40 protein-coding genes, 1 tRNA gene and 1 pseudogene are annotated in these 41,827 nt (G+C 41.7%); 39 read left to right on the top strand and 3 right to left on the bottom strand.

The window, feature by feature from the left end; genetic code table 11:
- Positions 1-209: 209 nt before the first annotated feature.
- From O3602_RS09680 to O3602_RS09560, 25 genes and pseudogenes are all read left to right on the top strand, one after another.
- Entirely contained in the window at positions 210-1,091 is an 882-nt protein-coding gene (locus tag O3602_RS09680; RefSeq protein WP_371611602.1) for a class II fructose-bisphosphate aldolase, read from the top strand.
- An 83-nt stretch (positions 1,092-1,174) separates the two neighbouring features.
- A complete protein-coding gene (locus O3602_RS09675; RefSeq protein ID WP_371611601.1) occupies positions 1,175-2,113 on the top strand; it encodes an alpha/beta fold hydrolase in 939 nt (312 codons plus the stop codon).
- Positions 2,114-2,472: 359 nt separating this feature from the next.
- Complete coding sequence (locus O3602_RS09670; protein WP_371611600.1) at positions 2,473-3,465, top strand: ATP-binding cassette domain-containing protein; 993 nt, start codon at positions 2,473-2,475, stop codon at positions 3,463-3,465.
- Position 3,466: 1 nt separating this feature from the next.
- Complete coding sequence (locus tag O3602_RS09665) at positions 3,467-4,285, top strand: ABC transporter permease (protein ID WP_371611599.1); 819 nt, start codon at positions 3,467-3,469, stop codon at positions 4,283-4,285.
- 1 nt (position 4,286) lies between these two features.
- Positions 4,287-5,072: an ABC transporter permease gene (locus tag O3602_RS09660; protein WP_371611598.1), complete on the top strand. Its 786-nt coding sequence runs from the start codon at positions 4,287-4,289 to the stop codon at positions 5,070-5,072.
- Positions 5,073-5,110: 38 nt separating this feature from the next.
- Positions 5,111-5,559 (top strand): annotated as a pseudogene (locus tag O3602_RS09655) (GNAT family N-acetyltransferase).
- A gap of 46 nt (positions 5,560-5,605) precedes the next feature.
- Positions 5,606-5,678: transfer RNA gene (locus O3602_RS09650), tRNA-Thr, on the top strand.
- Positions 5,679-5,910: 232 nt separating this feature from the next.
- Positions 5,911-6,222 (top strand): hypothetical protein, encoded by a 312-nt coding sequence (locus tag O3602_RS09645; protein ID WP_371611603.1) that lies wholly within the window; start codon positions 5,911-5,913, stop codon positions 6,220-6,222.
- 300 nt (positions 6,223-6,522) lie between these two features.
- Positions 6,523-6,969, top strand: coding sequence for a LytTR family DNA-binding domain-containing protein (locus O3602_RS09640; RefSeq protein WP_003004160.1), 447 nt, complete (start codon positions 6,523-6,525; stop codon positions 6,967-6,969).
- 4 nt (positions 6,970-6,973) lie between these two features.
- The gene (locus O3602_RS09635) at positions 6,974-7,669 is read left to right on the top strand and encodes a hypothetical protein (RefSeq protein ID WP_371611597.1); all 696 of its coding nucleotides are present in this window, start codon (positions 6,974-6,976) and stop codon (positions 7,667-7,669) included.
- Positions 7,670-7,787: 118 nt separating this feature from the next.
- Entirely contained in the window at positions 7,788-7,976 is a 189-nt protein-coding gene (gene rpmB, locus O3602_RS09630) for a 50S ribosomal protein L28 (protein ID WP_001140948.1), read from the top strand.
- Between the two features lie 289 nt (positions 7,977-8,265).
- Positions 8,266-8,631 carry an Asp23/Gls24 family envelope stress response protein gene (locus O3602_RS09625; protein WP_003004393.1) on the top strand — a complete coding sequence of 122 codons (366 nt, stop codon included), beginning with the start codon at positions 8,266-8,268 and terminating at the stop codon, positions 8,629-8,631.
- Between the two features lie 2 nt (positions 8,632-8,633).
- Complete coding sequence (locus O3602_RS09620; RefSeq protein ID WP_049483528.1) at positions 8,634-10,298, top strand: DAK2 domain-containing protein; 1,665 nt, start codon at positions 8,634-8,636, stop codon at positions 10,296-10,298.
- 284 nt (positions 10,299-10,582) lie between these two features.
- The gene (locus O3602_RS09615) at positions 10,583-11,137 is read left to right on the top strand and encodes an SP0191 family lipoprotein (RefSeq protein ID WP_061604942.1); all 555 of its coding nucleotides are present in this window, start codon (positions 10,583-10,585) and stop codon (positions 11,135-11,137) included.
- 135 nt (positions 11,138-11,272) lie between these two features.
- Positions 11,273-11,464 (top strand): hypothetical protein, encoded by a 192-nt coding sequence (locus O3602_RS09610; protein ID WP_037607299.1) that lies wholly within the window; start codon positions 11,273-11,275, stop codon positions 11,462-11,464.
- A gap of 72 nt (positions 11,465-11,536) precedes the next feature.
- Entirely contained in the window at positions 11,537-12,454 is a 918-nt protein-coding gene (locus O3602_RS09605) for an ABC transporter ATP-binding protein (protein WP_371611596.1), read from the top strand.
- Positions 12,423-13,163 carry an ABC transporter permease gene (locus O3602_RS09600; protein WP_371611595.1) on the top strand — a complete coding sequence of 247 codons (741 nt, stop codon included), beginning with the start codon at positions 12,423-12,425 and terminating at the stop codon, positions 13,161-13,163. The genes O3602_RS09605 and O3602_RS09600 overlap by 32 nt, the downstream gene beginning before the upstream one ends.
- Positions 13,160-14,257: a sensor histidine kinase gene (locus O3602_RS09595; protein WP_371611594.1), complete on the top strand. Its 1,098-nt coding sequence runs from the start codon at positions 13,160-13,162 to the stop codon at positions 14,255-14,257. Before O3602_RS09600 ends, O3602_RS09595 begins: the two co-directional genes overlap by 4 nt.
- Before the next feature lies 1 nt (position 14,258).
- On the top strand, positions 14,259-14,858 hold the full coding sequence (locus O3602_RS09590; protein ID WP_371611593.1) for a response regulator: 600 nt from the start codon (positions 14,259-14,261) through the stop codon (positions 14,856-14,858).
- 187 nt (positions 14,859-15,045) lie between these two features.
- On the top strand, positions 15,046-16,746 hold the full coding sequence (locus tag O3602_RS09585) for an acetolactate synthase large subunit (protein WP_371611592.1): 1,701 nt from the start codon (positions 15,046-15,048) through the stop codon (positions 16,744-16,746).
- A complete protein-coding gene (gene ilvN / locus O3602_RS09580; protein ID WP_003010242.1) occupies positions 16,739-17,215 on the top strand; it encodes an acetolactate synthase small subunit in 477 nt (158 codons plus the stop codon). Before O3602_RS09585 ends, ilvN begins: the two co-directional genes overlap by 8 nt.
- 66 nt (positions 17,216-17,281) lie before the next feature.
- Positions 17,282-18,304 carry a ketol-acid reductoisomerase gene (ilvC, locus tag O3602_RS09575; RefSeq protein WP_371611591.1) on the top strand — a complete coding sequence of 341 codons (1,023 nt, stop codon included), beginning with the start codon at positions 17,282-17,284 and terminating at the stop codon, positions 18,302-18,304.
- Positions 18,305-18,380: 76 nt separating this feature from the next.
- Positions 18,381-19,631 carry a threonine ammonia-lyase IlvA gene (gene ilvA, locus O3602_RS09570; protein ID WP_003004336.1) on the top strand — a complete coding sequence of 417 codons (1,251 nt, stop codon included), beginning with the start codon at positions 18,381-18,383 and terminating at the stop codon, positions 19,629-19,631.
- A 110-nt stretch (positions 19,632-19,741) separates the two neighbouring features.
- Positions 19,742-20,635 carry an SPFH domain-containing protein gene (locus tag O3602_RS09565; RefSeq protein WP_371611590.1) on the top strand — a complete coding sequence of 298 codons (894 nt, stop codon included), beginning with the start codon at positions 19,742-19,744 and terminating at the stop codon, positions 20,633-20,635.
- Between the two features lie 108 nt (positions 20,636-20,743).
- Positions 20,744-20,959: a hypothetical protein gene (locus O3602_RS09560; RefSeq protein ID WP_003004771.1), complete on the top strand. Its 216-nt coding sequence runs from the start codon at positions 20,744-20,746 to the stop codon at positions 20,957-20,959.
- A 119-nt stretch (positions 20,960-21,078) separates the two neighbouring features.
- Here the strand turns inward: O3602_RS09560 and O3602_RS09555 are convergent, their stop codons facing one another.
- Together O3602_RS09555 and O3602_RS09550 are read right to left on the bottom strand one after the other, a co-directional pair.
- Positions 21,079-21,819 (bottom strand): amino acid ABC transporter ATP-binding protein, encoded by a 741-nt coding sequence (locus O3602_RS09555; protein ID WP_003010256.1) that lies wholly within the window; start codon positions 21,817-21,819, stop codon positions 21,079-21,081.
- Positions 21,819-23,381, bottom strand: a complete 1,563-nt coding sequence (locus tag O3602_RS09550) for an ABC transporter substrate-binding protein/permease (protein WP_371611589.1) — start codon at positions 23,379-23,381, stop codon at positions 21,819-21,821. The genes O3602_RS09555 and O3602_RS09550 overlap by 1 nt, the downstream gene beginning before the upstream one ends.
- A gap of 117 nt (positions 23,382-23,498) precedes the next feature.
- On the opposite strand from O3602_RS09550, the gene O3602_RS09545 reads away from it, so the two are divergent.
- The 9 genes from O3602_RS09545 to sufB all read left to right on the top strand — a co-directional run bounded on the left by O3602_RS09545 (position 23,499) and on the right by sufB (position 33,715).
- Positions 23,499-25,406, top strand: coding sequence for a DUF2207 domain-containing protein (locus O3602_RS09545; RefSeq protein ID WP_371611588.1), 1,908 nt, complete (start codon positions 23,499-23,501; stop codon positions 25,404-25,406).
- A 108-nt stretch (positions 25,407-25,514) separates the two neighbouring features.
- Positions 25,515-26,351 carry an undecaprenyl-diphosphate phosphatase gene (locus O3602_RS09540; RefSeq protein ID WP_003013906.1) on the top strand — a complete coding sequence of 279 codons (837 nt, stop codon included), beginning with the start codon at positions 25,515-25,517 and terminating at the stop codon, positions 26,349-26,351.
- 135 nt (positions 26,352-26,486) lie between these two features.
- Complete coding sequence (gene mecA / locus O3602_RS09535) at positions 26,487-27,224, top strand: adaptor protein MecA (RefSeq protein WP_003013950.1); 738 nt, start codon at positions 26,487-26,489, stop codon at positions 27,222-27,224.
- Positions 27,221-28,378, top strand: a complete 1,158-nt coding sequence (locus tag O3602_RS09530; protein ID WP_369088136.1) for a glycosyltransferase family 4 protein — start codon at positions 27,221-27,223, stop codon at positions 28,376-28,378. The genes mecA and O3602_RS09530 overlap by 4 nt, the downstream gene beginning before the upstream one ends.
- A gap of 135 nt (positions 28,379-28,513) precedes the next feature.
- The gene (gene sufC, locus O3602_RS09525) at positions 28,514-29,284 is read left to right on the top strand and encodes a Fe-S cluster assembly ATPase SufC (RefSeq protein ID WP_371611587.1); all 771 of its coding nucleotides are present in this window, start codon (positions 28,514-28,516) and stop codon (positions 29,282-29,284) included.
- A gap of 66 nt (positions 29,285-29,350) precedes the next feature.
- Positions 29,351-30,613, top strand: a complete 1,263-nt coding sequence (gene sufD, locus O3602_RS09520) for a Fe-S cluster assembly protein SufD (protein WP_371611586.1) — start codon at positions 29,351-29,353, stop codon at positions 30,611-30,613.
- A gap of 9 nt (positions 30,614-30,622) precedes the next feature.
- Positions 30,623-31,849, top strand: a complete 1,227-nt coding sequence (locus O3602_RS09515) for a cysteine desulfurase (RefSeq protein ID WP_371611585.1) — start codon at positions 30,623-30,625, stop codon at positions 31,847-31,849.
- The gene (gene sufU, locus O3602_RS09510) at positions 31,836-32,270 is read left to right on the top strand and encodes a Fe-S cluster assembly sulfur transfer protein SufU (protein ID WP_003010276.1); all 435 of its coding nucleotides are present in this window, start codon (positions 31,836-31,838) and stop codon (positions 32,268-32,270) included. The genes O3602_RS09515 and sufU overlap by 14 nt, the downstream gene beginning before the upstream one ends.
- A 32-nt stretch (positions 32,271-32,302) precedes the next feature.
- Positions 32,303-33,715, top strand: a complete 1,413-nt coding sequence (gene sufB, locus O3602_RS09505; RefSeq protein WP_003010279.1) for a Fe-S cluster assembly protein SufB — start codon at positions 32,303-32,305, stop codon at positions 33,713-33,715.
- 58 nt (positions 33,716-33,773) lie between these two features.
- On the opposite strand, the gene O3602_RS09500 is transcribed toward sufB, so the two are convergent.
- Positions 33,774-35,015, bottom strand: a complete 1,242-nt coding sequence (locus O3602_RS09500) for a serine hydrolase (RefSeq protein WP_371611584.1) — start codon at positions 35,013-35,015, stop codon at positions 33,774-33,776.
- 205 nt (positions 35,016-35,220) lie between these two features.
- Here O3602_RS09500 and O3602_RS09495 point away from each other — a divergent pair, with 205 nt between their 5' ends.
- The 5 genes from O3602_RS09495 (at position 35,221) to O3602_RS09475 (ending at position 41,721) form a co-directional block, all read left to right on the top strand.
- Positions 35,221-37,206, top strand: a complete 1,986-nt coding sequence (locus O3602_RS09495; RefSeq protein ID WP_003013873.1) for a peptide ABC transporter substrate-binding protein — start codon at positions 35,221-35,223, stop codon at positions 37,204-37,206.
- 73 nt (positions 37,207-37,279) lie between these two features.
- Positions 37,280-38,779 carry an ABC transporter permease gene (locus tag O3602_RS09490; protein WP_003013994.1) on the top strand — a complete coding sequence of 500 codons (1,500 nt, stop codon included), beginning with the start codon at positions 37,280-37,282 and terminating at the stop codon, positions 38,777-38,779.
- On the top strand, positions 38,779-39,705 hold the full coding sequence (gene oppC, locus O3602_RS09485) for an oligopeptide ABC transporter permease OppC (protein ID WP_003010290.1): 927 nt from the start codon (positions 38,779-38,781) through the stop codon (positions 39,703-39,705). Before O3602_RS09490 ends, oppC begins: the two co-directional genes overlap by 1 nt.
- Before the next feature lie 11 nt (positions 39,706-39,716).
- Positions 39,717-40,784, top strand: coding sequence for an ABC transporter ATP-binding protein (locus tag O3602_RS09480; protein WP_049485799.1), 1,068 nt, complete (start codon positions 39,717-39,719; stop codon positions 40,782-40,784).
- A gap of 10 nt (positions 40,785-40,794) precedes the next feature.
- A complete protein-coding gene (locus O3602_RS09475) occupies positions 40,795-41,721 on the top strand; it encodes an ATP-binding cassette domain-containing protein (protein ID WP_003013893.1) in 927 nt (308 codons plus the stop codon).
- The last annotated feature ends 106 nt before the right edge of the window (positions 41,722-41,827 follow it).

Genomic DNA, 41,827 nt, shown 5'->3' with positions numbered 1-41,827 from the left:
AAAAATAATTGAGAGGCTAGGACTTTTGTCCCAGCTTCTTTTACTTGTTTGCTAGGATGAGAGTCTTAGGAGATAGGAGATTCCGTCCTATTTATCGGAAGAAATCGCTTAAAGCTACAGGAAAAGCTAGCAATTTCATCTAAAAAGTGATAAAATAAACAATGTAAGTGGGATTAACCCCACAAAAATTTATAGGAGGCCTATAACAAATGGCAATCGTTTCAGCAGAAAAATTTGTCCAAGCAGCTCGTGACAATGGTTATGCAGTTGGTGGATTTAACACAAACAACCTTGAGTGGACTCAAGCTATCTTGCGTGCAGCAGAAGCTAAGAAAGCTCCAGTACTTATCCAAACTTCTATGGGTGCTGCTAAATACATGGGTGGTTACAAAGTATGTAAATCCCTTATTGAAAACCTTGTAGAATCAATGGATATTACTGTACCAGTTGCTATTCACCTTGACCATGGTCACTACGACGATGCTCTTGAATGTATCGAAGCTGGTTACACTTCAATCATGTTTGACGGTTCACACCTTCCAGTTGAAGAAAACCTTAAATTGGCGAAAGATGTCGTTGAAAAAGCTCATGCTAAAGGTATCTCAGTAGAAGCTGAAGTTGGTACTATCGGTGGTGAAGAAGACGGTATCATCGGTGACGGTGAATTGGCACCAATCGAAGACGCTAAAGCAATGGTTGCTACAGGAATCGACTTCTTGGCTGCAGGTATCGGTAACATCCACGGTCCTTACCCAGCAAACTGGAAAGGTCTTCACCTTGACCACTTGCAAAAATTGACTGAAGCTGTTCCAGGATTCCCAATCGTATTGCACGGTGGATCAGGTATCCCTGATGATCAAATCCAAGCAGCGATCAAACTTGGTGTTGCGAAAGTTAACGTGAACACTGAATGCCAAATCGCATTTGCAAATGCTACTCGTCAATTCGTACGTGAATATGATGCAAACGAAGCAGAATACGACAAGAAGAAACTCTTCGACCCACGTAAATTCTTGAAACCAGGTTTCGAAGCAATTACAGCAGCTGTTGAAGAACGTATCGACGTATTCGGTTCAGAAGGCAAAGCTTAATTAAAAACAGGAAAGCAAGGTCTCATGTGGATCTTGTTTTTTTGTATGGGAAGGTTGCTTCCGGGATTTAATTTTTGTACAATATGGCTATGAAAAAATTCAAACAGTGGAGCTGGATCGTTTTTGTTTTTCTTTTGCTCTTTTTAGGTGCTACATTTATCTTTCATCAATTCAGTTTGCGAAGAGAAAGTAAGCTACTCACTCCCATTGGTCAACAGGTCACGGTCAATGGACATCGAATGAACGTCTCTGTTAAAGGAGAAGGATCTGAAACGATAGTATTTCTTTCAGGTGCAGGTATTGCTTCACCTATATTAGACTTTAAGAATCTAACAGATTCCCTATCCAAAAAATACAAAGTAGTCGTCGTAGAGCGGGCTGGCTATGGTTTTAGTGAAGATAGTGATCAATCAAGAGATGTGATGACGGTTCTTTCTGAGACCCGTCAAGCTTTGTCTCAAGCCGAAGTTTCGGGGCCTTATGTGATTGTTTCTCATTCAATGGCTAGCCTTGAGAGCCTTGCTTGGCAAGAAAAATATCCTAATGAAGTGAAAGCCTTGGTTGGCCTGGATTGGGCATTACCAGCAAGTTATGAGGATTTAAAGGATAATCAGGCCTTGCTTACTGTGGCTTATTGGAGCAGTAAGATTGGCTTATTACGCTATTTCCCTGAGTCCTTTTATATAAAAAATCCAACTCTGACTGAAACTGAACGACAACAATATAAATTACTAGCATATAAGCAGTTGATGTCACAAGCCATGCTTCATGAATCCCGTTTGGCAAAGGAAAATGCCAAGAAAGTTCCATCTAGCATTAATCCGAAAATTCCAGCCTTACTCCTGGTTTCTAACGGTGAAGGCACGACCTTTAGCCAATCAGAGTGGCAACGTTATGCAGAGAGATTTGCAAGCGACCAGTCTAATGTTCAAGTCGACTATATGGATGCGCCTCACGACCTCTATCATTATCAAAGCGATGCTATTGTTTCTCGTATTAAAGAATTTTTAGAGAATAATTGAGGGCTTAAAAATCCATTGAGACTGATGATAATAATTAAATGCTGAAGGATTAACAGTAGAATCGTTAATTTTCTCGATTAAAAAAATTCTTTTTCTTAACAATAAGCCTGCCCCTAAGGGCAGGTTTTTTGGTGTCTAAAGGAAACTATTTAACAGGATTTTTGATTAAAAGTTTCATTTTAAGAGAGAAATCTCTAATTTCATAATCTATAAGCAAACGCTTGCATTCCTTTTTTTATTGGATTATAATAGGTTGGTATAAAGCCTTCTGTAATAATATTTAGAAAGTGTAGAAAGTAAGGATTTAGAATATTTGTAGTCAAAAATACAATGTTGCTTCTTACGATAGGGAGATAGATATGGCAATGATAGAAGTGCAACATCTTCGGAAAAATTTTGTGAAGACAGTTAAGGAGCCGGGGTTAAAGGGAGCCTTGCGCTCCTTTATTCATCCTGAAAAGCAGACCTTTGAAGCGGTCAGGGATTTAACTTTTGAAGTTCCAAAAGGGCAGATTTTAGGATTTATCGGGGCAAATGGTGCTGGGAAGTCAACCACCATCAAAATGCTGACAGGAATTTTGAAGCCCACATCTGGCTTTTGTCGGATTAACGGCAAGATTCCCCAGGATAATCGCCAAGATTATGTCAAGGATATTGGAGTCGTTTTCGGACAACGCACCCAGCTATGGTGGGATTTGGCTCTGCAAGAGACCTACACGGTTTTGAAAGAGATCTATGATGTACCGGACTCGCTTTTCCATAAGCGCATGGACTTTTTGAATGAAGTTTTGGATTTGAAGGAATTTATCAAGGATCCTGTGCGGACTCTTTCACTAGGTCAACGGATGCGGGCGGATATTGCGGCTTCCTTACTTCACAATCCCAAGGTTCTCTTTTTAGATGAGCCGACTATTGGTTTGGATGTGTCGGTCAAGGACAACATTCGTCGGGCCATTACTCAGATTAATCAGGAGGAAGAGACAACTATTCTCTTGACTACTCACGATTTGAGTGATATTGAGCAACTCTGTGATCGGATTTTTATGATTGATAAGGGGCAAGAGATTTTTGATGGAACGGTTAGCCAGCTCAAGGAGACCTTTGGAAAGATGAAGACTCTCTCTTTTGACCTGACGCCAGGTCAAAATCATCTAGTCTCTCATTATGAGGGCTTGCCTGATATGTCCATTGATAGACAAGGAAATACTCTCAATATTGAATTCGATAGTTCCCGCTACCAGTCGGCCGATATTATCAAGCAAACCTTATCTGATTTTGAAGTCCGTGATTTGAAGATGGTAGATACAGATATTGAAGATATTATCCGTCGCTTCTATCGAAAGGAGCTCTAAGATGGTCAAATTATGGAGACGTTATAAACCCTTTATCAATGCAGGGATTCAGGAGTTGATTTCCTATCGAGTCAACTTTATTCTCTATCGGATTGGTGATGTCATGGGGGCTTTTGTGGCCTTTTATCTCTGGAAGGCAGTCTTTGACTCCTCCCAGGAGCCTTTGATTCAGGGCTTCAGTATGGCAGATATCACTTTCTACATCATCATGAGTTTTGTGACCAATCTTTTGACCAGGTCTGATAGCTCCTTTATGATTGGAGATGAGGTTAAGGATGGCTCCATTATCATGCGTTTGCTGAGACCAGTGCATTTTGCGGCCTCTTACCTTTTCACCGAACTTGGCTCCAAGTGGTTGATTTTTATCTCTGTTGGACTGCCATTTTTAAGTGTCATTGTTTTGATGAAAATCTTATCTGGGCAAGGTATTGTAGAAGTGCTGGGATTAACTGTCCTTTACCTTTTTAGCTTAACCCTAGCCTATCTGATTAACTTTTTCTTTAATATCTGTTTTGGATTTTCAGCCTTTGTGTTTAAAAATCTATGGGGTTCCAATCTACTCAAGACTTCCATAGTGGCCTTTATGTCTGGAAGTTTAATTCCCTTGGCTTTCTTTCCGAAAATCGTTTCAGATATTCTCTCCTTATTGCCATTTTCATCCTTGATTTACACTCCGGTCATGATTATTGTTGGGAAATACGATGCCAGTCAGATTCTTCAAGCACTTTTGCTTCAGTTTTTCTGGCTTATAGTGATGGTGAGCTTGTCTCAGTTGATTTGGAAACGAGTCCAGTCATTTATCACCATTCAGGGAGGTTAGTATGAAAAAATATCAACGCATGCATCTGATTTTTATCAGACAATACATCAAGCAAATCATGGAATACAAGGTGGATTTTGTGGTAGGTGTGTTGGGAGTCTTTCTGACTCAAGGCCTAAACCTCTTGTTTCTCAATGTCATCTTTCAACACATCCCCTCGCTAGAAGGTTGGACATTTCAAGAGATTGCCTTTATCTATGGATTTTCCTTAATTCCAAAGGGATTAGATCATCTCTTTTTTGACAATCTCTGGGCTTTAGGTCAACGGCTAGTTCGAAAAGGGGAGTTTGACAAGTATCTGACTCGTCCTATCAATCCTCTCTTTCACATCCTCGTTGAGACCTTTCAGATTGATGCCTTGGGTGAACTTTTGGTCGGTGGCATCTTACTAACGACAACGGCGACTAGCATTGCTTGGACTCTTCCAAAATTCCTGATTTTTCTAGTTTGTATTCCTTTTGCGACCTTGATTTATACTTCCTTGAAAATTGCTACAGCCAGCATCGCTTTTTGGACCAAGCAGTCAGGTGCCATGATTTACATTTTCTATATGTTTAATGATTTTGCCAAGTATCCTATTTCTATTTACAATTCGCTCCTTCGTTGGTTAATTAGCTTTATTGTACCTTTTGCCTTTACGGCCTACTATCCTGCCAGCTATTTCTTGCAGGACAAGGATGGACTCTTTAATATTGGTGGTTTGATTCTGATTTCCCTTGTTTTCTTTGTTATTTCCCTCAAACTTTGGAACAGGGGATTGGATGCCTACGAAAGTGCTGGTTCGTAAGAGGTAAAGTAAGACTAAAATCAAGAAAGGAACTTATGATGTTTGTAATTAAAGAAGTCAAGGGTGAAGATCAAAAAATGGCAGTTGTCGCTGAGATTTTAAGGGATTTGCCAGAATGGTTTGGAATACCAGAAAGCACGCAAGCCTACATTGAAGGAGCTAAGGATTTACGAGTTTGGGCTGCTTATCAAGAAAGTGATGTAGTAGGGTTTATAAGTTTATCATATTCGAGTGAAGTGACTGTCTAGGCGTGAAAAAATCATTCCAAGGTCAAGGAATTGGAAGGGAATTAATTACGACTATAGAAAGAGAAGCAGTCAAACAAGTGGGCTACCTACAGGTCAAAACAGTCGCAGAAGGTTCAAATAAAGATTATGACCGAACAAATGTCTTTTATCGCAGTCTTGGTTTTAAAAAATTAGAGATTTTTCCGCAACTATGGGATCCACAGAATCCATGTCAGATTCTGATTAAAAAGATCAACTAAAAGTGCTTGACATCCGCTATCAGAGTGCTATACTAAGAAGGTAACCGCCGATTTAGCTCAGTTGGTAGAGCAACGCACTCGTAACGCGTAGGTCACAGGTTCGATCCCTGCAATCGGCATAGGAAGAGACTGCTACAGTCTTCGATGAACAATAAAAGAAACTGCTTTGAAGGAGCAAGACGACGAATGATGGTGATCACATATTCGTTCGGTCTCGCTCTTTTTTTTGACCGCATAGGCACCTTTTTTGACCACTTAGTCAAAAGTCCTTGTCGCCGTTGGGGCTCTCTGCTATCATAGAATCATCAAAGGAAGAAATACTTCCGAATATTGAAAATGAGGTATATGATGATGAAAAAACTACTCGGACTGGGATTTATTCTTGCTGCTTTTGCGGTTGTCACAATGGGAATGGTTGGTTTTCCAAAGCTCGATGTGAATATCTGGCCCCTATTCCCCGTTCTCTTATTTGCATTCTTTACACTTGAAAATCTCTTGAAAAAAGATTACAAGGCAAGTGTTATCTGCGCCTTGATCGCATTTATGATCGCAAATGCGATTTACGATGTCCTGCCGGTTTCAAATGGTCTGGTCATCACAGCAGGTGTGCTCGCTTGCGTAGGTCTTAGTTTTCTTTTACCGGATAAGGAAAGTAATAAATAAAGAAAGGAGGCTGGGATAAAAGTCCTAGCCTCTCAATTGTCTTTGGATTGTAGAGTAAGACGCAGTGGTTGAGTGGGCTCTACTACGCTGATTTCATCAGCTTTTACAGCCCTACTCAACTGTGCGGAGGTGGGACGACGGAATCGAATTCTAACGAATTACCGATTTCTGTCCCACTCTCTCTTTTACTTCTCAAAAATGACCTCTTGATGGGGAAAACGTGCCACTTACTGAAAAGCCCTTGTTTTGTTTTCAACAGCTGTTATAATGGTACTATCAAAACGTTGGGAAAGGAGTTTTATGAAAGTTAGAATCGAATTGGATCCATCTATGGACGAGCCTGAGATCTTGATTCGAGCTCCGCGCTTGACCCCGGAGTTGACCCAGCTGCAAGAGAGAATCCTCGAACAAAAGGTTGCTCCTTTGGCCTTTTACAAGGATCGAAGTGAGTATTTTCTGGATGTGGCATCGATCCTCTTTTTTGAGACGGACGGGGAGAAGATTTTTGGGCACACCAAGGACGAGGCCTATGAGGTTAAGCAGAAGCTCTATGAGTTGGAGGAGCTGCTTCCCATCGCCTTTTGTCGGATATCCAAATCCACCATTGTCAACGCAAAGCAGATCTATTCTCTAGAAAAGTCTTTTTCAGGAACCAGCACGGTCAATTTCTATCAGACCCATAAGCAGGTTCACGTATCCAGACGCTACTATCAACTCTTAAAAGAACGACTAAATGAAATGAGGTAATATCATGAGAAAAAAATTAATCGGAGTATTCTTAATCCTTTTAGCAGCCTTAATCCTTTTACAGGGCTATTTTGTAAAATGGGACATCAGTATCTGGACCTTGGCTTGGGTCACCTTGCTTGCCGTCCTGTCCCTCTCTAGTTTCTTAAAACGCCATTTTGGTTGGGGCTTCATCTATGGACTTTTAGCCCTCTTTTGTCTCAATGGGCAATACCATTTCCTTCCGGTGTCCAATTCAGTTGTTATCCTTTCCTCAATTCTCGCTGTGATTGGGCTCAACATTTTGTTTAAACCCTCTAAGAAAACAAAAGCCCGCCTAGCTTCCTATTCTGCTGGATCCATGAATAAGTCGGATGGCAATGACATCGATGTCACTTTTTCAACAGTGACAAAATATCTCAATGACCAACACTTTACCCGCGGAAGTGCAGATGTGAGTATGGGAGAAGCATCGGTTTATTTTGACAATTGCCGTATTGAAGGTCCTTCTGCTCAGTTTGTTGTCGATGTTTCCCTTGGGAGTCTGAGCCTCTATGTACCAAGCGATTGGCGCGTCCATGTAAATGTGGATAATTCTCTATCAGCGATCCAGCATCAGGAAAATCCAAGTACTCTGACAAGCAAGGATTTCTACATTACGGGCGATGTTTCCTTAGGAAATCTGGAAATTATCTATGTTGGAGCGAATTCGTTTTCTTAAGTCGGAAATGAAAAACTTTGGCCAAAAGCTTGCCAAGAGAGATTTTTTTTGGTAATATAGTACGGTATGTGGTGCTAGCACATCCGTTATATTAGATCTAATAGGAGGAAACACAGAAATGGCTAAAGTATGTTATTTCACAGGTCGTAAGACTGTATCAGGTAACAACCGTTCACACGCTATGAACCAAACAAAACGTGCCGTAAAACCAAACCTTCAAAAAGTAACTGTCCTTATCGATGGTAAACCTAAAAAAGTTTGGGCTTCAGCTCGTGCATTGAAATCTGGTAAAGTAGAACGCGTTTAATAAAGAAAGAAGGCTGGGCATAAAGTGTCCAGCCTTCGCTTTTTGATAGGAATAGTAGCATGACGCAGTGGTTGATTGGAACTACTCATGTTTGAAACATTCGTACTTCCTAATCAACTGTGCGGGGGTGGGAATACGGACTCTTTTGAACGAATCGGAGTCCTTTCCCACTCCCTTTTCTTTTTCTCTAGAGACAGCTGTCACAGCGGGAGAAGAATAATCCCTACCCTTTTACAGCTGATCTCTTTTATGGTAAAATAGAATATAAAATACTTTTGAGGTAGAAATTATGACAGTAAAAATCAATACAAAGGACGGTCAAATTGAATTGACTGATGAGGTTATCGCAACTGTTGTAGGCGGTGCCGCTACTGAGATCTTCGGTGTGGTTGGAATGGCCAGCAAAAATGCGATCAAAGATAATTTCCAAGCCCTCCTAGGGAAAGAAAACTTCTCTAAAGGTGTTGTTGTCAAAACAACGGAAGCAGGAACTATCGCAGTTGATGTTTACACTGTTTTGAGCTATGGAACAAAGATTAGCGAAGTCTCAAAAAATATTCAAGAACGTGTGAAATTTAGTTTGGAAAATCAACTTGGAATCACTACGGATACTGTGAATGTCTATATTCAAAATATCAAGATTGTGGGAGAATAATCGTGGCTAATATTACTACAAGTTTATTTCAAGAAATGGTTCAAGCGGGGGCTACGCGCTTAAATAAACAAGCGGAATATGTAAACTCTTTGAACGTCTTTCCTGTACCAGATGGAGATACAGGGACTAATATGGGAATGACCATCGAAAATGGGGCCAAAGAAGTATCTGACCGTTCTGCATCAACTGTTGGAGAAGCAGCAGGAATCTTTGCTAAAGGTCTCTTGATGGGTGCGCGTGGGAACTCAGGAGTTATCACTTCTCAATTGTTCCGCGGATTTTCTCAAAGTGTCAAAGACAAAGAAGAATTGGATGGAGCAGCGCTTGCAGCAGCCTTCCAATCTGGGGTAGAAGTTGCTTATAAAGCCGTTATGAAGCCAGTTGAAGGGACTATTTTGACGGTTTCTCGTGGAGCAGCCATTGGGGCTAAGAAAAAAGCAGAATCTACTAATGATGCAGTAGAAGTCATGCGTGCAGCTCTTGAAGGAGCTAAAACAGCTCTTGCGAAGACTCCAGATATGTTGCCAGTCTTGAAAGAAGTTGGCGTGGTAGACTCTGGTGGTCAAGGTTTGGTCTTCATCTATGAAGGATTCTTGTCAGCTTTGACAGGTGAATTCATCGCTTCTGAAGAGTTCCAAGCAACACCTGCAACCATGTCAGAAATGATTAATGCAGAACACCACAAGTCAGTCGCTGGCCATGTGGCTACTGAAGACATCAAGTTTGGTTACTGTACAGAAATCATGGTCGCTTTGAAACAAGGTCCAACCTATGTCAAAGACTTCGATTATGATGAATTCCGTAACTATTTGAACAACCTTGGGGATTCCCTATTGGTGGTGAATGACGATGAGATTGTCAAAGTTCACGTCCATACAGAAGATCCAGGTCTTGTCATGCAAGAAGGTCTTAAGTACGGAAGCTTGGTCAAGGTGAAAGTCGACAACATGCGTAACCAACACGAAGCGCAAGTTGAAAAAGAAGAACGTCAAGCCAAACCAGTTGAAGAAAAAGAATATGCCATCATCGCAGTAGTTGCTGGTGAGGGATTGGCTGATATCTTTAAAGCGCAAGGAGTTGATTACATCATCTCTGGTGGTCAAACCATGAACCCATCAACAGAAGACTTTGTCAAAGCGGTTGAAGAGTTGAATGCGCGCAACATCATTATCTTGCCAAACAACAAAAATATCTTGATGGCGGCTCAATCTGCAGCAGAAGTGATTGATCAACCTGCAGCAGTTGTTGAGACCAAGACTATCCCTCAAGGATTGACTAGTCTTCTTGCCTTTGATGAAAGCAAATCGATCGAAGAAAACTACGAACGCATGAGCGCTTCATTGGGTGATGTTGCGTCTGGTAGTGTGACAACAGCGGTTCGCGATACCACTATTGATGGGCTTGAAATCCATGAAAATGATAATCTTGGAATGGTCGATGGCAAAATCGTTGTTTCAAATCCAGATATGATGGAAACCTTGGAAGAAACATTCGCTCATATGTTGGATGAAGACAGTGAAATTGTGACCATCTATGTCGGTGAAGACGGCAGTGAGGAGTTGGCAAATGAATTGGCCCAAGCCCTTGCTGAAAAATACGAAGATGTAGAAGTAGAAATCCACCAAGGTGGCCAACCTGTCTACCCATACTTGTTTAGTGTAGAATAATTGAACAGAAGGTTCCTTTCGGAACCTTTTTTTGTATATAGAAAAACGAGGAGATTCCCTATGAAATCAGCGTGATTCAGAGGGATTGAGACTGAAGCGACCCCTACACGGAAGCTTTATTCGTGAGAAAAAGGGGTTTCTGCAAAAAGTCTCAAATTCATCAGTTTTTTATTCAAATTGAAGAGCTTGAAAAGAGGGGGAAATGGTTTGAGCAGTGGAGTTTTTAGACAAGAAAGACGCGATATGTTATACTGGTATCAGTATGTGAAAGGAGAGTTATAAAAATGAAGAAATTTTTTGTAACCCTTGGGCTAGCCATTTTGGTATTGACTGGTTGTTCGCAATCCCAAACAAAGAAAACTACAACCGCTAGCTCATCTAGCAGTTCCTCTGTTAAAAAAGAAGTAAAAAATGAAGAAAAAACCACAACCTTAGTAGGAGATATCAATGGAACAAAACACCGGGATATCATCAAGTCTAAGGGAGATAAGGTTGAAAACCTTCGCATCGAAGTGACGGCCAATCTGCCCCAACAACTTGGGACCATCGCAGCAGAGAAGTCACCTGAAGAGCTCACAGCAGCTATTCAAGCTTTGCTGGAGCAAAATGAAGACTACAAGAAGCTAAAAACCGTTCCCGGTTTTAGTTTGGAATACACAGTCACACCAGAAAAGAAATTGCTCTCAACCAGTGTGATTGACCTCAACCAAATTGACGCCAAGTCTCTTGAAGAAATTTCTTACTTCAAAGATGCTGGTCTCAATGATTTGAAAAACATGAAGGCGGATGCCTTGGTGAAGGCCTTGAAATTGCATGGCATGAAAGAAGAAGGCCAGTAAGAAGAATAGAAAAAGTCGAGTGGAGTCACTTGGCTTTTTTTAGTGACTTTTGTCATGTGAGCCAGTGACAAAATTATCTAGTGGCTGTTATTTTCTTTCGCTATAATATAGTCAGAAAGTAAGAGGTAAGGAAAAATGAAACAATGGTTCTATAAAGTGTTTACGTTAACAGTGGTGGGAATGGTCATCTATTTGATCTTTTCAAAGGATGATAGCCTCTATTACCATTTCCCTTGGGAATTATTTGCTGGGCTTGGTATCATGAGCTGGGCGGTTCAAGAAGGATTGAAAATGATCAAGTCTGTTAAAAAGGAAATGGAGCAATGAAACAAACGGGAGTGACCTTGGTTGTTTTTGTCATCATTCTGGCCGTTTAAGGCTGCTTGAAAGGAGAGTATCATGAGCGTCATTAGAGTAGAGAACTTGAAAAAAAGTATCAAAGGAAAAGTAATTTTAAAAGATCTTTCTTTTGTAGTTGAACAGGGGGATTGTCTGGCCTTGATCGGGCCAAACGGAGCTGGGAAAACAACCTTGATGAACTGTCTGCTGGGAGATATGAAGGCGACTTCTGGAACTATTGAAGTAGAGGGAAAAGCTCCTGGTCATCCTCAGTTAAAGGCTAGTGTCTCTTATCTCCCTCAAGAGAATGCCATCGTGCAAAAGCTAACCGTGCAGGAACTGATCAGTTTCTTTCGCTCCATTTATCCCAACCCTTTAACGGTCAATGACATCGATGATTTATTGCGTTTTACTCCAGAACAAAAGAAGCAATTAGCCAGTAAGCTGTCTGGTGGGCAAAAGCGTCTTTTATCCTTTGTGTTGACCTTGATTGGTCGTCCTAGCTTACTTTTCTTAGATGAGCCAACTGCGGGAATGGATACGTCCACTCGCCAACGCTTCTGGGAGATTGTTGGGCGTTTAAAGGAAGAAGATGTGACCATTGTCTATTCTTCCCATTACATCGAGGAAGTAGAGCACACGGCTGATCGAATTTTGGTCTTGCATCAGGGGCATTTGCTTCGGGATACGACGCCACTAGCTATGAGAAGCGAAGAGGTAGAAAAACATTTCACCTTGCCTTTGCGTTACCAAGTGCTAGTGGCAGAGATGGAAGGCGTTGGTGAAGTGGTCATTAAACCCGATGCTCTTCAGGTTGTGACACACGATGCCAATCGTTTGTGGAGTCGCTTGCAAGAAGAAGGATGTTCGATCCAAGAAATCGAAGTAACCAATCGAAGTTTATTGGATTCTATTTTTGAAAATACAAAGGAAGTAGGTAGAGAAGATGAAACGCATGAAAGCTCTCGGCGTGGTTGAGTGGCATTTGACCAGTCGCCAAGCCATTTATTACTTGTTATCAATTGGGATGCCTACGGCCTTTTATCTCTTCTTTTCAGGGATGTACCAGGATACACCAGGGGCCCCCGCTCACTTTATGAGGGATTATCTTCTCTCCATGACGGCTTTTTCCATGATGTCTACGGCTATCTTTTCTTTTCCAACGGTTCTTGAAACCGATCGCCTCAATAATTGGCAAAAAGTCTTGCGCCATACCCCCGTATCTATGGTAGAATATTATCTAATAAAGGTTGCGGGTCTCTTTGTAGACTTTCTCCTATCCATTGGGGTCGTCTTTACCGTGGGTCATGTGGTGCGGCATGTGAACATGTCTCTACAGGATTGGGTCTTAGCGGCCTTCCTTCTCATCCTAGGAAGTCTAGCTTTTGTAGCTATCGGTCTGGTCTTGACCTTGCTTCCTTCCAGTCAATTGATGTCGGTTGCGGGCAATCTCCTCTATATGGGACTGGCTGTCATGGGTGGCCTATGGATGCCCATTAGTGTCTTTCCAGAATGGATGCAAGCTATTGGCAAATGCCTGCCAACCTATCAATTGATGGAACTGATCAAGACCTTTTTAAATAAGGGGCAGGTCAATGGCTTTGCTAGTCTCTATTTAACCTTGTTTACCTTGGTCTTGTTTACCCTTGTCATCGTCTATCGTCGTCATTCTGAGGTTCGTTCATGATTGAAAAACTCAAGCGTATTCATTATATGTTTTACGCTAGCCTAGTCTTTATGGGATTCCCATTTATCTCTATTTTATTGGGTGAGGTTCCCTACTGGCACTTCTTTTTAGCCCTCTTGTTTATTGCTTCCTATCTAGGAATCTTGATTACTGAAAACAAAAAGCTGATCTGGATTTGTTGGCTGTACCTCCTAGCCTATGTAGCAGGAAATACTCTTTTTATTAATGCCAACTATTTTTGGTTTTATTTCTTCATCAGTAACCTGTTGGTCTATCACTTTGAGATTCGCAATTTTCGCTCTCCTTATCTTTGGACAGTATTTCTATCGCAATTCCTACTTTTTGGAGTTATCTTTTTCAAACAGAATGCGATGGAGTATGAATGGGTATTTTTAATCATCATTTTCTTCTTTACCCATGCCATGACTTACGGCATGGTTCGGATTCGGATGATGGAAGAGTTGAAAGCTGACCATGCCAAGCAAAATGCCCAGATCAATCTCTTGCTGGCAGAAAACGAGCGCCATCGGATTGGCCGTGATCTACATGACAGTCTGGGCCACACCTTTGCTATGCTCAGTGTCAAGGCAGACCTGGCTGATCAATTCTTAGCATTGGGTCAGGTTGAGAAGGCGCAGGAGCAGGTGCAAGAGATTCAAGCCATTAGTCAAGAGTCCATGCACCAAGTCAGAGAGATTGTGGAGAACTTGAAGCAGCGAACCCTGGTAAGAGAGCTGGAAACCGTCAAGCAAATGCTAGAAGTGGCGCAAGTCAAAGTGGAGATCCAAAACAATCTCGATACAGCTAGCATCTCGCCGGTCCTAGAGTCTGCTCTGGCCATGGTGTCTCTGGAACTAGCCACCAATATGATCAAACATGCCAAAGCGACGCAAGCCCTTCTCACTTATCGCTCCACCGAAACAGGGGTGGAAATGGTCGCAGAAGACAATGGTATCGGCTTTGATAAGGTCTCGGATAAGGACCTGCACTCGATCCGCGAACGGATTGCCTTGCTGGGAGGAGAGCTGGATATCAGTCATCAATACAAGCCGACCCGCATAGAAATACGGATCCCCTATCAAGAAAGGAAATAAGATGCGCTTATTAGTTGCAGAAGACCAAAGTATGTTGCGCGATGCCCTTTGCCAGCTCTTGCTTTTGCAAGAGGATGTAGAAGAAGTCTTGCAGGCTGGAGATGGGCAAGAAGCCATTCGCTTACTCGAAACCCATCCAGTTGATATTGCTATTTTAGATATTGAGATGCCTATCAAAACAGGACTAGAAGTGTTGGAATGGGCCAAAAGTCAACAACCCCAGCTCAAGGTTGTCATCGTTACCACCTTTAAACGACCGGGTTACTTTGAGCGGGCCCTCAAGGCTGGAGTCGATGCCTATGTCTTAAAAGAACGTCGCATTACAGATTTGATGGCAACACTTCATACGGTTTTGGCAGGGCAAAAAGAATATTCTCCTGAATTAATGGAGGGAATCCTAACCCATCCCAATCCTCTAAGCTCTCAGGAGCAAGCGGTCCTAAAAGAAGTTGCAAAGGGAGCTTCTAATCAAGAAATTGCTGATCGTTTATTCCTCTCAAACGGGACCATCCGCAATTATATGTCAGCCATTCTGACCAAGTTGGATGCGGAAAACCGGACCGAGGCGGCAAAGATCGCCCAAGAAAAGGGTTGGTTATAAGGAAGAAAAGTTTCTAGGATTTCCTAGAGACTTTTTTCTGATAGACGTAGCATTTTTAGAAAAACTCTCATTCTTCGGATTTGAATAGAAAATTCAGAAAATTTACTATTTTTCCTTGAAATATTTTCTAAAAATGGTATGATAGTAGCATGCTAATTTGATATACAAAGTACTGGAAAGGAGAGACATGGAGAAAATTACCTTAGAAACTGCGAAAACCGGTTCAGAGCTCGTTCTTGAAACCCTGCGTGATTTGGGCATTGACACGATTTTTGGTTATCCTGGTGGAGCGGTTTTGCCTTTATACGATGCCATCTATAGCTTTGAGGGTATCCAGCATATCTTGGGTCGTCATGAACAAGGATGCTTGCATGAGGCTGAAGGCTACGCCAAATCAACTGGAAAGCTGGGTGTCGCAGTCGTCACTAGTGGACCGGGGGCTACCAATGCCATTACAGGGATTGCAGACGCCATGAGCGATAGCGTTCCCTTACTAGTCTTCACTGGCCAAGTCAATCGTGCTGGGATCGGGAAAGACGCCTTCCAAGAAGCGGATATCGTGGGAATTACCATGCCCATCACCAAGTACAACTATCAAGTACGTGAGACGGCAGATATTCCGCGAATTATCACCGAAGCTGTCCATATTGCGACGACCGGCCGTCCTGGTCCGGTGGTAATTGACCTTCCAAAGGATGTGTCTGCTTTAGAGACAGATTTCATCTATGAACCAAGTGTGAAGCTTCCAAGCTACCAACCTACCATTGAACCCAATGAATTGCAGATCAAAAAGATTTTGAAGCAATTGAGTAAGGCTAAAAAACCAGTTCTTCTTGCTGGTGGTGGGGTAAGTTACGCTGGAGCGGCAAAAGAGTTGATTGCTCTAGCAGAGCGCTATCAGATTCCAGTAGTGACCAGTCTGTTAGGTCAAGGAACGATTGCAACCAGTCATCCTCTTTTCCTAGGGATGGGAGGAATGCACGGATCCTTCGCAGCTAATATTGCTATGACAGAGACAGATTTCATGATCAGTGTTGGTTGTCGATTTGATGACCGTTTAACAGGGAATCCAAAGACTTTCGCTAAAAATGCTAAGGTTGCCCATATCGATATTGATCCCGCAGAGATTGGGAAGATCATTGCCGTTGACATTCCTGTCGTTGGCGATGCAAAGAAGGCCTTACAGCAGTTGCTAGCAGAGCCGACGGTTCATAACAACACAGAAAAATGGATCGAAAAGGTGACCCAAGATAAGAACCGGGTTCGTTCATACGACAAGAAGGAACGGGTTGTGCAGCCACAAGCTGTGATTGAACGCATCGGAGAGTTGACCAAGGGGGACGCTATTGTCGTCACAGACGTTGGACAACACCAAATGTGGGCAGCTCAATACTATCCTTACCAAAATGAGCGACAATTGGTGACATCTGGTGGTCTAGGAACAATGGGATTCGGTGTTCCTGCAGCTATCGGAGCGAAAATTGCCAATCCAGATAAAGAAGTTGTTCTCTTTGTCGGAGATGGTGGTTTCCAAATGACCAACCAAGAATTGGCGATCTTAAATATTTATAAGGTTCCGATCAAGGTCGTTATGCTCAACAACCACTCGCTTGGGATGGTCCGCCAATGGCAAGAAGCCTTCTATGATGGTCGGACGTCAGAGTCAGTCTTTGATAGCCTTCCAGATTTCCAATTGATGGCGCAAGCTTACGGGATCAAGAATTATAAATTTGATAATCCTGAAACTCTTGAGAAGGATTTGGAAGTCATCACAGAAGATGCACCAATGTTCATCGAAGTAGACATTTCTCGGAAAGAGCATGTCTTACCGATGGTACCAGCTGGTAAGAGTAATCATGAGATGTTGGGGGTGAAGTTTAATGCGTAGAATGTTAACAGCCAAACTTCAAAACCGCTCAGGTGTTCTGAATCGCTTTACAGGAGTCTTGTCGAGACGTCAAGTCAATATCGAAAGTATCTCTGTTGGAGCAACAGAAAACCCTAATGTATCGCGGATTACCATTATCATTGATGTTGCTTCGCATGATGAAGTGGAGCAAATCATCAAACAGCTCAACCGCCAGGTGGATGTGATCCGTGTCCGGGATATCACGGATAAACCACACTTGGAGCGCGAAGTTATCTTGGTGAAAGTTTCTGCACCAGCTGAGAAGCGGGCAGAAATCTTGGCCATTATTCAACCTTTCCGTGCAACCGTGGTCGACGTAGCTCCAAGCTCGATTACTGTTCAAATGACGGGAAATGCAGAAAAGAGCGAAGCCCTCATTCGTGTCATTCGCCCTTATGGGATTAAAAACATTGCCCGCACCGGTGCAACCGGATTTACTCGAGATTAATTCTCGCCTTAACATTGTTAACCCCGCCTTAAAAAGGCAAATTAAAATAGAAAAGAGATTTTACTTATGGCAGTTCAGATGGAATACGAAAAAGATGTTAAAGTTGCAGCGTTAACTGGTAAAAAAATTGCTGTAATCGGTTATGGTTCTCAAGGACATGCACACGCACAAAATTTGCGTGACTCAGGTCATGATGTTATTATCGGTGTTCGCCCAGGGAAATCATTCGATAAAGCAAAAGAAGATGGCTTTGATACTTATACGGTGGCAGAAGCAACTAAATTGGCTGATGTCATCATGATTTTGGCACCAGATGAAATCCAACAAGAATTGTACGAAACAGAAATTGCGCCAAACTTGGAAGCTGGTAATGCGGTTGGTTTTGCGCATGGATTTAATATCCATTTCGAATTCATCAAGGTTCCAGCAGATGTCGATGTCTTTATGTGTGCTCCAAAAGGACCAGGTCACTTGGTACGTCGTACTTACACTGAAGGATTTGGTGTACCAGCACTTTACGCTGTCTATCAAGATGCTACTGGTAATGCGAAAGATATCGCTATGGGCTGGTGTAAAGGTGTTGGTGCAGCACGCGTTGGTCTTCTTGAAACAACTTACAAAGAAGAAACGGAAGAAGATTTGTTCGGAGAACAAGCTGTACTTTGTGGTGGTTTGACTGCCCTCATCGAGGCTGGTTTTGAAGTATTGACTGAAGCCGGTTATGCTCCAGAATTAGCATACTTTGAAGTTCTTCATGAAATGAAATTGATTGTGGACTTGATCTACGAAGGTGGCTTCAAGAAAATGCGTCAATCAATCTCTAACACTGCTGAATACGGTGACTATGTATCAGGCCCACGTGTAATCACTGAACAAGTGAAAGAAAATATGAAAGCTGTTCTTGCTGACATTCAAAATGGTAACTTCGCTAACGACTTTGTTAACGACTACAAAGCTGGACGTCCAAAATTAACTGCTTACCGCGAACAAGCTGCTAACCTTGAAATTGAAAAAGTTGGTGCTGAATTGCGTAAAGCAATGCCGTTCGTTGGTCAAAATGACGATGACGCCTTCAAAATCTACAACTAATTGTCTGTAGAAGACTAAGCAAGTTGGGACACCCTGGCTTGCTTTTTTCATCAAATCACAGCAACAGAGGTATGAAATGATAACAGCAAAAGATGTGGCTAAGGCCCATAAAATATTAAGTGGAGTCGTTGTCAATACGCCCCTTGAATACGACCACTATTTATCTGAAAAATATGGGGCAAAGATTTATTTGAAAAAAGAAAATGCCCAACGCGTTCGTTCTTTCAAGATTCGTGGCGCCTACTTTGCGATCTCTCAATTATCAAAAGAAGAGCGGGAACGTGGGGTAGTGTGTGCATCTGCGGGAAACCATGCGCAAGGGGTTGCTTACACATGTAATGAGATGAAAATTCCAGCGACTATTTTTATGCCCATTACGACACCGCAACAAAAGATTGGACAAGTCCGCTTCTTTGGTGGGGATTATGTAACAATCAAGTTGGTCGGAGATACTTTTGACGCTTCAGCGAAGGCAGCACAAGAATTTACACTTGCAGAAAAAAGGACCTTTATTGACCCATTTGATAATCCATTCGTACAGGCTGGTCAAGGGACGGTTGCCTACGAAATCCTTGAGGATGCTCGGAAAGAGTCGATTGCCTTTGATGCTGTCCTTGTTCCTGTCGGTGGAGGAGGCCTCATTTCAGGTGTTTCTGCCTACATCAAAGAAACGGATCCTCGGATTGAGGTCATTGGGGTAGAGGCCGAGGGAGCACGCTCCATGAAGGCGGCCTTTGAAGCAGGAGGCCCCGTCAAATTACCAGAAATTGATAAGTTTGCAGACGGAATTGCCGTACAAAAGGTGGGACAATTGACCTATGAAGTAACCCGCCAGCATGTGGAAACCCTGGTTGGGGTCGATGAAGGTTTGATTTCAGAGACTTTGATTGATCTTTATTCTAAGCAAGGGATCGTAGCCGAACCAGCGGGAGCTGCCAGTGTAGCATCCCTTGAAATCTTGCGCGAATACATCAAGGGTAAAACGATCTGTTGTATTATCTCAGGTGGGAATAATGACATCAACCGTATGCCTGAGATGGAAGAACGTGCCTTGATCTACGATGGAGTAAAACACTACTTTATCATCAATTTCCCACAACGTCCAGGTGCCCTTCGCGAATTTGTAAATGATATCTTAGGGCCAAATGATGATATCACGCGTTTTGAATACATTAAACGCGCCAGCAAGGGGACAGGTCCTGTCTTGATTGGGGTTACTTTGGCTAATAAACATGACTATGCAGGCTTGGTCAACCGTATTGAGCGTTTTGATCCGTCTTTCATTAATTTGAACGGAAATGAAACTCTCTATAATATGCTAGTCTGAATATCATACAGAAACAAACGACTATTTAAGCAATATATTTTGATGGAATATATTGCTTTTTTATGAAGACTTGTGATATGATATGCGTAAATTAAAAGGAGGAACTTTTTATGCCAGGATTTATTATCTTTGTTTTATTCTTGCTACTAGTTGCAGGAGTCATTGTGATCAGCTCACTATATGTGGTGAAACAACAATCCGTTGCCATCATCGAGCGTTTCGGACGTTATAAAAAAATTAGTGATAGTGGCATTCATATGCGAGCGCCTTTTGGCATCGATAAAATTGCCGCACGAGTTCAATTGCGCGTCTTGCAGAGTGAGATCGTGGTTGAAACAAAAACTCAGGATAACGTATTTGTCACCATGAATGTGGCGACGCAATACCGAGTGAACGAAAGCAACGTAAAGGATGCCTACTACAAACTCATGCGCCCAGAATCACAGATTAAATCATACATTGAAGATGCTCTTCGTTCTTCTGTGCCTAAGCTGACCTTGGATGAATTGTTTGAGAAAAAAGATGAAATCGCCCTTGAAGTTCAAAAACAAGTGGCAGAAGAAATGTCAACTTATGGATATATTATTGTTAAAACCTTGATCACCAAAGTTGAGCCAGATGCCGAAGTGAAACAATCCATGAATGAGATCAATGCAGCGCAAAGAAAACGCGTGGCAGCTCAGGAATTGGCAGAAGCAGACAAAATCAAGATCGTTACTGCTGCCGAAGCTGAGGCGGAAAAAGACCGTTTGCACGGGGTTGGTATTGCTGAGCAACGGAAGGCTATTGTCGATGGATTGGCAGACTCTATTAAAGAGTTAAAAGGTGCGAATGTAGACTTGACTGAAGAACAAATCATGTCTATTCTCTTAACCAACCAGTACTTAGATACCTTAAATAATTTTGCAGATAAAGAAGGAAATAATACGATTTTCCTACCAGCAAACCCAGATGGCGTCGAAAACATTCGTACACAAATATTATCAGCCTTGAAAGCAAAGTAAACTTTTTTTCATTTTTTAAAAAAGGTTCGTATTTTCAGCGATTTTAGTTGACAAAATGTGCAAAAAAATTTATATTAGTATTGGAAATAATAATATAGGAGAAAGATCATGGCTAAATCGAACTTTGAAAAAGTAGAATCAGTTGTTGGATGGGTGCGTGATAAGAAAATTACAGGTTATCGTATCAGCAAAGAAACAAACGCCCGTGAAATGTCTATCATTGCCTTGGCTCAAGGACGTGCAAAAGTGAAGAACATCTCGTTTGAAACTGCACTTGGATTGATTGATTTTTATGACAAAAATCATCAAAAATTCGAAGATTAATTTGTTATTCCAATTGAAAACCAGAGAGTGTGCTCTCTGGTTTTTTTCTATGCACAAAAGAAGAGGATGCACAAAAAAACAGCTTGCTTCCATACTGGTAAGCAAACTGTTTCAAGAGATTAATGCAAGAAGCGTTGAAGGAATTCCTTGGTCCGTTCTTCTTTGGGATTGCTAAAGATTTCTTTTGGATCTCCTTGCTCAGCGATGACACCCTTGTCCATGAAGATGACCCGGCTAGAGACATCGCGGGCAAATTCCATTTCGTGGGTTACGACAATCATGGTGAGTCCTTCTTTTGCAAGGTCCTGCATGATTTTCAAGACTTCCCCAACCATTTCTGGGTCTAGGGCAGAAGTCGGTTCATCGAAGAGAATGGCATCAGGATCCATAGAGAGGGCGCGTGCGATAGCGACCCGTTGCTTTTGACCACCTGAAAGTTGTTTCGGACGGGCAGCCCAATATTGAGATCCCATACCGACTTTTTCAAGGTTTTCTTTGGCAACTTTCTCTGCAGTTTCACGATCGCGCTTGAGGACGGTCGTTTGTGCAACGATGGTATTTTCCAAGACATTTAAATTTTCAAAGAGATTAAAGCTTTGGAAAACCATTCCCAATTTCTCGCGGTAGTGGGTAAGATCATACTCAGGATCAAGAACATTTTGTCCGCGATAGAGAATCTCTCCAGCTGTAGGAGTCTCTAGAAGATTGATGGAGCGAAGGAAGGTTGATTTTCCGCTACCAGAGCTCCCGATGATGGAGATCACCTCTCCTTTTTCAACCGTAAGGGAAATATCTTTCAAAACCTCATTTTGACCATAAGATTTTTTTAAATGTTGGATTTCAAGAATTTTTTCTGCCATTATTTCACCTCCTTGACTTGCATTTGATTTGCACCTGTAGTGTAAGTATCAGAATCTAAGCGACGTTCGATATAGCGAAGAATTCGTGTGATGGTAAAGGTGAGAACGAAGTAAATCACAGCGATGATCGTAAAGGTTGGGAAGTATTGGTAGTTTTGAGTTGCGACCGTATTTCCTGTAAAGTACAGTTCAACTACAGAGATAACATTCAAAACAGATGTATCCTTGATGTTAATAACAAATTCATTCCCTGTTGCTGGCAAGATATTGCGAACAACCTGTGGAAGGACGACCTTGCGCATGGTTTGTCCATGGGTCATTCCTAGAGCAGTCGCTGCTTCAAACTGACCTGGATCCACTGCTAAGATCCCACCACGAACAATCTCACTCATATAAGCTCCGGTATTGATTGATACGATAAAGATGGCGGCCCAGGTACGATCCAAGGAAATGTTGAAGGCTTGGGCGGAACCGTAGAAAATGACCATGGATTGAACGATCATCGGAGTTCCACGGAAGATTTCAATGTAGACATTGAGGAACCAACCAAAGGCAGTTTGGCATCCAGCAAGGAATTTATTTTTAGCCTTCGGAGCTGTCCGGAAGACACCGATTAACAAACCGATAATCAACCCAGCGATAGTTCCAGTCATAGAGATTAAGAGGGTCATTCCAGTTCCCCGTAAGAACTGTGGGCCATTATCCTTTAAAATCTTCATCATTTGGCTAAAGAATGTCTGCTTATCATCACTAGCATCACTGGAAGCTGGTTGCTTCTTAATCATATCATCCATGAGTTTGACTTGGTCTTCAGACGAAATCTTAGCTAGTGCGGCATTGACCTGGTCAATTCTAGTGTCACCCTTCTTCATCCCGATAGCGATAGTCGCATCTTCTTCCCCAACTTCAAATCCTTTTTTGAATTGAATCATCTTAAATTTAGAATTAGCGGACTCGGCGGTTAGGGCTTCGGGACGTTCAGAAACATAGGCATCAATAACACCCGATTCTAAAGCTTGACGCATCTGGGCAAAATCACCCATTGCAGTTTCTTGTTTCGCACCCTTGAGTTGGGAAATGAGAGAATAGAGGTAGACCCCTTGTTGAGAGGTGACCTTTGCATCCTTAAAGTCATCTAGACTAGTGGCGTTTGCATAGTTTCCATCTTTACGAACGAGCATGACCGGTTCACTGGTATAGTAGCTCTTGGAGAAGGCGACCTCTTTTTTACGTTCAGCGGTTGGACTCATCCCAGCGATAATCATATCGATTTTACCAGAAGTGAGGGCTGGAATTAAACCGTTCCAAGATGTTTTTACGATCAGAGGTTTTTTACCTAACTCCTCAGCAACTTTTTTGGCGATTTGCACATCGTAACCATTGGCATATTGGTTGGTGCCATCAATCTTTACGGCTCCATTTGAATCATCTTCTTGAGTCCAGTTGAAAGGAGCATACGCAGCCTCCATTCCAATTCGTAAATAGTCATCTGCATGAGCAATCTGTGTGATGCCTAGGCAAATGAAAAGCCCTGTTAAGAGCGCGAATAATGTTTTTTTCATTTTTTCTCCTCTTCCTTATTTTAACTCTTCCTATTGTACAGTAAAATGGGTTGCATTTCAAACATGGTCCTCTTTTTATTTAAAAAATGCTATAATAATACAAAGGAGCGTGATCAAATGAAAAAGTATTTGTATGTTTTTTTCACCTTTCTGGCCTGCCTTTTTGTCAGTCAGAATGTCCATGCATCTAGTCCATCTTATGATGTACTTTACTATGGTGGAACCTTGACCTTGGACACCTGGGATGATGCCACCTATGAGGAGGAGTTGGTCTATTACTTCAAAGATTCTTATAGAGGGCAGTATGTTAGCCTAGGAACTGCGGGGAACATGCCACAGGGCTTTGCAATTGAGATACCGCCAAAGGTTGAGGTGGAAGGTCGTGATCTTCAAAGAGAACCCGAGATTACGAATCTAGGTGATGGCTACCGAGTGAAAATTTATAACAGTGGTGTGGCGACAGATACAGTCAAAATTAAAGTCACATGGAAATTAAAAAATCTTCTTTATTCACACAAGGATATCTTGCAGTTGAACTGGAAACCAATTACGGATGGCGATCAGAAGGTGGACGAAGTTCAATTTCGTGTCATTCCTAAGTTTGCACCAGCCAATGCCCGGTCGGAACTGTATATCCATACAGCCTTTATGGGACCGGATGTGACTGTAAAGAAAGAAGATGGAATCTATTCTGCCACTTTCTATAACTTAGGCAAAGGAAAGGCTGTGGAGTTGTATGGTTACTGGTTGAAGTCAGACCTAACTACCTTGTATGATTCTGGTCGAAATACAGGATTGACCAAATTGGATGAATTTCACAAGAACCAAGCTAAAATTGAACAGGAAAAATACTGGACACGCATGTTTTGGAACTGGATCTTGCCAGCCTTAATTATTGCACTCTGGCTTCTTTCTCTCGTGGGTCGCAATCGGTTCAAAAAAATGATTTGGCCTGGTGTGACCTATCCGACCGATACTCGTCTTTATGAAATTCCACAGGACATTGCACCCCTGATTATGAGTTCGGTTGTTTATTCAGCTGAATTAGACGAGGCTTCCCCAACCAATAAAGAGAAGGCGACTCCGCCGGTATTTACATTTGAAAAAATGCTTCAAGCTACTTTGCTGGATCTGATGGATCGTGGAGTGATTGTTTACGAGCAACAAGGAAATGAAGTAATTTTGACCAGGAAGTCTCATGGACATGTGGATGATTTTGAACGCTCCTTTATGAATATGGCTTTTGGGGATCAAGTTTCCTGTCCTGTTAACCGTCTCTTTGAGAATTATGAATTCAGTGATGATCTATACAAACATGCCAAAAAAGCAGATCAAGATGCGATTCGTTCACTAGGAAGTAAGGCTCAGGCTCGTTTCGATACGGCTGTGAACCAAGTGGCCCGAGATGTTCATCGCAAGGTGGAAGATCTCCATTTGCCAAGCTACTATCGCCCTTTAGAAGCAAAAGAAGAAGCGCAAGCTAGACGAAGTCTCTTCTTTGGTTGGGCTGCTTGGTTTATCGCCCTTGGAGCAGAAATCTTTGCCATCTTTGGGATGGGTTGGTTCTCTGTTCCTTGTTTGATAGGGATCCTCATACTTTGGTTTATGCCAGTGCGCTTCAATGGTGTCTTTAAAGCCTGCCTACGAGATGGTGTTGTCAATCTTGCGGGTGCTGAGCAACGCTATTACTGGGATAGTTTTGGTCGGATGTTGAAAGAAATTGCCCACCTCAACGATGCAGAGTTGCAGTCTCTGGTCCTATGGAATCGCTTATTGGTCTATGCGGCCTTGTATGGTGTAGCCGATCAGGTCACAAAGGTTATGAAACTTCGGAATATTCATCTAGAAAATCAAGCCTTAAACGCCTTCGTTTATACTCCGTTCTATCATGATGTGACCCACTCAAGTCATGCCATGTCTACTTATGGATCGACAGCATCGACAGCTAGTCATTTCACGGTTTCTTCTGGTAGTGGAGGAGGCTTCTCTGGCGGAGGAGGCGGAGGAGGCTTTGGTGCCTTCTAAGTAGCACTAAGAATGGTCTTGGTCGCTCTTTCCTTTCTAGTACGGAGGGCCTGGTCCAGTCCATAGAATTATGATATAATAGATCAAATGTAAGTTTAGGAGAAAAAGATGTTTCTGATCGAATTAATCAAGGCGGTTCTTTTTGGGATTGTCGAAGGGATTACAGAATGGTTGCCAATCTCAAGTACTGGTCACTTGATTCTGCTACAGGATTTTGTGCAATTTAAAAATCAAGATCCGGCCTTTATGGAGATGTTCAATGTCGTGATCCAATTGGGTGCGATCCTTGCGGTTGTGGTGATTTATTTCGATAAATTGTATCCCTTCAAACCTGGTAAATCTCCACTCGAAGTACGGCGGACCTGGCAATTATGGGCAAAAGTTGCGGTTGCAACGCTCCCGCTTGTCTTTGTTTTTAAATTAGATGATTGGTTTGAGGCGCATTTCCACAATTCGATTTCCGTTGCGATTATGTTGATCACATACGGGATTGCCTTTATCTATCTAGAAAGACGGGAACAAGTTGAGCCGGCAGTGACGGAATTGCGTAAACTTCCTTATCGAACAGCTCTTTATATCGGACTCTTCCAAGTCTTATCGCTATTTCCAGGAACAAGCCGTTCAGGTGCTACGATTGTAGGTGGCTTGATCAATGGTGTTAGCCGTCCAGTCGTGACAGAATTCACCTTTTATCTAGGAATTCCAGCTATGTTTGGAGCAAGTCTCTTAAAAGTTGGGAAATTCGTTCTAGGAGGGCATTCGCTTGCACTGGGACAACTCTTTATTCTACTGGTAGCGATGGGAGTAGCCTTTGTGGTTAGTATGTATGCTATCCGCTTCTTGACAGATTATGTGAAAAATCATGATTTCACCGTCTTTGGGAAATACCGGATTGTTCTTGGTTCTATCTTGTTATTGTATGGACTCCTCCGTGTCATTTTCTAATAGAACGGTTGAACTCGATCAAATTGTTTTTTGAGGTTGGAGACTTTTGTCCCAACCTCTTTTCTATGCATCCTTTTTTTGAATTCTATCCAATTTTTTAGTATAATAGTAAGACTAGAAGTATGAGGTTATGCTATGAAGATGAAGCAAATTAGTGATTCAACTATTAAAATCACAATCCAACTAGAAGACTTAGAAGAACGTGGGATGGAAATTGCTGATTTTCTTGTCCCGCAAGAAAAAACAGAAGAATTTTTCTACGCCATTTTGGATGAGCTCGAAATGCCAGAAAGCTTCCTGGATAGCGGGATGCTGAGTTTTCGTGTGACACCAAAACCAGATAAATTGGATGTTTTTGTTACCAAATCAAAAATTGACCAACAATTGGATTTTGAGGATTTGTCAGATCTTCCTGATATGGAAGAGTTGTCGCGCATGACGCCAGATGAATTTATCAAAACCTTGGAAAAAACAATCTCTGATAAGACAAAAGGGGATGCAGAAGCTATTCACCATTTGGAACAAGAAGAGTTACGTGACAATCAAGAACAAGATCCGACACCTGAAGCGCCAGTAAGTCAGTATATTTATTACATTTTGCGTTTTTCAAATATCCAGCAAGCAGTTGCCTTTTCAAAAACGGTAAGCTTTCCAGTGGATACCTCTGAATTATACAAAATGGGATCCGATTATTATTTAACTGTCTTGATCGATACAGAGGATCAACCAAATCAATATCCAACCTGGTTACTTGCCATCATTCGGGAGTATGCGGATGATTCAGAAGTGACACGGGCAGTTCTGCAGGAACATGGTCATTTATTAATGGTGTCTGGTGCGATTGAGAATTTGAAGAAAGTTGCTAGCTTATGATGTCCTTTTCCTTGCAATTTGTTCTGGTGCTGATTGGGACTTTTGTGATTGCCTTGGTATTGACGCCCTTGGTTCGCCTATTCTCCTTTAAGATTGATGCCGTAGATTATCCGAATGCGCGTCGGATCAATACCAAACCCATGCCAAGCGCGGGTGGACTGTCTATTGTGATCGCTTTTTCGATTGCGACTCTCGTCTTTATTCCTATGCTGACATCCACCGCCGCACCAATCAAAAGTTACCTCTCCTATACATTGCCGGTCGTAGGAGCGGGATGGATTATCGCTCTCACAGGCTTGATCGATGATGTAAAAGAGTTGTCTGCCAAGAAAAAGATGATCGGCATCCTGCTAGCGGCGAGTCTGGTCTGGTTTTTGACAGATTTTCGGCTGAATGATTTTAAGATTCCTTTCGGTGGTCCCTTACTTCATTTTGAACCATGGCTATCGTATCTTTTGACAGTGATTTGGATCGTTTCTATCACCAATGCGGTCAATCTGATTGATGGACTAGATGGATTGGTGAGTGGGGTCTCTATTATTTCTCTCGTGACAATGGGGATTGTGTCCTATTTCTTTCTGCCGGTGCCCAATCTCTTTTTGACCATGACGATCTTTGTCTTGGTTGCGTCCATCGCAGGTTTCTTTCCTTTTAACTACCATCCTGCTATTCTCTATTTGGGAGACACGGGTGCCTTGTTTATCGGATTCATGATTTCTGTCTTGTCCTTGCAAGGTTTGAAAAATTCAACGGCAGTTGCTGTCGTTACTCCTATGATCATTTTGGGAGTACCGATTACAGATACCTTTTTAGCCATTATCCGTCGGACCCTGTCTGGTCAAAAATTTTATAAACCTGATCGCAATCACTTACACCACCGCCTACTCTCCCTAGGCTTAACGCATCGGGGAACTGTTCTTGTGATCTATGGGATTTCGATGATCTTCTCCTTGATTTCTCTCTTACTCAACATCTCGAGTCGCATTGGTGGCGTCCTACTTGTGATCGGGCTCTTGTTTGGAGTAGAGCTGTTAGCAGAATTGATCGGGGTTCTGGGGCCACATCATAGTCCTTTGTTAAATGTTCTGCGCTATATAGGGAATTCTTCCTACCGGGAGGAAGTTCGTCAAAAACGAAAAGAAAAAACTAAATAAGAATAGTTCTAATCAAAAGAAAAGCCATTTAGGCTTTTTTTTGATATACTTGAAAGGTAAAAAAATACTTTGTGATGAAGGGATCTTTGCTTTGAGAAACCTTCCAGACTTCAGAGTAAAAAGAAAGGGAATGCAATGTCGACATTAGAAATTAAAGACCTTCACGTTGAAATTGAAGGCAAAGAAATTTTAAAAGGTGTAAACCTGACCCTAAAAACTGGTGAGATCGCAGCCATCATGGGACCAAACGGAACAGGGAAATCTACTCTGTCAGCTGCCATTATGGGAAACCCAAATTATGAAGTAACCAAAGGGGAGATTCTGTTTGATGGTGTCAACATCTTGGAATTGGAAGTAGACGAACGTGCACGGATGGGCTTGTTCCTTGCCATGCAATACCCTTCAGAAATCCCAGGAATTACGAATGCAGAATTTTTACGTGCAGCCATGAATGCTGGTAAAGAAGAGGACGAGAAGGTCTCTATTCGTGATTTTATCAAAAAATTGGATGAAAAGATGGAACTGCTCAACATGAAAGAAGAAATGGCAGAACGCTATTTGAACGAAGGGTTCTCAGGTGGTGAGAAAAAACGCAATGAAATCCTTCAATTGTTGATGTTGGAACCAACATTTGCCCTTTTGGATGAAATTGACTCTGGTTTGGATATCGATGCTCTTAAGGTCGTATCTAAAGGGGTTAATGCAATGCGGGGTGAAGGTTTTGGAGCTATGATCATCACCCACTACCAACGTTTGTTGAACTATATTACTCCTGACGTCGTTCATGTGATGATGGAAGGCCGTGTCGTGCTTTCAGGTGGGCCAGAATTGGCTGCACGCTTGGAACGTGAAGGCTATGCCCAACTTGCAGAAGAACTCGGTTACGACTATAAAGAAGAACTATAACCTGATGACAAGTGATCTAATGTTGTCATAAAATCAAACAGATAGTATCTTTATTAGGAGAAAAAAATGAGTATTGAAAATATTACCCTCTTTTCGGAACTGCATGCTGAGCCAAGCTGGCTGCAAGATTTACGAAAAAAAGCTTTTGACAAGATCGATCAGTTGGAATTGCCAGCCATTGAACGCGTCAAATTTCACCGCTGGAATCTTGGGGATTGGACGATCACAGAAAGCGAGGCTTCTGCTAATGTTCCCGATTTTTCAGCCCTCGATTCAAACTTAAAATTAGTCCAAGTTGGAACCCAAACTGTATTTGAACAGGTGCCACAAGCCTTGGCAGACCAAGGAGTTCTATTCACAGATTTCCATACTGCCCTAGAAGAAATTCCGCAGGTGGTGGAAGACTACTTCATGTCTTCAGTTAAATACGATGATGATAAACTAGCAGCTTACCACACGGCTTATTTTAATAGTGGGGCTGTCCTTTATATTCCAGACAATGTCGAAATTTCAGAACCAATCGAAGGTATTTTCTACCAGGATAGCGACAGTGATGTACCTTTTAATAAGCACATTTTGATTATCGCAGGCAAAAACAGCAAGTTCAGCTATTTGGAACGCCTAGAATCAAAAGGTAATGGCTCAGCAACAGCAACTGCTAATGTGACGGTTGAGGTGATCGCCCGCTCAGGTGCCCAAGTGAAATTTGCGGCGATAGACCGCCTGGGTGAAAATGTCACAGCCTACATCAGTCGACGTGGAAAACTAGGTCAGGATGCCAGCATTGATTGGGCCATCGGTGTGATGAACGAAGGTAACGTGGTTGCAGACTTTGACAGTGACTTACTTGGAAACGGAAGTCATGCAGATTTGAAAGTCGTTGCTTTATCAAGCGGTCGTCAGGTACAAGGAATTGACACCCGCGTGACAAACTTTGGTTGCAACTCGATCGGAAATATCTTGCAACATGGGGTTATTCTTGAAAAAGGGACCTTGACCTTCAACGGAATCGGTCATATTATCAAGGGGGCCAAAGGAGCAGATGCTCAGCAAGAAAGCCGTGTCTTGATGTTATCGGATCAAGCGCGTTCAGATGCCAACCCAATTCTCTTGATTGATGAAAATGACGTCACAGCAGGCCATGCTGCGTCGATCGGTCAAGTGGACCCAGAAGATATGTATTACCTCATGAGTCGTGGTCTGGATCAACACACAGCAGAACGCTTAGTGGTGCGTGGTTTCTTGGGATCTGTTATTGTTGAAATCCCAGTTAAAGAAGTACGTGATGAAATGATTGCCACCATCGAAGAAAAGTTATCTCAACGCTAAGGAGAAACAATGCTAGATAAAAATACGATTGCTCAAGATTTTCCCATTCTCGATCAACTAGTTCATGATGAGCCTTTGGTTTATCTAGATAATGCGGCAACGACGCAAAAACCTAAACGTGTTCTCGAAGCAGTCAATCACTATTATTTGCAAGATAACGCCAATGTTCACCGTGGAGTCCATACCTTGGCTGAACGAGCGACAGCAGCTTATGAGGTAGCGCGTGAGAAAGTCAGAAAATTTATCAATGCTTCATCAACCAAGGAAGTGCTCTTTACAAGAGGGACAACGACCGGACTTAACTGGGTAGCCCGCTACGCAGAAGAAGTCTTAAAAGAGGGGGATGAAGTCCTGATTTCCATCATGGAACATCACTCCAACATCATTCCTTGGCAGCAAGCCTGCAAGAAGACGGGAGCAAAACTGGTCTATGTCTATCTAAAAGATGGCTTACTGGATATGCAGGACTTAAAGAGCAAGCTTAGTGAGAAGACAAAATTTGTCTCCATCACCCATGCTTCGAATGTCTTAGGGGTGGTCAATCCGATCAAGGAAATTGCTCGATTAGCTCATGAAGTTGGAGCGATCATGGTCGTAGATGGGGCTCAATCAACCCCTCATATGGCCATTGATGTACAAGACTTAGATGCGGATTTCTTTGCTTTTTCTGGCCACAAGATGGCTGCACCAACAGGGATTGGTGTCCTCTATGGGAAGGAAGAAATCTTAGAGCAAATGTCTCCGATCGAGTTTGGGGGCGAGATGATTGACTTTGTTTACGAACAATCTGCATCTTGGAAGGAATTGCCTTGGAAATTTGAAGCTGGAACACCTAATATGGCGGGCGCAATTGGTCTTGGTGCAGCAATCGATTACTTAGAAGAGCTGGGTATGGACCAGGTAGAAGCGCATGAGCAAGAACTGATTGCCTATGTGTTTCCAAAATTACAGGCTATCGAAGGCTTGACCATCTATGGTTCCCAAGACTTAGCCCAACGTTCTGGTGTCATTTCCTTTAATCTAGGAGATCTCCATCCGCATGACTTAGCAACAGCATTAGATTATGAAGGGATTGCCGTTCGTGCAGGTCACCACTGTGCACAACCGCTCCTTCAATACCTACAAGTCCCAGCGACAACGAGAGCAAGTTTTTATATCTACAACACCAAAGCGGACTGTGATAAATTAATTGAGGCATTGATCAAAGCAAAGGAGTTTTTCAATGGCACTTTCTAAATTAGATTCGCTGTACATGGCGGTCGTAGCCGATCATTCAAAACACCCCCATCACCAAGGGCAGATTGAAGATGTTGATCAGATCCAACTCAACAATCCAACTTGTGGAGATGTGATCCAGTTAAGTGTGAAATTTGATGAGAATGACAGGGTGGAAGATATTGCCTTTGTTAATTCAGGTTGTACGATCTCAACAGCTTCAGCTAGTATGATGACAGATGCTGTAATGGGAAAAACAAAAGAGGAAGTTGAAGAATTGGCACAGGTCTTTTCAGAAATGGTCCAAGGCCAGTCAGATCCTCGCCAAGAGGAATTAGGAGACGCAGCCTTCTTATCAGGGGTCTCAAAATTCCCACAACGGATTAAATGTGCAACCCTCTCCTGGAATGCTCTCAAAAAAGCGATTGAACGTAGCAAATAGTTAAAAGAAGAAACAGAGAAAGAAAGGAAATTATGGCTGAAGAAAGAGTCGAACCGAAACCAATTGATCTCGGTGAATATAAATTTGGATTTCACGATGACGTTCAACCCATTCTCTCTACCGGGAAGGGATTGAATGAAGCGGTTATTCGTGAATTGTCTGCAGCAAAAAATGAACCAGAATGGATGCTCGAATTCCGTTTGAAATCTTTTGAAACCTTCAAAAAGATGCCCATGCAAACCTGGGGAGCCGATCTATCAGAAATTGACTTTGATGATTTGATCTATTATCAAAAACCTTCGGATAAACCTGCCCGTTCATGGGACGAAGTTCCAGAGAAAATCAAGGAAACCTTTGAGAGAATCGGGATTCCAGAAGCCGAACGTGCCTATCTAGCGGGGGCTTCTGCCCAGTATGAATCAGAAGTGGTTTATCACAATATGAAAGAAGAGTTTGAAAAGTTGGGGATTATCTTCACCGATACGGATTCTGCCCTAAAAGAATATCCAGACCTTTTCAAACAGTATTTTGCGAAGTTAGTACCACCAACGGATAACAAATTGGCTGCCCTCAACTCAGCAGTATGGTCTGGTGGAACCTTCATTTATGTACCAAAAGGCGTAAAAGTAGACGTCCCCCTTCAAACTTACTTCCGTATCAACAACGAAAATACAGGTCAGTTTGAGCGTACCTTGATTATCGTGGATGAGGGGGCGAGTGTCCACTATGTGGAAGGCTGTACAGCGCCGACCTACTCAAGCAATAGCCTCCATGCAGCGATTGTTGAGATCTTTGCCTTGGATGGTGCTTATATGCGTTACACGACCATCCAAAACTGGTCAGACAATGTCTACAACTTGGTCACCAAGCGGGCCAAAGCTCAAAAAGATGCCACAGTTGAGTGGATCGACGGAAACTTAGGTGCCAAGACAACCATGAAGTACCCATCTGTTTATCTAGATGGAGAAGGAGCGCGTGGGACCATGTTGTCCATTGCCTTTGCGAATGCAGGTCAACACCAAGATACAGGTGCCAAGATGATCCACAATGCCCCTCACACTAGCTCGTCTATCGTGTCCAAATCCATCGCGAAGGGTGGCGGAAAGGTAGACTACCGTGGACAAGTTACCTTTAACAAAAATTCCAAGAAATCAGTTTCTCATATTGAGTGCGATACCATTATTATGGATGATTTGTCAGCATCAGATACCATTCCATTTAATGAAATTCACAACTCACAAGTTGCTTTGGAGCACGAAGCTAAGGTTTCAAAAATCTCAGAAGAACAACTGTATTATTTGATGAGTCGTGGTTTGTCTGAATCAGAAGCGACAGAAATGATTGTCATGGGATTTGTAGAGCCCTTTACAAAAGAACTTCCAATGGAATACGCCGTTGAGTTAAACCGACTCATTAGCTACGAAATGGAAGGATCTGTAGGATAATTCGTTTTAATAGCAAAATAAAATCACAATGGATTTGACTCCATTGTGATTTTTTTGCTTATAATTTTTCGTTGACATATCGAACGAATTCATTCCACCAAACCTTTAAGAAAAAGCTTTTCTCAATGGTTCTTCCTGCTACCATATCGACTGTTGGTTCTTGATCTTCTAAGTAGCCACGTCCGATTTTATCTGGATCAGTGTAGTGTAATTTTCCAAGACTTGTGCCTGATTTGACAGGTGCTCGGAATGATTCTTGGTTACTCTTGAATTGAATTTTTGGTTCCGCTTGACTGCCTTGCTTTTCGACGATATAGAAGTCTTTTTTTGCAACAGCTAAAACAGTCTCGGATTTCCCATCCATGACAGTTGCCTTACTTTTTCCGTAAGGATCTCCTTTTTTGACGACAATGGAAGAAACAAAGGTTCGTACCACGTAGTTCATTAGAGAAGAAGTAGCCACAAAGCGGGCATAAGGATCACCGTCAACTGCCTCAACTCCTAGGACAACTGTGATCATATGAATGCCATTTTGCGTCGTCGATGCAGCAAAGGCGATACCACCTTTGGTAGAGTTGCTGACCCGAAGGCCGTCGACGCCTGAACGGTAATTCGGCATGCCTTCTAGCATCAGGTTGGGGTTTTCAATCTGCGTGTTTGAAAAAAGAGCAGTGGGCTTTGAAGTATATTTGGTCACTTCAGGAAAATCCTGGAGTAAGTGCTTGGCAATAACAGCAATATCATAAGCACTCAATTGATTTTCGTCTTCTTTCCCGTCAGGATCTCCGCTAATGGTTTGAGTATTTAATCCGGTAGCATTGATTAAATGAGGAGATTGAATGCCCCATTCAGTAAGTTTTTGCTTCATTTTTTCAACGAAGCTTTTCTCAGAGCCACCCACTTTCTCAGCTAAGGCCAAGGCAGCAGTGCTAGAATTTCCAACTAAAAGAGCAGTCAATAACTGTTCAACCGTATATTGGTTCGCTTCCATAGGAAGAGTGCCAGCACCTTCGATATAATTTAAGGCTAGAGCTTTCTCAGACAGTTTGATAGGATCTTTCAGAGAAAGTTTTTTTTCATGAATGGCTTCGAAAATCAGATAAGTAGTCAAGAGTGTAGATAGTCCCCCCACATCTCGCTTTTTCTCTGAATCCTTTTCATATAAGATTTTACCTGTATCAGCTTCAACAGCAATAGCACTTTGAGCAGGAAGTTCTAGCTCATCTGCTAGAACGACTTGATAAGGTAAACTGCATAACAGCAGGATGAAGGTTAAAAAAGAAAGAAAGAATTTTTTCACAGTTGTTTCCTCGTTGCTTAGTCCTCTCTATTGTATCATACAAATGATTAATGGAAAATCGTAAAATCATCAATTAGCCTAAAAAGTCAGTCATAGCAAGGTTTTTGAATAGTGATAAATCGAATATTCAGAAAATTTAGTTTACTTTTTTTTCTACTTGTGATATAATCTTAAACAAATCTAAAAAAACTATTGGAGAATTCCTATGAAAAAAGGTAAAGTATTCGCAGTTGCCGGAGTAACACTCCTTGCAGCTGGATTGTTGGCTGCATGTTCTAGTTCAAATACTAGCAAAGAAAGCTCAGGCGAAGACAAAAACTATGGTTATGTCTACACAGATGATCCTCAAACTTTGGACTACACTGTATCTTCTAAAGCTGCTACACATGATATCACTACAAACGTCGTAGATGGTTTGATGGCAAATGACAAGTATGGGAATCTCGTACCATCACTTGCGGAAGATTGGTCTGTTTCAAAAGACGGTTTGACTTATACCTACAAAATTCGTAAAGGGGTTAAGTGGTATGATGCAGATGGTGAAGAACATGGCGAAGTGACTGCTAAAGACTTCGTGACTGGTTTGAAACACGCTGCTGATAAAAAATCTGAAACTCTTCCACTAGTTCAAGGATCTATCAAAGGCTTGGATGATTATGTGCAAGGGAAAATCACAGACTTCAGCCAGGTTGGTGTCAAAGCTGTTGACGATTACACACTTGAGTATACATTGAATAAACCAGAAACTTTCTGGAATTCTAAAACTACAAACGGAATCTTGTTCCCAATTAGCACAGATTTCTTGAAGAGTAAAGGCGATGATTTTGGTCAACCAAACGATGTGAAATCAATCCTTGCAAATGGACCATTCCTTCTTAAATCTATTACTTCAAAATCATCTGTTGTATTTGAAAAGAACGACAATTACTGGGATAAGAAAAACGTTCACCTTAAAGAAGTGAAACTTACTTACTACGATGGATCAGACCAAGATTCATTGGCACGTGGCTTCTCTGATGGGGCTTATACAGTTGCTCGTTTGTTCCCTGCAAGTTCAAACTTTGCAACTATTTCGAAAAAATACAAAGACAATATCTACAACACACCAGCTGGTTCAGGTGTAGCGGTCCTTGGTTTCAACATCGACCGTCAATCATACAAACACACTGCTAAAAAATCAGATGCTGAAAAGGCTGCGACTAAGAAAGCAATCTTGAACAAAGATTTCCGTCAAGCAATTACCTTTGCGTTAGACCGTGAAAGCTATTCTGCACAGTTAAATAGTAAAGAATTTGCTAAACCAGCTATCCGTAATACCTACACAGCTCCAGCCTTTGTGCAAGTAAATGGAAAAGATTTTGGAGATGTAGTTGCAGATAAGTTGACTACTTATGGAGACCAATGGAAGGGTATCAACCTTGAAGATGGTCAAGACGGTCTTTACAATAAAGACAAAGCCAAAGCTCAACTTGAAAAAGCGAAAGCTGAACTTCAAAAAGATGGTGTTCAATTCCCGATTCATATTGATGTACCAGTAGCACAAAACTCAAAAGGATTTGTTGCTCGGATGCAATCTTTGAAACAAACAGTGGAAGACACTCTTGGTAAAGACAATGTTGTTCTTGATCTTCAAATGATGGACCAAGATGAAGTATTGAACATTACTTTGAATGTACCATCAGCAGCAGATGCTGATTGGGACCTTCAAGGATTGGTTGGATGGAACCCAGACTATGATGATCCATCAACTTACCTCGATACACTTCAACCATCTTCAGAAGACCAAACAAAAGTCTACCTTGGTTTTGCAGGTGGTGTAGATAATGCTTCAGCTAAAGCGGTTGGCTTAGATGAGTATGCAAAACTTCTTGCAGATGCTAATAGTGAATCACAAGATGTAGCAAAACGATATGAAAAATACGCAGCTGCTCAAGCGTGGTTGAGCGATAGTGCTTTGGTGGTTCCAACAATGTCAAGTACAGGTGCAGCAACTGTCATCTCTAAAGTGGTCCCATTCTCTGGCCCATCATCTCAAACAGGTAACAAAGGATCTTCATACTTCAAATATGTAGAAGTTCAAGATGAACCAGTTACTAAGAAACAATACGAACAAGCACGTGAAAAATGGCAAAAAGAAAAAGCTGAGTCAAACAAAAAAGCTCAACAAGATCTTGAAAAACACGTTAAATAATTTAATTATTGCTTTTCATTAGAACTTTCTCTTCTAGGGGAGAAAGTTCTTTTGGACATTAAAGGAATGAAATATGAAAAAATATGTTTTTATGCGTATTTTGCGTTCGTTAGTGTCGATCTTTCTCGTCACGACATTAACCTACATGATTATCTATACGCTAACACCGAGAAATCTCATCTTTAAGAATGACCCTAACTACAATAAAGTAGCGAAGACAAAAGATTCGAAGATCAACTACGAAAATACTGTCTACGATCGCATGGGTTATTTGGAATACATGGATTCAAAGAGCTTGCAACAAAAAGCAAGTAAAGAAGATTCTTCTGTAACAGTTGATGCGACTACTGCTAATGAAAAGATCTATAAGGAATACATTAAAAAATTAGGTCATGGTTGGCAGTTGAAACGTTTCCCAGAAAGCAAGTCTTTCTATGCGGTGCGTGAAATTCCGGTTTTTGAACGTGTCATTAGTTTCTATGCGAATTTGATTCAATTTGATCATCCAGGTTGGGTGAAAGATGCCTCAAATCCAAATCTCAAACGCTATATCCGTATTGAAAATGATCCATCTATTGGTTGGTCTGTTGTAGGTTCTGGTACGAAGCACAAATACCTCTTGTACTTTAATGGTCAATTCCCATATGTACACCAAAACTTTGTGACCTTAAACCTTGGAAATTCATATCCAACTTATTCAAATACCCCTGTTCTTCAAGTTATTACCCAAGGACAAGGAACGACTAAGAAGAGTGAAGTGAACTTCCCGACAGGTAAAAAGACATCTTCAATCGATATCTACTCACGTACCTACAAATCACCAAGTAAGGCAGACTCACAAGATATCAGTCGATTTGGTAAAGGGGACGCTTATACAGCAACGTTGAGCAACTATGAGAATCCATCCATGATTGCATCTTCTTCAATCATTGGTTTGATTGGTATTGCGATTGCTTACTTGATTGCGATCCCATTAGGATCTTACATGGCTCTGTTCAAGGACTCATGGTTTGATAGCATCTCAACAGCAACCTTGACATTTATGATGTCTCTTCCAACTATTGCCCTTGTTTACATTGTGCGTCTAGCAGGTTCATTCTTTGGACTTCCAGACTCATTCCCAGTACTTGGAGCACAGGATTGGCGTTCATATGTATTGCCTTCTCTGATTCTTGGCTTGTTGAGTGCTCCATTTATCGCAGTTTGGATTCGTCGTTACATGATCGATATCCACTCGCAAGATTTCGTCCGTTTTGCTCGTTCAAAAGGATTGTCAGAACGTGAGATCTCAAGAAAACACATCTTCAAAAATGCGATGGTTCCATTGGTATCTGGTATTCCAGGTTCTATTATTGGAGTTATCTCAGGTGCGACACTTACTGAAACGGTCTTCGCTTTCCCAGGTATGGGTAAAATGTTGATTGACTCTATTAAAGCATCAAACAACACCATGGTCATCGGACTTGTCTTCATCTTCACATCACTTGGTATCTTTGCTGCCATGTTAGGTGATATCTTGATGACCGTGCTTGATCCACGGATTAAATTAACGAATACGAAAGGAGGCAAATAATGGCTACAATCGATAAAAATAAATTTCAGTTTGTAAAACGCGATGACTTTGCCTCTGAAGTAATCGATGCTCCAGCATATTCTTACTGGAAATCTGTATTCAGACAATTCTTGAAAAAAAGAACTACCATCATTATGCTTGCTATTTTAATTGGGATTCTCTTGATGAGTTTTGTCTACCCGATGTTTTCAAATTTTGATTACAACGACGTAAGTAAGGTAAATGACTTTTCAGCACGTTTGAATCCACCAAGTGCCAAAGCTTTCTTTGGTACAGATAATAACGGTAAATCCCTCTTTGATGGAGTTTGGTTTGGTGCTCGAAATTCTATTATCATTTCCTTCATCGCCACTGTTATTAACGTGGTAGTCGGAGTCATCGTTGGTGGAATTTGGGGGATCTCAAAATCTATCGACCGTATCATGATGGAAGTTTATAACGTTATTTCAAACATTCCATTTATGTTGATCGTTATCGTCTTGACTTACTCAATGGGATCTGGTTTCTGGAACTTGATTCTTGCCATGTCCTTAACAGGATGGATCGGAATTGCTTATACCATTCGTGTCCAAATCATGCGTTACCGTGATTTGGAGTACAACCTTGCCAGCCGAACATTAGGAACACCAACTTTGAAAATTGTTACGAAAAATATTTTGCCTCAATTGGTATCTGTTATCGTGACACAAACATCACAGTTGCTTCCAAGCTTTATTTCTTACGAAGCTTTCCTTTCCTTCTTCGGACTTGGTCTTCCAATTACAGTTCCAAGTTTGGGACGATTGATTTCTGACTATTCTCAAAACGTAACTACAAATGCCTACCTATTCTGGATTCCGCTTACTGTTTTGATTTTAGTATCCTTGTCATTCTTTATCGTCGGACAAAACTTGGCCGATGCCAGCGACCCACGTACACATAGATAAGAGGAGTAGATATGACATCAAATAACAATATTATTTTATCTGCTCAAGATATCGTAGTGGAATTTGACGTGCGCGATCGCGTACTGACAGCTATTCGTGGCGTATCGCTTGAGCTAGTGGAAGGTGAAGTTCTTGCCTTGGTTGGTGAGTCAGGTTCAGGGAAATCAGTTTTGACAAAAACATTCACTGGAATGTTAGAAGATAACGGCCGTATTGCCCAAGGTTCGATTAAATACCGTGGTCAAGAATTGACAGATTTGAAATCGAATAAAGATTGGGAAAATATTCGTGGATCAAAGATCGCTACAATTTTCCAAGACCCAATGACAAGTTTGGACCCAATCAACACAATTGGTTCACAAATTACAGAAGTCATTATCAAACACCAAGGGAAAACAGCTAAAGAAGCCAAAGAAATGGCTTTGGACTATATGGAGAAAGTTGGAATTCCAGATGCTGAACGTCGTTTTGATGAGTATCCATTCCAATATTCAGGTGGGATGCGTCAACGGATCGTTATTGCCATCGCCTTGGCCTGTCGTCCAGATATCTTAATCTGTGACGAACCAACAACAGCCCTTGACGTAACCATTCAAGCGCAAATCATTGATTTGTTGAAATCCCTTCAAAAAGAATACCAATTTACAGTTATCTTCATCACCCACGACTTAGGTGTGGTTGCAAGTATTGCAGATAAAGTAGCCGTTATGTATGCTGGCGAAATTGTTGAGTTTGGGAAAGTAGAAGAAATTTTCTACGATCCAAAACATCCATATACATGGAGCTTGCTTTCAAGCTTGCCTCAATTGTCAACCTCAGATGGTGATCTTTACTCTATTCCAGGGACTCCGCCATCATTGTATGCTCCAATCAAAGGAGATGCCTTCGCACTTCGTTCAGACTATGCAATGCAGATTGATTTTGAAGAAGAGGCACCTGCTTTCAAAGTAACCGATACTCACTGGGCTAAGACATGGTTGCTCCATCCAGATGCACCAACAGTTCATAAACCAGAAGTAATCGAAAACCTTCACGAAAAGATTGGCTCAAAAATGGGCTTCACTCACATGACAGAATAGGAGGAAGGAAATGACTGAAAAATTAGTTGAAATTAAAGATTTAGAAATTTCCTTCGGTGAAGGAAGTAAAAAATTCGTTGCTGTAAAGAATGCCAATTTCTTCATTAATAAGGGAGAAACTTTCTCTCTTGTTGGTGAATCAGGAAGTGGGAAGACGACAATTGGCCGTGCGATCATCGGTTTGAATGATACAAGTGCTGGAGAAATTATTTATGATGGGCGCAAGATCAACGGAAAAAACTCTCATAGTGAAAAATCAGAGTTGATCCGTAAAATTCAAATGATCTTCCAAGACCCAGCAGCAAGTTTGAATGAACGTGCAACAGTTGATTATATCATCTCTGAAGGTTTGATCAACCACCATTTGTTTAACAGTGAAGAAGAACGTCAGGAAAAAGTGAAAAATATTATGCATGAGGTTGGACTTCTAGCAGAACATTTGACACGTTACCCTCACGAATTCTCAGGTGGTCAACGTCAACGGATCGGTATTGCCCGTGCACTTGTCATGGAACCAGAATTTGTCATTGCGGATGAACCAATCTCAGCCCTTGACGTTTCAGTACGTGCGCAAGTTTTGAACCTTTTGAAAAAATTCCAAAGAGAATTAGGCTTGACCTATCTCTTTATCGCCCATGACTTGTCAGTTGTGCGCTTCATTTCTGACCGTATTGCAGTTATCTATAAAGGGATTATTGTAGAAGTAGCAGAAACTGAAGAGCTATTTAATCACCCAATCCATCCGTACACGCAATCGCTTCTTTCAGCGGTCCCAATTCCAGATCCAATTCTAGAACGTAAAAAAGTTCTAAAAATCTATGATCCAGAACAACATGATTACTCTGAAGATAAACCACAAATGGTTGAAATTAAACCAGGTCATTATGTATGGGCTAACAAAGCTGAAGAAAACAAATACAGACAAGAATATAAATAGAGAGGATTCCCTCTCTATTTTCTTTATTCAAAAAACTTTCAAGAAAGTAAAAATTTTTGAAAAAAAGTGTTGACAGTAGGGGAAGGTCATGATATACTAATATAGT

Origin of the sequence: Streptococcus sp. 27098_8_186 (assembly GCF_041432055.1) — a bacterium.
In the GTDB taxonomy this organism is placed as follows: Bacteria; Bacillota; Bacilli; order Lactobacillales; family Streptococcaceae; genus Streptococcus; species Streptococcus dentalis.
This window is presented reverse-complemented; position numbering and strand designations above follow the sequence as displayed.

Excerpts from the sequence above, each read along its gene's own strand:
- O3602_RS09680 (WP_371611602.1), top strand. The coding sequence starts at position 210 with ATGGCAATCGTTTCAGCAGAAAAATTTGTCCAAGCAGCTCGTGACAAT.
- O3602_RS09635 (WP_371611597.1), top strand. The coding sequence starts at position 6,974 with ATGAGAAAAAAATTAATCGGAGTATTCTTAATCCTTTTAGCAGCCTTA.
- sufU (WP_003010276.1), top strand. The coding sequence starts at position 31,836 with ATGGCACTTTCTAAATTAGATTCGCTGTACATGGCGGTCGTAGCCGAT.
- sufB (WP_003010279.1), top strand. The coding sequence starts at position 32,303 with ATGGCTGAAGAAAGAGTCGAACCGAAACCAATTGATCTCGGTGAATAT.
- oppC (WP_003010290.1), top strand. The coding sequence starts at position 38,779 with ATGGCTACAATCGATAAAAATAAATTTCAGTTTGTAAAACGCGATGAC.
- O3602_RS09600 (WP_371611595.1), top strand. The coding sequence starts at position 12,423 with ATGAAACGCATGAAAGCTCTCGGCGTGGTTGAGTGGCATTTGACCAGT.
- O3602_RS09605 (WP_371611596.1), top strand. The coding sequence starts at position 11,537 with ATGAGCGTCATTAGAGTAGAGAACTTGAAAAAAAGTATCAAAGGAAAA.
- O3602_RS09615 (WP_061604942.1), top strand. The coding sequence starts at position 10,583 with ATGAAGAAATTTTTTGTAACCCTTGGGCTAGCCATTTTGGTATTGACT.
- sufD (WP_371611586.1), top strand. The coding sequence starts at position 29,351 with ATGAGTATTGAAAATATTACCCTCTTTTCGGAACTGCATGCTGAGCCA.
- O3602_RS09545 (WP_371611588.1), top strand. The coding sequence starts at position 23,499 with ATGAAAAAGTATTTGTATGTTTTTTTCACCTTTCTGGCCTGCCTTTTT.
- O3602_RS09475 (WP_003013893.1), top strand. The coding sequence starts at position 40,795 with ATGACTGAAAAATTAGTTGAAATTAAAGATTTAGAAATTTCCTTCGGT.
- O3602_RS09640 (WP_003004160.1), top strand. The coding sequence starts at position 6,523 with ATGAAAGTTAGAATCGAATTGGATCCATCTATGGACGAGCCTGAGATC.
- O3602_RS09660 (WP_371611598.1), top strand. The coding sequence starts at position 4,287 with ATGAAAAAATATCAACGCATGCATCTGATTTTTATCAGACAATACATC.
- O3602_RS09675 (WP_371611601.1), top strand. The coding sequence starts at position 1,175 with ATGGCTATGAAAAAATTCAAACAGTGGAGCTGGATCGTTTTTGTTTTT.
- O3602_RS09555 (WP_003010256.1), bottom strand. The coding sequence starts at position 21,819 with ATGGCAGAAAAAATTCTTGAAATCCAACATTTAAAAAAATCTTATGGT.
- ilvA (WP_003004336.1), top strand. The coding sequence starts at position 18,381 with ATGATAACAGCAAAAGATGTGGCTAAGGCCCATAAAATATTAAGTGGA.
- rpmB (WP_001140948.1), top strand. The coding sequence starts at position 7,788 with ATGGCTAAAGTATGTTATTTCACAGGTCGTAAGACTGTATCAGGTAAC.
- mecA (WP_003013950.1), top strand. The coding sequence starts at position 26,487 with ATGAAGATGAAGCAAATTAGTGATTCAACTATTAAAATCACAATCCAA.
- O3602_RS09610 (WP_037607299.1), top strand. The coding sequence starts at position 11,273 with ATGAAACAATGGTTCTATAAAGTGTTTACGTTAACAGTGGTGGGAATG.
- O3602_RS09670 (WP_371611600.1), top strand. The coding sequence starts at position 2,473 with ATGGCAATGATAGAAGTGCAACATCTTCGGAAAAATTTTGTGAAGACA.
- O3602_RS09480 (WP_049485799.1), top strand. The coding sequence starts at position 39,717 with ATGACATCAAATAACAATATTATTTTATCTGCTCAAGATATCGTAGTG.
- O3602_RS09495 (WP_003013873.1), top strand. The coding sequence starts at position 35,221 with ATGAAAAAAGGTAAAGTATTCGCAGTTGCCGGAGTAACACTCCTTGCA.
- O3602_RS09550 (WP_371611589.1), bottom strand. The coding sequence starts at position 23,381 with ATGAAAAAAACATTATTCGCGCTCTTAACAGGGCTTTTCATTTGCCTA.
- O3602_RS09515 (WP_371611585.1), top strand. The coding sequence starts at position 30,623 with ATGCTAGATAAAAATACGATTGCTCAAGATTTTCCCATTCTCGATCAA.
- O3602_RS09645 (WP_371611603.1), top strand. The coding sequence starts at position 5,911 with ATGAAAAAACTACTCGGACTGGGATTTATTCTTGCTGCTTTTGCGGTT.
- O3602_RS09585 (WP_371611592.1), top strand. The coding sequence starts at position 15,046 with ATGGAGAAAATTACCTTAGAAACTGCGAAAACCGGTTCAGAGCTCGTT.
- O3602_RS09560 (WP_003004771.1), top strand. The coding sequence starts at position 20,744 with ATGGCTAAATCGAACTTTGAAAAAGTAGAATCAGTTGTTGGATGGGTG.
- O3602_RS09540 (WP_003013906.1), top strand. The coding sequence starts at position 25,515 with ATGTTTCTGATCGAATTAATCAAGGCGGTTCTTTTTGGGATTGTCGAA.
- O3602_RS09565 (WP_371611590.1), top strand. The coding sequence starts at position 19,742 with ATGCCAGGATTTATTATCTTTGTTTTATTCTTGCTACTAGTTGCAGGA.
- O3602_RS09490 (WP_003013994.1), top strand. The coding sequence starts at position 37,280 with ATGAAAAAATATGTTTTTATGCGTATTTTGCGTTCGTTAGTGTCGATC.
- O3602_RS09625 (WP_003004393.1), top strand. The coding sequence starts at position 8,266 with ATGACAGTAAAAATCAATACAAAGGACGGTCAAATTGAATTGACTGAT.
- sufC (WP_371611587.1), top strand. The coding sequence starts at position 28,514 with ATGTCGACATTAGAAATTAAAGACCTTCACGTTGAAATTGAAGGCAAA.
- O3602_RS09530 (WP_369088136.1), top strand. The coding sequence starts at position 27,221 with ATGATGTCCTTTTCCTTGCAATTTGTTCTGGTGCTGATTGGGACTTTT.
- ilvC (WP_371611591.1), top strand. The coding sequence starts at position 17,282 with ATGGCAGTTCAGATGGAATACGAAAAAGATGTTAAAGTTGCAGCGTTA.
- O3602_RS09590 (WP_371611593.1), top strand. The coding sequence starts at position 14,259 with ATGCGCTTATTAGTTGCAGAAGACCAAAGTATGTTGCGCGATGCCCTT.
- O3602_RS09665 (WP_371611599.1), top strand. The coding sequence starts at position 3,467 with ATGGTCAAATTATGGAGACGTTATAAACCCTTTATCAATGCAGGGATT.
- ilvN (WP_003010242.1), top strand. The coding sequence starts at position 16,739 with ATGCGTAGAATGTTAACAGCCAAACTTCAAAACCGCTCAGGTGTTCTG.
- O3602_RS09595 (WP_371611594.1), top strand. The coding sequence starts at position 13,160 with ATGATTGAAAAACTCAAGCGTATTCATTATATGTTTTACGCTAGCCTA.